53 protein-coding genes are annotated in these 57,106 nt (G+C 63.4%); 28 read left to right on the forward strand and 25 right to left on the reverse strand.

The window, feature by feature from the left end; genetic code table 11:
* Positions 1-427 precede the first annotated feature (427 nt).
* Genes mftE through mftA form a run of 7 tightly spaced genes read right to left on the reverse strand, consistent with a single transcriptional unit; the run spans position 428 to position 6,041 of the window.
* Positions 428-1,132, reverse strand: coding sequence for a mycofactocin biosynthesis peptidyl-dipeptidase MftE (gene mftE / locus ABZV44_RS41620; RefSeq protein WP_354849585.1), 705 nt, complete (start codon positions 1,130-1,132; stop codon positions 428-430).
* Entirely contained in the window at positions 1,129-2,463 is a 1,335-nt protein-coding gene (gene mftF, locus ABZV44_RS41625) for a mycofactocin biosynthesis glycosyltransferase MftF (protein ID WP_354849588.1), read from the reverse strand. Before mftF ends, mftE begins: the two co-directional genes overlap by 4 nt.
* Complete coding sequence (locus ABZV44_RS41630) at positions 2,460-3,248, reverse strand: mycofactocin-coupled SDR family oxidoreductase (RefSeq protein ID WP_354849591.1); 789 nt, start codon at positions 3,246-3,248, stop codon at positions 2,460-2,462. Before ABZV44_RS41630 ends, mftF begins: the two co-directional genes overlap by 4 nt.
* Entirely contained in the window at positions 3,245-4,420 is a 1,176-nt protein-coding gene (gene mftD / locus ABZV44_RS41635) for a pre-mycofactocin synthase MftD (protein ID WP_354849593.1), read from the reverse strand. Before mftD ends, ABZV44_RS41630 begins: the two co-directional genes overlap by 4 nt.
* A 31-nt stretch (positions 4,421-4,451) precedes the next feature.
* Complete coding sequence (gene mftC, locus ABZV44_RS41640) at positions 4,452-5,636, reverse strand: mycofactocin radical SAM maturase (RefSeq protein WP_354849596.1); 1,185 nt, start codon at positions 5,634-5,636, stop codon at positions 4,452-4,454.
* A complete protein-coding gene (gene mftB / locus ABZV44_RS41645; protein WP_354849599.1) occupies positions 5,633-5,947 on the reverse strand; it encodes a mycofactocin biosynthesis chaperone MftB in 315 nt (104 codons plus the stop codon). The genes mftC and mftB overlap by 4 nt, the downstream gene beginning before the upstream one ends.
* A complete protein-coding gene (gene mftA / locus ABZV44_RS41650) occupies positions 5,937-6,041 on the reverse strand; it encodes a mycofactocin precursor MftA (protein ID WP_354849602.1) in 105 nt (34 codons plus the stop codon). Before mftA ends, mftB begins: the two co-directional genes overlap by 11 nt.
* Positions 6,042-6,102: 61 nt before the next feature.
* On the opposite strand from mftA, the gene mftR reads away from it, so the two are divergent.
* On the forward strand, positions 6,103-6,747 hold the full coding sequence (gene mftR / locus ABZV44_RS41655; RefSeq protein WP_354849605.1) for a mycofactocin system transcriptional regulator: 645 nt from the start codon (positions 6,103-6,105) through the stop codon (positions 6,745-6,747).
* Here the strand turns inward: mftR and ABZV44_RS41660 are convergent.
* The 4 genes from ABZV44_RS41660 to ABZV44_RS41675 all read right to left on the reverse strand — a co-directional run bounded on the left by ABZV44_RS41660 (position 6,719) and on the right by ABZV44_RS41675 (position 9,899).
* The gene (locus ABZV44_RS41660; RefSeq protein ID WP_354849608.1) at positions 6,719-7,339 is read right to left on the reverse strand and encodes a helix-turn-helix domain-containing protein; all 621 of its coding nucleotides are present in this window, start codon (positions 7,337-7,339) and stop codon (positions 6,719-6,721) included. The two genes, mftR and ABZV44_RS41660, sit on opposite strands and share 29 nt — an antisense overlap.
* A 219-nt stretch (positions 7,340-7,558) precedes the next feature.
* On the reverse strand, positions 7,559-8,791 hold the full coding sequence (locus tag ABZV44_RS41665; RefSeq protein ID WP_354849611.1) for a cytochrome P450: 1,233 nt from the start codon (positions 8,789-8,791) through the stop codon (positions 7,559-7,561).
* Entirely contained in the window at positions 8,788-9,027 is a 240-nt protein-coding gene (locus tag ABZV44_RS41670; RefSeq protein WP_354849614.1) for a ferredoxin, read from the reverse strand. The genes ABZV44_RS41665 and ABZV44_RS41670 overlap by 4 nt, the downstream gene beginning before the upstream one ends.
* 5 nt (positions 9,028-9,032) lie before the next feature.
* The gene (locus ABZV44_RS41675; RefSeq protein ID WP_354849617.1) at positions 9,033-9,899 is read right to left on the reverse strand and encodes an SDR family oxidoreductase; all 867 of its coding nucleotides are present in this window, start codon (positions 9,897-9,899) and stop codon (positions 9,033-9,035) included.
* Between the two features lie 314 nt (positions 9,900-10,213).
* Between ABZV44_RS41675 and ABZV44_RS41680 the strand changes: the two genes are divergently transcribed.
* On the forward strand, positions 10,214-11,797 hold the full coding sequence (locus tag ABZV44_RS41680; RefSeq protein ID WP_354849769.1) for an aldehyde dehydrogenase family protein: 1,584 nt from the start codon (positions 10,214-10,216) through the stop codon (positions 11,795-11,797).
* 30 nt (positions 11,798-11,827) lie between these two features.
* Positions 11,828-12,199: a hypothetical protein gene (locus ABZV44_RS41685; RefSeq protein WP_354849620.1), complete on the forward strand. Its 372-nt coding sequence runs from the start codon at positions 11,828-11,830 to the stop codon at positions 12,197-12,199.
* Between the two features lie 30 nt (positions 12,200-12,229).
* On the opposite strand, the gene ABZV44_RS41690 is transcribed toward ABZV44_RS41685, so the two are convergent.
* The 3 genes from ABZV44_RS41690 to ABZV44_RS41700 all read right to left on the reverse strand — a co-directional run bounded on the left by ABZV44_RS41690 (position 12,230) and on the right by ABZV44_RS41700 (position 14,677).
* Complete coding sequence (locus ABZV44_RS41690; protein ID WP_354849772.1) at positions 12,230-13,309, reverse strand: alpha/beta fold hydrolase; 1,080 nt, start codon at positions 13,307-13,309, stop codon at positions 12,230-12,232.
* Positions 13,260-13,556 (reverse strand): hypothetical protein, encoded by a 297-nt coding sequence (locus ABZV44_RS41695; RefSeq protein WP_354849623.1) that lies wholly within the window; start codon positions 13,554-13,556, stop codon positions 13,260-13,262. Before ABZV44_RS41695 ends, ABZV44_RS41690 begins: the two co-directional genes overlap by 50 nt.
* An 83-nt stretch (positions 13,557-13,639) precedes the next feature.
* The gene (locus ABZV44_RS41700; protein WP_354849626.1) at positions 13,640-14,677 is read right to left on the reverse strand and encodes an alpha/beta hydrolase; all 1,038 of its coding nucleotides are present in this window, start codon (positions 14,675-14,677) and stop codon (positions 13,640-13,642) included.
* A 456-nt stretch (positions 14,678-15,133) separates the two neighbouring features.
* Between ABZV44_RS41700 and ABZV44_RS41705 the strand changes: the two genes are divergently transcribed.
* From ABZV44_RS41705 to ABZV44_RS41715, 3 genes are read left to right on the forward strand one after another with little or no spacing between them, the layout of a single operon-like run.
* The gene (locus tag ABZV44_RS41705) at positions 15,134-15,898 is read left to right on the forward strand and encodes a crotonase/enoyl-CoA hydratase family protein (protein ID WP_354849629.1); all 765 of its coding nucleotides are present in this window, start codon (positions 15,134-15,136) and stop codon (positions 15,896-15,898) included.
* Between the two features lie 5 nt (positions 15,899-15,903).
* Entirely contained in the window at positions 15,904-16,887 is a 984-nt protein-coding gene (locus ABZV44_RS41710; protein WP_354849775.1) for a nitronate monooxygenase family protein, read from the forward strand.
* A 13-nt stretch (positions 16,888-16,900) separates the two neighbouring features.
* Positions 16,901-17,662, forward strand: coding sequence for a 3-hydroxyacyl-CoA dehydrogenase (locus ABZV44_RS41715; RefSeq protein ID WP_354849778.1), 762 nt, complete (start codon positions 16,901-16,903; stop codon positions 17,660-17,662).
* Positions 17,663-17,756: 94 nt separating this feature from the next.
* On the opposite strand, the gene ABZV44_RS41720 is transcribed toward ABZV44_RS41715, so the two are convergent.
* From ABZV44_RS41720 to ABZV44_RS41735, 4 genes are read right to left on the reverse strand one after another with little or no spacing between them, the layout of a single operon-like run.
* On the reverse strand, positions 17,757-18,938 hold the full coding sequence (locus ABZV44_RS41720) for a thiolase family protein (RefSeq protein WP_354849631.1): 1,182 nt from the start codon (positions 18,936-18,938) through the stop codon (positions 17,757-17,759).
* 18 nt (positions 18,939-18,956) lie between these two features.
* Positions 18,957-19,697 (reverse strand): SDR family oxidoreductase, encoded by a 741-nt coding sequence (locus ABZV44_RS41725; protein WP_354849634.1) that lies wholly within the window; start codon positions 19,695-19,697, stop codon positions 18,957-18,959.
* The gene (locus tag ABZV44_RS41730; RefSeq protein ID WP_354849637.1) at positions 19,694-20,716 is read right to left on the reverse strand and encodes a phosphotransferase family protein; all 1,023 of its coding nucleotides are present in this window, start codon (positions 20,714-20,716) and stop codon (positions 19,694-19,696) included. The genes ABZV44_RS41725 and ABZV44_RS41730 overlap by 4 nt, the downstream gene beginning before the upstream one ends.
* Positions 20,713-21,915: an acyl-CoA dehydrogenase family protein gene (locus tag ABZV44_RS41735; protein WP_354849640.1), complete on the reverse strand. Its 1,203-nt coding sequence runs from the start codon at positions 21,913-21,915 to the stop codon at positions 20,713-20,715. The genes ABZV44_RS41730 and ABZV44_RS41735 overlap by 4 nt, the downstream gene beginning before the upstream one ends.
* A gap of 225 nt (positions 21,916-22,140) precedes the next feature.
* On the opposite strand from ABZV44_RS41735, the gene ABZV44_RS41740 reads away from it, so the two are divergent.
* The 7 genes from ABZV44_RS41740 to ABZV44_RS41770 all read left to right on the forward strand — a co-directional run bounded on the left by ABZV44_RS41740 (position 22,141) and on the right by ABZV44_RS41770 (position 31,405).
* The gene (locus ABZV44_RS41740; protein WP_354849643.1) at positions 22,141-23,814 is read left to right on the forward strand and encodes an FAD-dependent oxidoreductase; all 1,674 of its coding nucleotides are present in this window, start codon (positions 22,141-22,143) and stop codon (positions 23,812-23,814) included.
* A gap of 108 nt (positions 23,815-23,922) precedes the next feature.
* Positions 23,923-25,410, forward strand: coding sequence for an acetyl-CoA acetyltransferase (locus ABZV44_RS41745; protein WP_354849645.1), 1,488 nt, complete (start codon positions 23,923-23,925; stop codon positions 25,408-25,410).
* Between the two features lie 87 nt (positions 25,411-25,497).
* A complete protein-coding gene (locus tag ABZV44_RS41750) occupies positions 25,498-25,809 on the forward strand; it encodes a hypothetical protein (protein WP_354849646.1) in 312 nt (103 codons plus the stop codon).
* Positions 25,761-26,249, forward strand: coding sequence for an OB-fold domain-containing protein (locus ABZV44_RS41755; protein ID WP_354849648.1), 489 nt, complete (start codon positions 25,761-25,763; stop codon positions 26,247-26,249). Before ABZV44_RS41750 ends, ABZV44_RS41755 begins: the two co-directional genes overlap by 49 nt.
* Positions 26,246-27,430: a transporter gene (locus ABZV44_RS41760; RefSeq protein WP_354849651.1), complete on the forward strand. Its 1,185-nt coding sequence runs from the start codon at positions 26,246-26,248 to the stop codon at positions 27,428-27,430. The genes ABZV44_RS41755 and ABZV44_RS41760 overlap by 4 nt, the downstream gene beginning before the upstream one ends.
* A gap of 45 nt (positions 27,431-27,475) precedes the next feature.
* Complete coding sequence (locus tag ABZV44_RS41765; protein WP_354849654.1) at positions 27,476-28,924, forward strand: aldehyde dehydrogenase; 1,449 nt, start codon at positions 27,476-27,478, stop codon at positions 28,922-28,924.
* A gap of 27 nt (positions 28,925-28,951) precedes the next feature.
* Positions 28,952-31,405, forward strand: coding sequence for a CoA transferase (locus ABZV44_RS41770; protein WP_354849657.1), 2,454 nt, complete (start codon positions 28,952-28,954; stop codon positions 31,403-31,405).
* Positions 31,406-31,641: 236 nt separating this feature from the next.
* Here the strand turns inward: ABZV44_RS41770 and ABZV44_RS41775 are convergent, their stop codons facing one another.
* Positions 31,642-32,793, reverse strand: a complete 1,152-nt coding sequence (locus ABZV44_RS41775) for an acyl-CoA dehydrogenase family protein (RefSeq protein ID WP_354849660.1) — start codon at positions 32,791-32,793, stop codon at positions 31,642-31,644.
* A 33-nt stretch (positions 32,794-32,826) separates the two neighbouring features.
* The gene (locus ABZV44_RS41780; protein WP_354849663.1) at positions 32,827-33,996 is read right to left on the reverse strand and encodes an SRPBCC family protein; all 1,170 of its coding nucleotides are present in this window, start codon (positions 33,994-33,996) and stop codon (positions 32,827-32,829) included.
* Between the two features lie 137 nt (positions 33,997-34,133).
* Here ABZV44_RS41780 and ABZV44_RS41785 point away from each other — a divergent pair, with 137 nt between their 5' ends.
* Positions 34,134-35,132 (forward strand): GNAT family N-acetyltransferase, encoded by a 999-nt coding sequence (locus ABZV44_RS41785; RefSeq protein WP_354849666.1) that lies wholly within the window; start codon positions 34,134-34,136, stop codon positions 35,130-35,132.
* Positions 35,133-35,142: 10 nt separating this feature from the next.
* On the opposite strand, the gene ABZV44_RS41790 is transcribed toward ABZV44_RS41785, so the two are convergent.
* Both ABZV44_RS41790 and ABZV44_RS41795 read right to left on the reverse strand, forming a co-directional pair.
* A complete protein-coding gene (locus tag ABZV44_RS41790) occupies positions 35,143-35,796 on the reverse strand; it encodes a TetR family transcriptional regulator (protein ID WP_354849669.1) in 654 nt (217 codons plus the stop codon).
* A gap of 94 nt (positions 35,797-35,890) precedes the next feature.
* Positions 35,891-36,643, reverse strand: a complete 753-nt coding sequence (locus ABZV44_RS41795) for a glucose 1-dehydrogenase (protein WP_354849672.1) — start codon at positions 36,641-36,643, stop codon at positions 35,891-35,893.
* Between the two features lie 194 nt (positions 36,644-36,837).
* Between ABZV44_RS41795 and ABZV44_RS41800 the strand changes: the two genes are divergently transcribed.
* From ABZV44_RS41800 to ABZV44_RS41860, 13 genes are all read left to right on the forward strand, one after another.
* Positions 36,838-37,800, forward strand: coding sequence for a PDR/VanB family oxidoreductase (locus ABZV44_RS41800; RefSeq protein WP_354849675.1), 963 nt, complete (start codon positions 36,838-36,840; stop codon positions 37,798-37,800).
* A 97-nt stretch (positions 37,801-37,897) separates the two neighbouring features.
* A complete protein-coding gene (locus ABZV44_RS41805) occupies positions 37,898-39,415 on the forward strand; it encodes a class I adenylate-forming enzyme family protein (RefSeq protein WP_354849678.1) in 1,518 nt (505 codons plus the stop codon).
* Complete coding sequence (locus ABZV44_RS41810; protein ID WP_354849681.1) at positions 39,412-40,260, forward strand: enoyl-CoA hydratase-related protein; 849 nt, start codon at positions 39,412-39,414, stop codon at positions 40,258-40,260. Before ABZV44_RS41805 ends, ABZV44_RS41810 begins: the two co-directional genes overlap by 4 nt.
* A gap of 474 nt (positions 40,261-40,734) precedes the next feature.
* Positions 40,735-41,724, forward strand: a complete 990-nt coding sequence (locus ABZV44_RS41815; RefSeq protein ID WP_354849684.1) for an ABC transporter ATP-binding protein — start codon at positions 40,735-40,737, stop codon at positions 41,722-41,724.
* 517 nt (positions 41,725-42,241) lie between these two features.
* Positions 42,242-43,126, forward strand: a complete 885-nt coding sequence (locus tag ABZV44_RS41820; RefSeq protein ID WP_354849687.1) for an ABC transporter permease — start codon at positions 42,242-42,244, stop codon at positions 43,124-43,126.
* A 3-nt stretch (positions 43,127-43,129) separates the two neighbouring features.
* Positions 43,130-43,996: an ABC transporter permease gene (locus ABZV44_RS41825; RefSeq protein ID WP_354849689.1), complete on the forward strand. Its 867-nt coding sequence runs from the start codon at positions 43,130-43,132 to the stop codon at positions 43,994-43,996.
* A gap of 4 nt (positions 43,997-44,000) precedes the next feature.
* Entirely contained in the window at positions 44,001-45,086 is a 1,086-nt protein-coding gene (locus ABZV44_RS41830; protein ID WP_354849692.1) for an Mce family protein, read from the forward strand.
* Positions 45,083-46,096: an MlaD family protein gene (locus tag ABZV44_RS41835; protein ID WP_354849695.1), complete on the forward strand. Its 1,014-nt coding sequence runs from the start codon at positions 45,083-45,085 to the stop codon at positions 46,094-46,096. Before ABZV44_RS41830 ends, ABZV44_RS41835 begins: the two co-directional genes overlap by 4 nt.
* Positions 46,093-47,103: an MlaD family protein gene (locus tag ABZV44_RS41840; RefSeq protein WP_354849697.1), complete on the forward strand. Its 1,011-nt coding sequence runs from the start codon at positions 46,093-46,095 to the stop codon at positions 47,101-47,103. Before ABZV44_RS41835 ends, ABZV44_RS41840 begins: the two co-directional genes overlap by 4 nt.
* A complete protein-coding gene (locus tag ABZV44_RS41845; protein ID WP_354849781.1) occupies positions 47,103-48,200 on the forward strand; it encodes an MlaD family protein in 1,098 nt (365 codons plus the stop codon). The genes ABZV44_RS41840 and ABZV44_RS41845 overlap by 1 nt, the downstream gene beginning before the upstream one ends.
* On the forward strand, positions 48,200-49,204 hold the full coding sequence (locus ABZV44_RS41850) for an MlaD family protein (RefSeq protein ID WP_354849699.1): 1,005 nt from the start codon (positions 48,200-48,202) through the stop codon (positions 49,202-49,204). The genes ABZV44_RS41845 and ABZV44_RS41850 overlap by 1 nt, the downstream gene beginning before the upstream one ends.
* Positions 49,201-50,157 carry an MlaD family protein gene (locus tag ABZV44_RS41855; RefSeq protein WP_354849702.1) on the forward strand — a complete coding sequence of 319 codons (957 nt, stop codon included), beginning with the start codon at positions 49,201-49,203 and terminating at the stop codon, positions 50,155-50,157. The genes ABZV44_RS41850 and ABZV44_RS41855 overlap by 4 nt, the downstream gene beginning before the upstream one ends.
* Before the next feature lie 57 nt (positions 50,158-50,214).
* Positions 50,215-50,889 carry a hypothetical protein gene (locus ABZV44_RS41860; protein WP_354849705.1) on the forward strand — a complete coding sequence of 225 codons (675 nt, stop codon included), beginning with the start codon at positions 50,215-50,217 and terminating at the stop codon, positions 50,887-50,889.
* Positions 50,890-51,015: 126 nt separating this feature from the next.
* Here the strand turns inward: ABZV44_RS41860 and ABZV44_RS41865 are convergent, their stop codons facing one another.
* Entirely contained in the window at positions 51,016-51,246 is a 231-nt protein-coding gene (locus tag ABZV44_RS41865; RefSeq protein ID WP_354849708.1) for a hypothetical protein, read from the reverse strand.
* Between the two features lie 143 nt (positions 51,247-51,389).
* On the reverse strand, positions 51,390-51,761 hold the full coding sequence (locus ABZV44_RS41870) for an alpha/beta fold hydrolase (RefSeq protein WP_354849710.1): 372 nt from the start codon (positions 51,759-51,761) through the stop codon (positions 51,390-51,392).
* A 901-nt stretch (positions 51,762-52,662) separates the two neighbouring features.
* On the opposite strand from ABZV44_RS41870, the gene ABZV44_RS41875 reads away from it, so the two are divergent.
* A complete protein-coding gene (locus ABZV44_RS41875; RefSeq protein ID WP_354849712.1) occupies positions 52,663-52,998 on the forward strand; it encodes a PaaI family thioesterase in 336 nt (111 codons plus the stop codon).
* Positions 52,999-53,168: 170 nt separating this feature from the next.
* Here ABZV44_RS41875 and ABZV44_RS41880 read toward each other — a convergent pair whose 3' ends face one another.
* Positions 53,169-56,495 carry a protein kinase gene (locus ABZV44_RS41880; RefSeq protein ID WP_354849715.1) on the reverse strand — a complete coding sequence of 1,109 codons (3,327 nt, stop codon included), beginning with the start codon at positions 56,493-56,495 and terminating at the stop codon, positions 53,169-53,171.
* Positions 56,496-57,106: the final 611 nt, after the last annotated feature.

Below are 57,106 nucleotides of genomic sequence, written 5' to 3' on the forward strand. Positions count from 1 at the left end.
GCCCGCGCAACCAACACCTTCGGCAGAACCCACCTCGACCACACCCGAACCACCAAGACCAGCAACAAGATACACGATCATTGAGGAACGCAGCATTAGTCGCCGGAACCAAGGCTCGCAGCCGACTCAGGCGCGCGTTGCGGTTGCGATCACCCCGGGACGGGCCACTACCTTTACTCATGGAACGTCCTCCTATCGGCGATGGGACACCAAGCCCGACAAGCGCATCAGGAGGTCGTTCCCCACGTCCAGACACCCGACGCACAGAACGTCTTTCTATGCCGTGGTGCCCAGCGGCAACATCTACAGCCCTACGATTGCGGTCGGGCAGAAAAGGGCATCGCTCATTCAAAAGAGCCGTCGCTGACGCCGCCGACGTTCAGAGCTCGGAGCGTTGTCCAACGGATAGCAATGAATCGCTGGGTGCTCAGGTGGCGGTGCCTTTTGGCGTCTTCGCGATCTGGAAGTGCTGCCTTGTCGCTGCTATCAACGTCCAGGCCCAACGCTCTAGGATCTCCCCGCCTGCCTGTGGAGTCGCTGTCGTCGGGTCGCCCAGCACCCCGGATTCGCTGACGGCTCGCACACCATGTTCCCGCAGCGCACCGATGATCTCGGGCAACGGTGTCGTCACGCCCGCGCGCGCGTGGGGCATAGCAACACGATCCGGGGCGATCGCCAGCATCGCAGAGGTCTCCGTATGGCCGGCATGACTGTCACCGGGAGGACCGGTTGTGCACCAGAGCAAGACATTTCGTCCCTCCGAGTGGAGCGTGCAAACTGCCGAATGCAGAGGACTCAAATTGCCGCCGTGACCGTTGACGAGGACCACGCCGGCGAATTCGTCGGCAGAGCGGACCAGCTCCAGTATCAACAGTTCGAGCGCAGACTGCCCGATCGACAAGGTACCGGCGAAACCAGCATGTTCCCCACTGGATCCGTATGCGATCGCCGGCGCGACAACGACTTCGGCCAACTCGTCAGCGAGCCGTCGGCATAACTCCACGGCGATCGCTGTATCGGTGTCCAGCGGAAGATGCGCACCGTGCTGTTCGGTGGCGCCCAACGGAATCGCAAGAAGCATGCGGCCGATGTGCCCGGCCAACTGCGACGTCCTCGAGTCTGCGAGGTTCACGATGAACCACCGTGAAACTTTCGATTTACCTGGGGCAGTAGCGGTTCGAGAACCAGATGGCGTGCGCATCCAACCCAAACCCCGACCCCGTACGCGAGGTCGTCCAGCACCCGTAGAACGATCCACCCCGGCCGATATCCCCTCCCCAGCTCTGGGACGATCGCTAGTACGAAAGTTATTGCCAGCCAACGTCTCCCGGAGCTGCTACACATTGCGATCGGCCACCACAGGCGGCGCGTGGCCGCGGCGGTTTGCTCCACCAGGCCGAGCTGTCCGCGTGCCGCTGTCGCCGCAGCTGCAGGCCACGGTAGGCCGCGGCGATTCAGCCTCCGTGCCAGGACCGAGGCGGTGACGAGACTGGGTATGGTTGCCACGAGCGGAAATCCAACAGCGAGGATCGCTTGAGCCGCGAAGGTGGGCGGCCAGTAGGCGGCGTGGAGATAGCCAGGATGGCGTTGAGCCAAAGTGGCAGCGGACGTGCCATAGTCGAAACGCTGTCGTAGCCAACCAGCGATTGTCTGGCGAGGCAGGTGGTGAACGATGCTATCGGGGTGATACCGGACCGTGAATCCTGCGGCTACCAGGCGCCAGACGAGGTCGACGTCCTCGCCGAAACGCAGATCAGGGTCGAACCCTCCTATCGCTTCGAGTGCGGTCCTACGAACAACAAGAGCGGCGCTGGGTACGTAGCGGACCCGTCCGTGGTGATGCACGGTGGCCGGTGCGTTCCCCATATCGAGCGAGGAATGCCGGCGTTCGTATCGCCCCAAACGCCCTGTTTCCGGAGACCGCACTCGCGGGGCGACCGCGGCGACGGCAGGATCATCGAAGTAGGGCAGGACGGTGTCGAGCCATCGTGGCGACGGGACGGTGTCAGCGTCGAGGAAGACCACCAATGGGGTACTGGCACTGCGCCATCCACTGTTGCGCGCGGCTGCGGGCCCACTCGCCTCCGTGTGTCGTATGTCCGCGTCGGGGAGAGCTGGATCGGAGCCGTCGTCGACAACGATCCGAGCCCCGAGGCCGCCGCTGGCCTGCAGCACTCGGGCGAGGCCCTCGGCATCGTTCTTGACCGGGATCACCAGGGTGGCTCCAAGTTTCGTAGCTTCTTCACAGCCTGGGATGGGATGCAGGATACCGGCGTCGAGCAGCCGCCGGACCAGATCCTGCTCGTGGTCGGCGGGGGCGACTGGTCGCCCCGTTATCCAGCCGTCGAACAACCGCACACCGCACTTGCTGAGTCGGATCAGACGGGAAGGGCTTCCACCCAGCAGGATTCGCCCCTGTGCAAAGCGACGCACCTGTGGGTCGATTCGCACGTAGGTGATCACGGCAGGAACCCTCCGTCGGCGTGCACGACCGATCCGGTCAGTGCGGTGGTGTTGGTCGAGCACAGCCAGCCGATCACCGCAGCGACTTCCTCGGGCTCGAGAATGCGGTCCACCAGTTGGTGCGTGGCAAACGATTCCACGGAATCGAGACCGTAGATGCGTGCCGACTCGGCGAGCATCGCGGTGCGCGTCGAGCCTGGAGAAACAGCCATCGCGGTCAGTCCAGTGCCGCGTAGATCATGTGCGAGACCCTTGATCAGCCCGACCACCGCATGCTTGGCGGCACTGTAACCCGCCATCTTCCACATCCCGTGGTGGGCTGCGGCAGAGGAGACTCCGATGAACCTTCCGGTACGGGGTGCCGGGCTCTCGAGCATTACCGGGATGACGGCCCGCGCGAGGTTGGCGACCCCGTGCACTCCGACGTCGAACATCGGGGTCCATTCGTCAGGGCAAGTCTCCCAAGTGAATCGACCGCCCGACGCGACTGCAGCTGCCGCGACGGCCGCGTCCAGCCCACCGAAGGATCTGACCGCCGTACGGGCAGCGTTGCCGAGTGCGGCGACCTCGCGCACGTCCGCGACGAGGTCGATCACCGCACCGGCATGTTTCTCCGCGACGCTACGCAGTTGATCACGAGTGCCGAGCGGATATCGAACGTGCAGGTCATCCGCACACACATCGACTGCGACAACTTGCCAGCCCTGCCCGACCAGCTGATGCACTGTCGCGGCACCGATTCCGCGTGCGGCACCGGTTACCAGAGCGACAGGGGGCCTATTCACCGGAGGCCCCGGGTGAACCCGTCAGGGATGATCAGATCCGCAGGAGTCAGGTCATGGATCGACCGGTGGCCGAGTCCGTAGAGGGTCGAGTCGATTCCTTGCCGGAGCACCTCGAGCACGTTGTGGACTCCGCGCTCTCCGGACGCTGCCATTCCCCACAGATACGGACGGCCGATCATGACCGCCCGGGCACCGAGGGCGAGGGCTTTGACGACGTCGCTGCCGCGGCGGACGCCGCCGTCGAGGAGCACCTCCAACTGCGTGCCCACCGCGTCGGCGATGCCGGGCAGCAGTCGGATCGATGCGGGGGTGGAATCGAGGTTGTTACCACCGTGATTGGACACCGACAGTGCGGTGGCACCGATGTCGACCACCCGCTTCGCGTCGTCCGGGCGTGAGACACCCTTGACCATGAACGGGCCATCCCACTGCGAGCGCAACCAGGCCAGATCATCCCAGGTGGCCGGCGGCGTCACCATCCATTCACCATAGGCGCCGAAGAAGGTGGGTCCGGATGCACCGCGGGGCACGAGATTCGGGGTACTGAGGTCGGGCAACTTGCCGGTGCGCGCGAAACGAGCCAACCAGCCGGGCTTGGCTAACACCTGGGGCGCGAACTTCATCGCGGTCTTCGCGTCGATGCGTTCGGGGAGCGCTGGGCTACCCCAGTCACGGGCGGTGGCGAAAATCCAGTCGAGGGTGACGATCAGGCCTTTCGCTCCGGCGTCGTGGGCGCGCTGCAGTCGCGAGACCATGTCGTCCCTGCTGCCGAGCCAATAGACCTGGAAGAACGTCTTGTCGTTCGCGGCGACCACTTCCTCGATCGGCTTGGAACCGAACGACGACAGGCCGAGAGCGGTGCCCGACTGCGCGGCCCCCCGTGCGACCCCGACTTCACCGGCGGGATCCACGGCCTGTACGCCGGTGGGGGAGCAGATCACTGGTAGCGAAATCTCTTGCCCCATAACCGTTGTCGACAGATCACGAATCGCGTGTAGGTCCGCGATATGCGGGCGCATGCCCAGCTCGGCGAATGCGGCCGCGTTGTCGTTGAGAGTCACCCCGGCTTCGGATCCGGCGAGCAACGCCAGATACACCGACTTGGGTACGCGCTTCTTGGCGCGACGCTGCGCCTCGGCGACCGACTCGAACCAATCTCGTGTGCTAGCCATGAAAGTCCTTGAATCTGTTGAGGATCGGTGATCACCGCAACCCGGCGAGCGGGCTGGTGTCACACGCACGGTCGGGAATCAGCGAGTCGGGGGTGAGGGTCGGTATCCCGAGTCCGACCGTCGCGCGACGGCGCGCGGCGCGCGAGTGGTCCTTGTCCGGGCGCGGCAGCAACCCGACCGAGGACAGTGCGATCTCGGCGTTGCCGCGCACGCACTCGGGATCCGGTCCGTCCAGTGGTAGCCCGGTAAAGAATTTCGCGGCCATGCAGCCGCCTTGGCAGGAGTCGTATGCCGAGCAGGAGGTGCAGGCGCCCCCGTTCTGCGGTTGACGTAGCCGAGTGAACAGCTCTGAAGTGCGCCATACGTTTTCGAACCCGCCGGGCTCTCGGACGTTGCCGGCCAGAAACTGGTCGTGGATCGCGAACGGGCAGGCGTAGACGTCTCCGATCGGGTCGATCAGGCACACCACGCGACCTGCACCGCACAGATTCAACCCGGGCAGCGCCTCGGAACCGAGGGCGTTCAGATGGAAGAACGAGTCGCCGGTGAGTACTCCGTCGCCATGGGCGAGCAGCCAACGGTAGATCTGTTGCTGCTGTTCGGCGCGCGGGTGCAGATCCTGCCATACGTCGGCGCCGCGGCCGGACGGGCGCAGACGCGTGATCCGCAACTGCGCGCCGTAGCGGTCCGCCAGCGCCTTGAATTCATCGAGCTGCGCGACATTGTGGCGCGTCATCACGACCGAGATCTTGAAGTTCTCCATTCCCGCCTCGGCGAGATTCTCCATCGCACGCACCGCGGTGCCGAACGATCCCGCACCGCGCACCGCATCGTTGACATCCGCTGTCGCGCCGTCGATGGAGATCTGCACGTCAACGTAGTCCGACGCAGCGAGCCGACGAGCCCGCTCGGCGTTGATCCGAACGCCGTTGGTGGAGAACTTGACTCCCACGCCGTGGTCGACCCCGTAGTCGAGCAGTTCCCAGAAGTCCGATCGGACTGTGGGTTCGCCGCCTCCGATGTTCACGTAGAAGACCTGCATCTTCTGCAGCTCGTCGAAGATCGCCTTGCACTCCTGGGTCGAGAGCTCCCTCGGATCGCGGCGCCCGGAGGAGGACAGACAGTGACTGCAGGCCAGGTTGCAGGCGTAGGTCAGCTCCCAGGTCAGGCAGATCGGGGCTTGGAGCCCGTAGGTGAAGTGCTCGACGAGTTTCATCGTTCCTCCCGGGGCGGTGTGTCGATGGCCGGACGTGATCGGATCGTGCCGGCGTCGTGGAGCCGGGCCAGGGCGCCGAGGTAGTGGTCGTACTCGATCGGAGCTACACCGGCCGCGGCGACCGCCGACTGGGCATCCGGGCACCCGGCGAGTTCACGCACGACCGAGACCAGGGCCAGCGTCTTCAGAAACGACAATTTGCGTGTCGAGAAGTCATAGACGAGTGCACCGAATGGTTCCGGTCTCAACGAGACCGATTCCGACAGCATGTAGGCGCGGTGCGGGTCGAACGACTGATCGTCAGTACACACCGCACATCCCATCGATCGACACTTCCTCCACGAGCAGATCCTCGGTGATGTCTTCGTTATCGGTGATGCCCTGACGGTTGCTGGAGTCGTTCATCGGAGTCTCCTCTAAGGTTCGTAAAACTATTGCCTTTAGAATAAGGACACTTGGTGCAACAATGGAAGACGTGGCGGAAGAAAATTTAGATCGATCTCGACTGGCTCCGGTGCGAGCGCGTGGGCGCAAGCGTTCGACAAGTGCCGCAGAACTGGAATCGGCTGGGTTCGCGCTTTTCGAGGCACGAGGGTTCGAGGCTACGACAGTCGAAGACATCGCTGCCGAGGTCGGCATCGCGAAAAGGACGTTCTTCCACTACTTCGAATCCAAGAACGACCTGGTCTGGGGTGATTTCGAGGCCCATTTGCAGACGATGCGGGCTGGATTCGCCGCGCGGCCACGGGATGAACCGATCATGGAATCGGTGCGGATGGTGGTGGTCGAGTTCAATCGCTTCGGCGCGGCGCAACTGCCGCGGCATCGCAAGCGGATGGAGCTGATATTGAAAGTTCCTGCGCTGCAGGCGAACTCAACGCTGCGCTACCACAACTGGCGGGTAATCGTGGCCGAGTTCGTCGCGGGGCGGCGCGTCGAGCCGCCGACTGCGCTGATCCCCCGCGCGGTCGCTTACGCGGCGCTGGGTGTTGCCTGGGCCGCGTATGAACAATGGCTCGACGCGCCACATGATTCCCTTACGGAATATCTGGACACGGCATTCAGTGAGCTATCGGAAGGATTCAGTGCAGTGGCGAACCATCCGGAATGAATGCAGGCAGCACGAAGCTTTCGAGCATGAGGCGATGCGCGGGGTCCTCGGGGTTGTCGAAATCCAGGCGACCTACGAGAATGAGCTGAACCAGAGCGAGCCATTCGCAGGCTTGTTCATTGTCGACTCCTGTGCGTAGTTCTCCGCGTTCGCGAGCTTGGTCGAGGATCGGAGCCCACATTTCGTGTGTCAAGTTGCTCGCGACCTTGGAAGTTCCGACAATAGCTGCCGCCAGATCCATATGTTCAGGGCTGACGATCAATCTGATAAGTGGATCTTTGCGCCCGTGATCGACGAGGAAGATCAATCCTTCGACCAACTGATCTCGAAAATTTTCACGCTCCATCACGAACTTGGTGCCCTTGACGAATAGCTTTCGGGCGCGGAGCTGAATCAGTTCGGCGATGAGCGTGTCCCGGTCTCGGAAATAGCGGTAGATCGTCGGGCGTGAGACGCCGGCTGCCTTGGCGATGTCGTCCATGGTCGTCTTGTCGACGCCATAATGAAGGAATGTCGCCTCGGCTGCTTCGAGAATCTGACTGCGTGCCTCTTCGACGTCCCCGCTGAGTACGTTGCTGTTACGTCGGGCCATTCTCGTTCCTGTCCTCCACGGGTGATCTACCGGCTGTCTGACCCTATTGACAATACTCGTCGGACGTCTTCGGTTCGATGTCCGGTGTATCGTTGGGTCGAGTACCGAGTCTCGCGGGCGTCGAAAACGATTGTCGCTGAGGGTGTTTGCGGCCGCTGGGTGAGTCTGTGCCCGAGGGAGTGTCTCGGCGGCCATCGGCGTCGAGACACTCCCGCCGCGTCAGGATTCCGGGGTGAATGTGATCGGCAGCCGGGCGCAACCGCGGACCTGGCTGGCATGCATGATCGGTGGATCGTTCTCGTCGAGTTCGTAATCGGGGATGCGCTTGTGGATCTCCTCGAGGGCCACGCGCAACTCGATCCGAGCCAGATGCGATCCGAGGCAGCGATGAGCACCGGCACCGAAGGACAGGTGGCGATTCGGAGTCCGTTCGATCTGCAGGTCGTTCGGATCTTCGAACTCCTCCGCGTCCCGGTTCGCCGAGCACAGCAGCAAGATGAGCTGGTCGCCTTCGGCGATCGGCACCCCACCGAGTTCGGTGGCGCGCGTGGCCCGGCGGCCGGGTACGACTGCCGCCTCGATGCGAAGAATCTCCTCGACGGCCGAGGGGATCAGGCCCTCGTCGTCGATGAGCTCACGGCGCTGCTCCGGATTGTGCGAGAGATGGATGATGCTCCAGGCCAGCGAACCCTGCACCGTGTGGAGACCGGCGATGAGCAGCAGGAAGAACATCCTGTTGAGTTCTTCGTCGGTCAGGAGGCGTTTGCCGTCCTCGAGCTGGACCTCTGTGTGGATGATCTGTGACGTCACGTCGTCGCGCGGGTTGGCGCGACGATCGTTGATGACTTCCTGGAAGTAGCCCAGCATCTGGAACGCCGCGACACCGCGTGCCTGGTTGGACTCTTCCTCGCTGGCGCCGGGGATACCGGTGAGGATGGTGTCCGTGGCATGGGTGAACATCGGCGCGTCCGCCAGGGGCCAGTCCATCAACGCCAGGAACACTCGGGTGGGGAGTTCGTGTGCGAAAGCAGCGATGAACTCGGCTTGCCCTTTCGACGCGAATCCATCGAGCAGGTCGTTGACCACGGTCCGGATGTCGTCTTCCAGCGCCTTCATCCGGTTCGGGCTGAACAGGGGCTGCAGCGCCAGCCGGTAGCCGGTGTGCTCGGGCGGATCCAGCTCGATCGGGATGAATTTCCCGAACCCGGCAGTGGTGGTTACAAGGTTGTTCGGGTAGCTGGAGAACGTTTCCGGATCGCGCAGGACTTCGTGAATTTCCTTGTAGCGCGTTACGATCCAGTGCCCACCGTGGGCGTTCGAATAGACGACGGGGCCCTTCTTCGCCAGTTCGGCGACGCGGTCCTGCACGGTGTCGACGGGTGAGGCGAGCGACTGGTCGTAGATGTCGAAATCTACGACGAGGCCGTCGGGGACCTCTGCGGTAGTGGTCATCGTGGTGGTTCCTCGGAGTCGGGAGATTCGGCGTTGGTCAGCGACAGGGCCCGTTCGGGGCACACTGCCGTGGCCTTGCGAGCAGTCTCGAGCTGGGAAGGGGGGATCGGATCGACCTGGATGACCGGATCACCGAGCTCGTCGGAGTCGATCAGGTCGGGCGCGCTGCCGTAGCACAATCCATGCCCAGCACACGCGCCGCGATCCACCACCAGCCGTTGCGGGACAGTGGTCATTTCGGTCACAGATCTCCGGGCGAACCCTTGTCCTCCGCGAACCACATGCCCACCCGGGAGAGCGTGCCGCCGTCGGTGGAAGGCAGGCACAGTCCGGAGATGTAGGCCGAGTCGTCGGAGGCCAGGAACAGCGCGACCTTCGCGTTGTCCAGCAGCGAGGGCGGGCGATTCAGCTTGAGCGGGATCGGCGAGATGGAGGAGTCCCAAGGACCCGCGGATTCCTCGTAGGACATCCCGACAACCGGGGTGCCCGCCGGCAGTAGGAAGTTCGGAGACATCCCGTGGGTGGGGCAGATCGCGTTGACGCGAATGCCGTACTGGCCCAGGTCCAAACTCAGTCCGCGCACGAGGCCGTTGACGCCGGCCTTGGTGGCCGAGTACATCGCGATGTTGTGGTAGGCGACGATGGATGCCGCCGACGACGTGGCCAGGATCGTGCCACCGCCATTCGCGCGGAGCGCGGGGACTGCGGCCTTGGCCGCGTAGAACACGCCACTGAGGTTCACACCCAGCACGTGCTGCCAGTCCGCGTCCGTCAGATCCTGGAAGTCGACCTGCTCGCCGCCCGCGACCGACGGGACGCCGCCGCGGGACACGATGCCGGCATTGGCGAACATGATGTCCAGCTTGCCGAATGCCTCAAGCGTGGTCGCGACGCTCTGCTGCACCTGCTCCTCGACGCTGACGTCAGCGGTGATGGCGATTGCCGAACCGCCTTGCTGTTCGACCAGTTTGACCGTCTGAGCGGCCCGTTCCGGATCGATATCGACCACGGCGATACGGGCGCCTTCCGAGGCGAACAGCTGCGAACACTGACGACCGAAGCCGGATCCGGCTCCGGTAATGATGGCGACTTTGCCCTCGAGCTTCATCTTGTACTCCGATTTCAGACAACGAATACGAGCGCCCCGAGACGGGGACGGACGCTGGTGAAGACACGGCTGCATCCGGGTGGGGTAGCGGTCGAATCAGGGCTGTGATCGGTACCCCTGCAGCGAACGGTAGTGCTGTGTCTCACATCCGAAGGTACTTCAGGCGACGTTTTACGTCAATCGTATTTTGTCAGTCATGTTCGTATTGACGATTGACGAACTACGTAATTTGTACATAACCTTAGGTCGGCGTCGAGCAGAGCGGCTCCGCCCCGGCGGTGTAGACAGCCCCGCAGGAGACCGCCATGGAGGCGATGCAAGTGAGCAAAGCGGTACACGATCCCCTCGCTGACCAGCCGGGATCGCAGAAAGACCCGGTTATCCTGATCCATTGCCCCGCTGACGGGACTCCGGTCGGCATGGTTCCAGACGAAGGCCGAGCCGGCGTCGAAGCCGCGGCCGAGGAGCTTCGCGCCGCGCAACCGGAATGGGAACAACTTGGCCCGCGCGGGCGCGGGCGCATCATGCTCCGATGGTTGAACTGGATTCTCGACAACGAAGAGCGATTGCTGACGCTGGTCCAGCAAGAAGCCGGTAAGTCTTGGTCCGACGCCGCAATCGAGCTCGCGGTCGTGGTCGACGTCATCAACTACTTCGTTGCCAACGGTGAACGGTTCCTCGCCGACCGAAAGGTCAAGCCGGCGGGCGTCGCCAACGCGGCGCGCAGGCTTCGTGTGCAGGTTCGCCCGCATCAGCTCGTAGGGCTCATCACGCCGTGGAACGGCCCGCTCGCCGGGCCGATGATGGATGCGGCCGGAGCGCTCATGGCCGGCGCGGCGGTGCTGTCCAAGCCCTCGGAGATCACTCCGTTGTCGTGGACCGAGGCCGTGCGCGGGTGGCGGGAGGAAATCGGTGCGCCCCCGGTGCTGGCCTGCGTGAACGGTAGTGGTGAGACCGGCGCCGCCGTCGTCGACGTGGTGGACATGGTGATGTTCACCGGGTCCGTGCGCACCGGTCGCAAGATCGCCGCCCGTGCTGCCGAAAGACTGATTCCCTGCAGCCTCGAGCTCGGTGGCAAAGACGCGATGATCGTGCTCTCCGACGCCGACATCGAGCGCGCGGCGGGCGCTGCCGTGTGGGGCGCGATGATGAATGCCGGACAAGCGTGTGTATCGGTAGAGCGGGTGTATGTCGAGGAATCTGTCTACGACGAGTTCGTCGACAAGGTGACCGCGAAGGTGCGGGCGATGCGGGTGGGTATGGACCCGGCCGGCAGCTATGAGACCGAAATCGGCGCCATGGTCACCGCGACCCAAGTCGATATCGTCGAGCGACACGTCGCTGATGCGGTCGCCAAGGGCGCGAAAGTCCTGGTCGGAGGCAAGCGGGTCGGCGATCGCGCCGGAAATTTCTTCGAGCCGACCGTCTTGGTCGATGTCGACCATTCGATGACATGTATGCGCGAGGAGACCTTCGGTCCGACGCTGCCGATCATGAAGGTTGCCGACGAAACGCAGGCGCTGGCCCTGGCCAACGATTCGGACTACGGGCTCAGCTCGAGCCTGTGGACGCGAGATCGTCGCCGTGCCGCACGTCTCTCGCGCCGAATCGAAGCCGGCTCGGTCTCGGTCAACAACGCCGTGGTAGCCACCTTCCAGCTCCCGATCCCGATGGGGGGCTGGAAGCAATCAGGAGTCGGAACCCGATTCGGCGGCGCGAACGGCGTACTAAAATACTGTCGGCAGCAGTCGGTGGTGGAGGAGCGGATCGCTCTCAAGGCCGAACCCAATTGGTATCCCGTACGCGCGGACCGCAGCAGACTGATGGCGAAGGTTATCCGGCTGTTGGGTGCACACGACTGGCGTCGTCGACTGGGGCGCACGCCCCGCGGTCTCTGATCCCAGGCCGACGGCTTTGCGATGAGACGCATGACGGTCGCGGAACCCAACGGGCAGTGGTGGATCGGTGATTGCGCCAGCACGCCCAAACGCCTGACCGCCGATACCGCGCACCGCATCATGCAGCTGCACGCTCACTGGTCGGGCACCCCGTGCGCGCTACGTGCCGCGGCGCTGGAGCTACTGGTCTCATTGGGGCGCTATGTCTTGGACACGAAGCGATGCCGCGTCCGCGTGATATTCACATCGCTGGGTTTTACTCTCGATTTCCAATGTCCGCGCCCAGCGGCGGAGGAGTTCGCGTCGCGGATGCGGCAACGCGGCGATCCGCAGGTCGTGATCGACAACGGTGTACACCCGGATCTGCCGCCGCTGCCGTGTGCACGGCTGTGGGCGCTGTAAGGCGGCGGCAGATCCGGGAACGCCGGCCGATCAGGAGTCGGTCGCTGCGAGCCACTGCGAAATTGCAGGCACGCTCTTCTTGACCGCCAATCGGCCGTACAACAGCCCCACGTGCCCGATAGGGAACGTCAGTTCCGAAACGTCGGCGCCTGAAAGCACCTGGGGCAGCGGTCCACTCGCGGCCGCCGGGACCAGCTTGTCCAGGGTGCCGGTGACATGGAGGACCGGCATCTGCACCTCGGAAAGCTGCACCGTCCGGCCCGCGAAGCTGACACGCCCGGACACCAGCTCCCGGCGATGGAGAAACAGCTCGCAGATCTGACTCATCGTCGCACCGGGAAACGGGATCTGGTCCTTGGACCAGCCAACGATCGCCTGATGGGCGCGCAGCGCACGTTCGTCGGCAAAGCTCCGCCACAGCGAGGTGTAGGTCGTGATATCGACTCCCGGCTGGATCATCTTGAAGGCCTCGACCAGCGTCGCTGCAGGCACGTTGCCGGTTTCGTCGAGAAGATCACCGACCTCGAGCCGCTGTGCAGACAACATCGCCATCCCGGGCCCGAGCTCGGCGAAATCTATCGGCGTCGCCAGCAGCGCCAGGGACCGAATCGGGAGCTCGGGGTGAGCGGCGGCGGTCAGGGTCGACAGGACACCACCCAGGCAGTAGCCCAGGATAGATACCGGCTGCGCCCCAACGTGTTCGGACACCACCCGCACTGCGTGCGGCAGGTAGTGGCCGCTGTAGGTTTCGAGGGTGTTCGCCGCTTCGACCGCGTCGGGAACTCCCCAATCGAGCAGAAAGACGTCGTGCCCGTCGGCGAGTAGTGCTCGCACCAGGCTGCTCTGCGGGATCAGATCGAAGATCGTTGCCTTGGTGACCAGGCTCATGACAAGCAGGATCGGCCGTGAACGAGGCCTGGTATCGGGGGGTACGTAGCGGAAGAGCCGTACCTTGTCGCGGCGCCAAATCAACTTGCGGGCAGAGGATCCGACCTTCGCCGCGCCGACACCGCTGAAATGCCTCAGCGCGTTGTGCGTGTACCTGGCCGTGACGTCGAGGTCATCGGAGAGCTGCCGGATTGCGTTGTTCAATAGCGACAGCGGGTTCATCGGAATCACGGGTCTCCGTTCGTGTGACAGGTTCGAGCGTCGCGGTTCGGTACAGATCGAGCGTGTCGTCGAGGGCGTTGTTGAGCTTTCGAACACTTCGCTCCAGCGAGGCGATCTGGGTCAGCACTCTGTTGATATCGCTGCCCGCGGGCAGGTTGAAGGCGTGCAGCAGCCGTCGGGAAGCACGTTCGACCGTGTTGGCCACCCCTTCGCTGGCGTGGAGAGCCAGGCCTATCCCGATCGCCACGGCTTCGTGGTGGCTGAGGAATTCCAGGAAGGGGACCGCGGCGTCCTCGAAACGCTGGATCGATGTTCTCGTCAATCGCATGGTCAGTGATCGGCCTTTCTACGGCTGATGTCGGTTGTATCGATGAGGTCGGTGAGAACCTCGCCGGCTTCGTAGGCGACGAGGTGCCCGACCCCGGGGAGTTCGAGATAGCGCGCGTGCGGTATCAGCTCCGCGAGGCGCGGACCGTTGGCTACGGGCATCAGTGGATCCACATCGCCGTGGACAACGATGGTGTCCGTGCTCAGGGCGCGAAGTCGTTGCGGTCCAGACCATCCCGCTACCGCGCGCAGCTGCGCGAAAACCCCGTCTCGCGGGGTCGGCCTGCGCACGGTCTTCTCGACGATCTCGTCGAGTATGTCGGGGTGCTGGTCAGCGAATCCGGGTGCGCCGAAACCGCTCCATAGTGCGCGAAAGTACGCCCTTATCTCGCCGCCCTCGGCGGGAGGCGCCAGTGCAGACGCGAACGCCGCGAAACCAGCCGGGATGTCCTCGGGAATCGGAGGCTTGGTACCGACCAGAACCAGCTTGCGAACTATGCCGGGATACCGCAGCGCCAGTTCTTGAGCGATCATCCCACCCATCGAATAACCGAGCACGATCGCTGATCGAACCCCGAGAAACGACAACACCGCAGCAGCGTCGTCCGCGAGTTCGGCGATGGTGAACGGCGAAGGGGCAGAACGTGACCACCCACTGCCCCTGTTGTCGACCCGTACCACTCGATATCGGCCCGACAGCTCGTTGATCCACGCTGTCGGCCAGACAAGCCCGCTCGCGGTCCATCCGTTCAGCAGCAGCACCACTTCGCCGGCTCCGGACTCGTGCCAGTGCACCACCGGACGCCTACCGGGCGCTGTGTTGATCAGGCGGTGACCGTCGGGTTCGAGCTGGTATTCGAGGGCGCGGATCCGCTCCAGCTGTGGGTCGACCGCAGGCCCGATCATGTTGTGCAGCAAAGCGTCCCACTGGCTCAGGGCCTGCTGTGCAGTGCGTCGGGCGGTGGCTTCCGCGCGGATTCCGGCCTGTACGACGTGTGCTGCGGCCGGGGTGCGGAACAGCGGTAGGAGCCTGCGCCACATCACGTCACCAGCCGCAACCGCTGGGCGGTATCCGATTCCGGGCATGGAGAAGACGTTCGATCGTGTCGATCGCGGCATGTGAGTACCCCTGCGAGACGAGTTGCGGTGACCGGGCAGTTCCCGGACTCTCTGCGCGCCGTCGTCGCCGCGAACCCGAGAGTTATATCTAGAGCATATAGATTTACACATCTCGATGTCCCGTTTTCGGTGCTGACTGCATCACACCGGACCGAGGCGCTCCGTCGTCGTGAACCCACTGTGGCTGTCTTGCTTCCTGTCAATCCGTCGAGGCCTTGGGGAGTGTGGGAACCTGCTGCTATAAATCTATAGTAAATAGATAAACAACCCGGCTCGTCGGTTCGCCGCAGCCGGGTGGCGGTGAGCCTGGGCCGGCATCGGCCGGATCCAGGCACCGGGGTTGTGCCGCGGGCGCCGACCCCGGCAGAGGAGTGAGAAATGACCGACAGTGTGCTGACCGACTTCGCCGCCGGCGTCGCGGTGATCACGATCAACCGTCCCGAGGCGCGCAACGCGATCGACCGGGACACGGCTCAGGGCATCGCCGACGCGATCGATCAGGTCGACTCGCGACCCGACGTCGCGGTGGCGATCCTCACCGGCGCCGGCGGAACATTCTGTGCCGGAATGGATCTCAAGGCGTTCGTACGCGGAGAGAACCCTGTCATCCGCGGCCGCGGATTCGGTGGCATCACCGAGAAACCGCCGTCCAAACCGCTGATCGCCGCGGTCGAGGGATGGGCACTGGCCGGTGGTTTCGAATTGGTGCTCAGCGCTGACTTGGTGGTCGCATCACGCGAATCCAGCTTCGGGATTCCCGAGGTCAAGCGCGGGCTGGTGGCCGCTGCGGGCGGACTGCTCCGCTTGCCCAAGACATTGCCCTATCAGCTCGCCATGGAGATCGCCTTGACCGGTGACCCGCTCACCGCGGAGACCGCGCACCGGCACGGAGTCGTCAATGTCCTCACCGAGCCCGGCCACGCGCTCGAGGGCGCGCGCCGTCTGGCCGAGCGGATCGCGGCGAACGCGCCGCTGGCGGTACGCGCGACCAAGGAAATCGTCGGTCACGCTGTGGGCTGGAACGCGCAGGACTCCTTCCGGGCGCAAGCCGAAGCGGTCAAACAAGTGCTGACTTCCCAGGACGCGCGCGAGGGCGCCCGGGCCTTCGCTGAGAAGCGCCCGCCGGTGTGGCAGGGGCGGTGAATTCGATGGGGCATGAAAGCATCCGCACTCGGTTCTGTGACATGTTCGGGGTCGATCATCCGATCGTGCAAGGAGGCATGCAGTGGGTGGGACGTGCCGAACTGGTCGCGGCGGTCGCCGAAGCTGGTGCGCTGGGGTTCCTGACTGCGCTCACGCAACCCACACCTGAGGACCTGGTTCGTGAAATCACCCGGTGCCGCGAGCTGACCGACCGCCCGTTCGGGGTGAATCTGACCATCCTGCCGTCGATCAATCCGCCCCCGTATGCCGAATACCGCGATGCCATCATCGACTCGGGAATCAGAGTCGTGGAGACAGCCGGGTTCAACCCAGCCGAACATCTACCCGCATTCCAGCGTGCCGGAGTCAAGGTTCTGCACAAGTGCACCAGCGTGCGCCACGCGCTCAAGGCCGAAGCGCTCGGCGTCGACGCGGTTTCCATCGACGGGTTCGAATGCGCGGGGCACCCGGGCGAGGACGATATCCCAGGGCTGGTTCTAATCCCTGCTGCTGCGGACCGCCTGCAGATTCCGATAGTGGCGTCGGGTGGATTCGCCGACGGACGAGGCCTCGTCGCAGCGCTGGCATTGGGAGCCGACGGCATCAACATGGGCACGCGGTTTCTGGCGACCGCGGAGGCTCCCGTTCATGAAAACGTCAAGAGCCGCCTGGTCGAGGCCGACGAACGCCAGACCGAATTGATCTTCCGGTCCCTGCGCAATACCGCACGAGTCGCCCGCAACATCGTCAGCGAAGAGGTCGTCGCGACCCTGGCCGCCGGCGGAGATTTCGAGAGCGTACGGGAGCTGGTCGCCGGCGCCCGCGGGCGCAAGGTATTCGAAGTCGGAGACCTGGACCTGGGGATCTGGACCGCGGGGATGGTCCAGGGACTCATCCAGGATGTCCCGACCGTGGCGCAACTGGTGGGCCGCATCGTCGACGAGGCCGCTTCGCTACTACGAGGTCGTCTCGCGGAAGTCATCCGATAAGAAAGAAGAACACATGCAAATCAACAATGCTGTCGCGGTGGTGACGGGTGGTGCGTCCGGGTTGGGCCTGGCCACCGTGAAAGAGTTGCGCGCTCAGGGTGCGGCCGTGGTGATCGTGGACCTGCCCTCGTCCGACGGCGAGACGGTTGCCAAGGAGCTGGGGGAGAAGGTGGTGTTCGCCCCGACCGACGTGACCGACGAAGAACAGGTCGGCGCGGCGCTGGATACCGCGCAAACGCTGGGAGACCTGCGTATCGCGGTCAACTGTGCCGGGATCGGTACTGCGACCAAGACGGTCGGTAAGGACGGAGCGTTCCCGCTCGCAGCCTTCGCCAAGGTCATCAGTATCAACCTGATCGGCACGTTCAATGTGATTCGGTTGGCAGCGGAACGGATCGCGGCCACCGATCCCATCGGAGAAGAACGCGGAGTGCTGATCAACACCGCGTCGGTGGCCGCGTTCGACGGGCAAGTCGGACAGGCCGCCTATTCTGCATCGAAGGGTGGCATCGTCGGTCTCACTCTGCCGGTGGCTCGCGACCTTGCGCCGCTGAAGATCCGTGTAGTCACCATCGCGCCCGGCCTGTTCCACACGCCCCTGTTCGCGACAGTGCCTCAGGAGTCGATCGCGTCGCTGAGCGCCCAGGTCCCGCACCCTTCCCGTCTGGGTGACCCCGCCGAATTCGCCGCGCTGGCCCGCCATATCGTCGAGAACCCGATGCTCAACGGAGAAATCATTCGTCTCGACGGTGCCATTCGTATGGCGCCGCGCTGATCTCGGCCCGGGGCATCGTCCTGAGCCTCGGATGACAGCTGCGGGGGTGTGCGACCGACTTCGGATCGGTGGCACACCCCGGCAGAGTCGTTCTCTAAAGACGTTCGATGATGGTCGCGTTGGCCATGCCGCCGCCTTCGCACATTGTCTGCAGCCCGTATCGGCCGCCGGTCTGTTCGAGCTGGTGCAGCAGGGTTGTCAGCAACCGGGTGCCCGATGCACCCAATGGGTGACCGAGAGCAATCGCGCCGCCACGCGGGTTGAGCCGCTCCGGATCGGCGTTGAGTTCGCGTTGCCAGACGAGGGGCACTGGCGCGAACGCCTCGTTGACCTCGTATGAATCGATATCGTCAATGGACAACCCGGTCCGTGCCAGCACCCTTTGCGTCGCGGGCACCACGCCCGTCAGCATCAGCAGCGGGTCGCTGCCAGTCACGGCGAAGCCGTGGAATCGTGCCCGCGGACGCAGTCCCAATGCCGTCGCCGCGGTCTCGCTCATGATCAACACAGCGGAGGCGCCGTCCGTCAACGGCGAGGAGTTTCCCGGGGTGATTCGCCAGTCGATTTCCGGGAACCGTTGGGCGAGTTCGTCATTGCGGAATGAAGGCTTCAACGTGGCGAGGCCATCGGTTGTGGTCGCGGCTCGCACGGTTTCATCATTCGTGAGCCTGATCGGCCCGTCCGTGCCCTCGACCGTGACGGGCAGGATCTCGGAGCTGAAGTCTGTCGCGGCAGCGAGCCGGTGGGAGCGGGCGGAGAATTCGTCGAGGGTGGTCCGGTCCAGCTTCCAGCGGGCCGAGATCAATTCGGCGGAGATGCCCTGGTTGACCAGACCCTCCGCATAACGTGCGGCGACCGCGGGTCCGAAAGCGTCTTTGCCCAGCGTTGCGGTCCCCATCGGAACTCGGCTCATCGACTCGACGCCGCAAGCAATGACAATGTCGTAGGCGCCGGCGATAACGCCCTGCGCAGCGAAGTGAGCTGCCTGCTGGCTGGATCCGCACTGGCGATCGATGGTGGTCGCGGGGATCGACTCGGGCAGGCCTGCACCCAGCACGGCACTGCGAGTGATGTTGAGCGCCTGCTCGCCGGCCTGCCCGACACATCCGCCGATCACGTCGTCGATGAGTGCCGGATCGATTCCAGTTCGTTCGACCAGAGCGCGCAGCACCAGTGAAAGCAACTGGGCGGGATGCACGGTCGAGAGTTGGCCGCGGGGCTTTCCCCTGCCCGATGGGGTGCGGATCGCATCGACGATCACTGCATTTGTCGTCATGGTTGTATTCCTTCCTGATCAAGCACGCCAGATTTGTTGCCCGGCGCGGGACAACACGATGTTGGGGACTACCGCTTGGGCGGTCAGGTGCGTCACTGCCATGACGAGCTCGGCGACGTCACCGGTGGTGAGCATCGAGGCCTGGTCGAGCGTGTCGCGTTTCCATGCGGTCATGTCGGTGTCGACGTAACCGGGCGATATCGCTGTCGCGGTCACCCCATTGCCGAACTCCTCGGCGGTGAGGGTCTGGCACAACGAGATCAATGCCGCCTTGCTCGCGCCGTAGGCACCTAGTGAGTCCTCAGCGCACACGCCCGTGATCGAGGCGAGCGCCAGCACCTTGGCGCCCCTGGCTGGTTCTCGTTTGGCGGCGGCTCGAAGCAGGGGCAGGCACCCTTGAATGAGCTGTACCTGTGAGCGGAGATTGACCGCCATGGTGCGGTCATAGGTGCGCATGGACAAGTCCGCCAGTGCGCCCGCGGATCCGAAACCGGCGTTCAGCACGAGAACGTCCAGTTGGTCGGCGAAGGCGGTATGCGCCGCGACCAAGCCGCCGATCTGGCTTTCCTGCGACATGTCAGCTGCGACCGGGTTGACCGGTACCCTGTGGACGTCGCGTAGATCGCGCGCGACCACCCCGAGGGTATGCGCGTCGCGGGCAGATATGGTCAGCGTGTAACCCTCACGCGCCAGTCGCCGGGCCACCTCGAGTCCGATTCCACGGGTTGCTCCGGTGACCAGCGCGGTGCGAACGCTCACCGGACGGCCCCGATCATCGACAATCCAGCTGCCAGGAGCTCGGGAACGGCGGTGCCGACCTTGTCGAATCCGGGCCCGACGGTCTTGCCCGCGAGATACCGCTGATGGATTCCCTCGGCAATCACGGCGATCTTGAAGAAGCCCAGCGCACGGTAGAACGCGAGGGCCTCGAGGTCGGCCCCGGTTGCGCCCGCATAGCGCTGGGCAAGCGCGTCTGCGCTGGGGAAACCTATGTTGGCGGTGGGTGCGTGCCGGACTCCGAGCACCGGCTCGGTAACTGGATCCCAGTACACCATCAGCAGCCCCAGGTCGGCGAGTGGGTCGCCGATGGTGGCCATCTCCCAATCCACGACTGCTCGCACACGACCAGGGTCGGCGCTGTCGAGAATTGTGTTGTCGAGACGATAATCCCCGTGCACGATCCCCGTGCCGCTGTGGACGGGAACCGATTCGGCGAGGAGCGCGTGGAGCTGTTGCAGATCCTCGAGTTCGCGTGTCGCCACTCGATCCCACTGGCCGCGCCACCGCTTGACCTGCCGCGCGAGAAAGCCTTCGGAACGGCCGAAATCGCCTAAGCCCACCTCTTCATGAGCCACCGAATGCAACGAAACCAGAGTGTCGATCAACGCGTCGGCACATGCCGCGGCCTGCGCGGTGGTGAGGGTCTCGGCATCGGCGCCGTCCTGCAATGTACGCCCCTGTACGAACGACACCACGCCGAACGGAACCCCGATCACATCCGTGTCCTCGCACAGCGCCACAGTTCGCGCGACAGGGACCGCGGTGGACTGCAGAGCATCCAGCACGCGGTATTCGCGAGCCATGTCGTGTGCGCTGGGAGTCAATGGCCCCAACGGTGGACGGCGCAGTACCCAGCGGTGCTCCCCGTCCGAGAGCGCGTAGGTCAGATTTGATTTGCCGCCCGTGATCAGGGTTGCCGTCAGCGGTCCGGCCAGGTCGGTGACCGTGGCACCCAAGTACAGCTCGAGCGCGGGGAGGTCGAGTCCGGGCAGGTTCATCGTGTACCTTCCGGGTGGGCTGCGACCCGGACCGCGCGGCGTGCGACCGACCACCTGTGGGTTTCCGACGGTCCGTCATAGATGCGGAAGGCCCGAATCTCTCGATACATGCGCGCCAGGGGAGCATCCTCGGAGATGCCCAGGGCGCCATGAATCTGCAGCGATCGGTCGATGACTCGCCCGACGGCTTCGGCTACGAAGGTCTTGGCGATCGAGGTGATCCGGCCGGCGCGAGCGCCACTGTCGAGCTCCCAGCACGCCTTCAAGATCAGTGCTCGTGAGGCTTCGATGTCGATCTCGTTGTCGGCGATCAGCTGCTGCACCATCCCGAGTTCTCCGAGTGCGCTGCCGAACGCACGCCGTTCGCCGGCGCGTTCGGCGGCCAGGTCGGCAGCACGGCGGGCGAGCCCGAGCCATCGCATGCAGTGCGTGGTGCGGGCGGGACCCAGTCGCACCTGGGCATAGTCGAATCCTTGATCAACGGCTCCGAGCACGGCGTCGTCACCGACGTGAACATCCTCGAACAACAGCTCGCAGTGCCCGCCGAACATGCTCTCGTCGAGGGTCTCGATCGCCCGTACGTTGGTGAAGCCGGGAGCGTCTGCATCGACAAGGAACATCGTTGCCCCGCCGGGAGAACCAGGCTCGCCGCTCGTGCGTGCCATGACGATGGCGAAACCGGCGCCCTGCGCGCCGGTGATGAACCACTTGCGGCCATTGATTACCCAGCCGGAAGATGTTCGGCGCGCGGTGGTGGAGAGCGCACCAGGATCCGAACCCGCGCCGGGCGCCGGTTCGGTCATCGCGAAGCACGATCGGATGGTTCCCAGCGCCAACGGCTGCAGATATCGCTCGCGTTGCTCGGCAGAGCCCACCACCTCGAGCAAATGCATGTTGCCTTCGTCGGGCGCGGCGCAGTTGAGCGCCAATGGGCCGAACAGCGAATGCCCGGCAGCTTCGAACAGGGCGGCGCGGTCTCGCATGTCGAGTCCGAGACCGCCGTACTCCTGGCCGACATGTGGCGCGAAGATCTCGGCCTTCTTCGCCGCGTCTTGCAGCTCGCGGCGTACCGCCTCGGGCAACGCGTGCGCATTGCCGCGGTACAGCTCCTCCACCGGTAGGACAACGTCACGGATCAGTTCCGTGGTCCGGCGGACGGCGGCCTCGACCTGCGGGTCGAGGTCGAATTGGATCGGCACGAGGCCTCCTAGAACTATTCGGTGTTTCCGGTGATCACCGGTCGGCACGCCCTGCTCGGCCGTGCGAAATGAGCCGCGCACACCCGTGAGCGACCGTGAGCCAGGCCCCGATGCAGGCGGTTGCGTGACTGCAGTCACCGAGCGTATAACAAAAGACAAATTACGTCATCAGTACAGTGTCTCCTCGACTGAGTCGAGTTGAGCGGCTATAGATCCGGAGGAGAGATGGCTCACGTCATCACACAGGCCTGCTGCAACGACGCCAGCTGTGTGCCGGTTTGTCCCGTCGATTGCATCCGGCCTCGCCCCGGCGACCCTGGCTTCGCGCGAGCCGAGTTGCTGCACATCGATCCCGCTACCTGCATCGATTGCGGCGCGTGCATCGACGAGTGCCCGGTGGACGCGATCGTCACCGACGGTGACTTGACCGAATTGACCGTTCCTTATCAGGAGATCAACGCGGCGTACTTCCAGGTCCCCGCATTCGGCGGCGCGGTGGTGAAGGAAGTGGATCCCACGGTGGAGATTCCGGTCGGCGGCGGTCCGCTGCGGGTGGCCATCGTCGGATCCGGTCCATCGGGTTGCTATGCGGCCGAACAGCTGATTTCTCGCCGCGAAGTTGATGTGGAAGTCACCGTATTCGACCGCCTCCCGACCCCCTTGGGCCTGCTCCGCTACGGTGTCGCCCCGGATCATCAGAGCACCAAGAAGGTGGCGGCCGCCTTCGGCCGGACGCTGAACAACAAACGGGTGAACCTCGCGCTCAATGTCGAGATCGGCAAGGACATCACGGTCGAGGAGATCCTCGCGCACCACCACGCCGTCGTCTTCGCGACCGGGGCATCTCGAGGGCGTTCTCTGGGAGCGCCAGGCGAATCGTTGCCCGGCGTCCACTCGGCCACCGATTTCGTCGGCTGGTACAACGGGCACCCCGACCACGCTGATCGAACCTTCGACATGTCGTGCGAACGCGCGATGGTGATCGGCAACGGAAACGTCGCCCTGGACGTGGCTCGCATTCTGGTCAGTGACGTCGCGGCGTTGTCGAAGACCGACATCGCCGATCACGCGGTGGAAGCCTTGGCGGCCAGCAGAATTCGCGAAGTCGTGGTGGTCGGGCGGCGAGGCCCGGAGCATGCGGCGTTCACCACACCGGAGCTGCTGGGGCTCGGGCAGACAAAAGATCTGGACATCACGGTCGGATCGGGTCAGCCCGCCCGGCCGGACGGGGACCCGGTGACCACACTGAAGGTTCGGCTGGCCACCGAATTGGGTGCGCGCCCACGTGATTCCGCCCGCCGTGCGGTTCACCTGCAATTCTTCCGTGCTCCAGTGCAGTTTCGCGGTCGAGAAGCTGTGACAGGCGTCGATCTCGCACACACTGAACCCACCGGCGATGGCGGCCTAAGCCTGACGGAGGTCGTCGATTCGATCGACTGCGGGCTCGTCCTGACCTCGGTCGGATACCGCGGCTTGCCGATCCCCGGCGTTCCGTTCTGGGAGTCCAGTGGCACCATCCCCAACGAGGGCGGCCGTGCCCTCGATTCAGCCGGAGGGCAACTGGTGCGGGGGGTCTACGTGACCGGCTGGGCCAAACGTGGTCCTTCGGGTGTCATCGGGACGAATAAGTACTGCGCGAGTGAGACCGTTCGCGCAGTGTGGGAGGACTTCGCGGCTGGGCTCTTGCCTGACCCGCCCGGGACGCGAGAACACCTCGAGGCGCTGCTGGCTCAGCGCGCCCCCCGTCGTGTCGGCAAGCCCGGCTGGAAGGCGATCGACGCCGCCGAGCGTGCCAACGGCCGCCCACTGGGCCGGCCACGCAAGAAGTTCGTCGACATCGACGAAATGCTCGGTGCCGCTGAGGCCGGTGCCCCGGCGACGACTTTGCCTGCAAGATAATCTACAGTCATTAGATAAAGTTGGACTTGCAGAGGTGATTCAGATGGAAGACACCCGCCCTACGCCGTGCGGCCCGATGATGGTGCCGCAGGGGACAGGACCACGATCATGACCCTTGATCCACGCACCCCGGTCCTGGTCGGTGGTGGGCAACTCAACAGCCGCGCTGGAGGGCGAGAACCGGTTGATCTCATCGCCGACGCCGCATACGTGGCCGCGGAGAACGCCGGTTCGCCCAGGTTGCTGACCGCGATCGATACGATTCGCATCGTCGGGCTGCTCTCGTGGCGCTACCGAGATCCGGGACTGCTGGTCGCTGACCGGATTGGCGCCTCCCCTCGCAGCACCGGATATACCGGTAACGGGGGGAACACTCCACAAACTCTGCTCAATGCGGCAGCCGCGGACATCCTCGCGGGCCGTGCGGACGTGGTTCTGATCGGAGGTGCCGAGGCATGGCGGACCCGAATGTCCTTGCGTGGGCAGGGTTTACGCCCGGAATGGACTACCCAGGACGACGAGATCCCGGCCGCGCCGCGGTTGACGGTCGAAGTGGGAATGGACGCGATCTCGGAGCGCCGGATCGGACTGGATCGGCCGGCGTTCGTGTACCCGCTGTTCGAGCAGGCCATCCGGATCGCCGCGGGGCGCACCCACGCTGAACAGCGTGAGACGATCGGGGCGCTGTGGTCCGGCTTCAGCAAGATCGCCGCCACCAACCCGCATGCGTGGAGCCGCCGCGAATACGCCCCCTCGGAGATCGGGACACCGTCTCCGGACAACAGGTGGATCAGTTGGCCCTATACCAAACTCATGAACTCCAACAACATGGTCGAGCAGGGCGCAGCACTGTTGCTGTGCTCGGCTGAAGCGGCCCAGCGCCACGGCGTGCCGCGTGACCGCTGGGTGTTTCCTCAGTCTGGCACCGAGGCCCGCGACACCACCGCGATCGTCGAACGTGGGCAATTGCATCGCTCGCCCGCGATCCGAATCGCCGGCGCGCGTGCGCTCGAGCTCGCGGGAGTCGGCGTCGACGACCTCACTTACGTCGACATCTACTCGTGCTTCCCTTCGGCAGTGCAGATTGCCGCCGCCGAGTTGGGTTTGCCGCTGGACGATCCAGGGATGCCTCTGACGCAGACCGGCGGTCTCACTTTCGCCGGCGGTCCGTGGAACAACTACAGCACGCATGCCATAGCAACGGTCGCCGCGCGGGTGCGTGAGTTTCCCGGCAGCTATGGGCTTGTCACGGCCAATGGCGGCTATCTGACCAAGCACTCGTTCGGCGTATACAGCACGGAGCCTCCGTTGCAGGGGTTCCGATGTGAGGACGTGCAATCGGAGGTCGATCGCGAGCCGACCACGTCTGGTCTGACCGCGTACGAGGGCACGGCAACCATCGAGAGTTGGACGGTGGTTCACGGACGTGACGGTGCGCCCGAGAGGGCGTTCTTCGCCGCTCGCACCCCGGACGGGGCAAGAACACTTGCTAGTTCCGGTGAAACGGACTGGTTGGCGGACTTGGAGAGCGAGGACGTGGCGGGTTCGCGAATCGAGATCAGGGCCGACGGTACCTGCGTCGAAGCCGGACGTTGACGAACTTAAATCTAAAGCCATAAGGTAAAGGAAGTTCGGAAGAGCTGCTGGTTTCCACCGGTTTCTCTTCCGGAGCAAGGAGTTGCAATGTCTATCGAAGACTTCCGCACCGTCTACGAACGGCACGTTGGATTGGTTGTCGCGGGTGACACGAAGTCGATACTCGCCGACATGTTGCCCGAGAACCTGTCCACGGTGTTCACGGGCGTCGAGGTGCCGCGTACGCCGGTTTCCGCCGCACGGATCGTCGGTGTGACCGACGAGGGCGACACCCGAATCGGCGAGGCCATTTACACGACCGCCGACGGCGACATCGGATTGCGTTCCACCTGGCAGAACCACCAGGGTCGATGGCTGGCCTCCGCTCTGGAGAACTTCAGCGTCGAGGGTCGATCGTGACCGGGGTGCCCTGGGGCCCCAGCGAAGATGGGCTCGATCGACCCTACTGGGACGGCTTGGCGAACCATGAGCTACGACTGCAACGCTGCGGCGGCTGTCGAGCATGGATCTGGGGACCTCAGTGGATCTGCGGACGGTGTCATACCTTCGATCCTGGCTGGGAGACGGTGGAACCGCGGGGTACCGTCTACAGCTGGTCACGCAGCTGGTACCCGTTCATCAGCGAGTTGCCGATCGACGTCCCCTACGTGACCGTTCTGGTCGAGCTTCCCCACGCCGGCAATCGTCGGGTGCTGGGAATCCTCAGCGATCCAGCACCTTCCGGCCCTGCTGTCACGATCGGTGAAACAGTGACAGGCCATTTCGTCGATCCCGAGGATCGGGATTCGACCTGGCCGCTGTTGCGCTGGCAGCGCACGCGGATCGGAGCGTCCCGGTGACAGTCGTATCGATTCGGGGCGCGGCCGCCGTCGTGGGCATCGCCGAACTTCATTATCGTCGTGGTGAGGCGCCTCAGGGCGAGCTTCCCATGACACTGCGGGCCATCACCAGGGCATGCGCGGACGCCGGTATCTCCCCGCACCAGCTCGATGGATTTGTCTCGTATGCCGGCGGAGGCCACGACGGAGCGGTCCTCGGCGCGGCTCTGGGCGTGGACGACGTGCGTTGGTCGACGATGATGTGGGGCGGGGGAGGAGGAAGCGTCGCGGCAGCGATCAACACCGCCGCGATCGCCATCGCCACGGGACAGGCCGAATGCGTCGTTGCCTACCGGGCGATGGCACAGTCCGATACCGGTCGCCTCGGATACGCGAAGTACCACTATGGGCCTCATTTCCTGGCACACGGCGTCGGGTCTCCGGCGCAGGTATGCGCCCTCCGTACCCAGCGGATGCTCGAACACGACGGAGTCCCGCGATCGGCGATGCGAGCGTTGGTGCTGGCGGCGTACCGCCATGCACAGAACAATCCGACCGCGCAGGGCTATGGCAAGCCTTTGGATGAGCTCACCTACGAGCAGTCCCGGCTGATCACAGAACCTTTTCATCTGTTCGATTGCTCCCGAGAGAGCGACGGGGCAGTCGCGGTCGTACTGGTCTCGGCCGACCGGGCACGCGCTCTACGCAACGACGCGGCCTACGTCCTCGCCGGTGCGCAAGGTGCTCCGGGCGGATATTCCTCGCTCATCGACAACGACGAGCAATACAGTTCGGCCGGATTCGCGGGTGCGAACGGGCGGCCCGGTGTGGCGGATCGGCTATGGGCGGCAGCACATCTGGGGCCTTCGGATGTCGATGTCGTGCAGGTCTACGAGAACTTCAGCGGGCCGGCGGTGGCCGCTCTCATCGACCACGGCCTCGTGCCGGCAGGACAAGCCGCTGGGCAGGTGTGCACTGTCGATAATTTGACCGCCGGGATCGGCAAACTACCGGTCAATACGAGCGGCGGCAACATCGCCGATTCGTTCGTCAACGGGATGGGCCTGGCGGTCGAGGCAGTTCGTCAGATCCGGGGGACGTCGACCAACCCCGTCGCGGACGCGAAGACGTCACTTTTCATCGGCGGCCCGATGGCCCCGCTGGTCAGCTCCACCTTGTTCGGCCATGCGGACACCCTGTGACTCCAACAGCGGGCCCAACCCGCCACATGATGCGGAGAACTCGAAATGAATGACATCCCCGTCGACCGTCCCCACCTCTTCATCGACGGCCAGTGGATCCCGGCCCTCGGCGGAACCGTTGAGGTGGTTGAAGCCGCCACCGAGAAAGTTTTCGGGCAGACCGGTCTGGCCTCGGCACATGACGTGGACGCAGCGATCGTCGCAGCGCGGCACGCTCTCGACGGCCCCTGGGGGCAGTACACCCCCGTACAGCGCGCCGATACCCTCGAGCGGTTCGGTGCGGCTCTCAAAGCACGCGCGAAGTCCGCTGCGGTTCTGGTCAGCAGAGAGAACGGGATGCCTATCTCGTTGTCGATCGCAGTGAACGGATACGGACCTGCGGCGATGTTCGCCTACTACGCCGCGCTGATCCGGTCCACCGCGATCGAGGAACCGCGGCCGAGCATGTTCGGAGGTCGCACCATTGTGCGCCGTGAGCCGATTGGGGTTGTCGCGGCGGTGACGCCGTGGAACTATCCGCAACCATTGGCGGCGATGAAGCTCGCCCCCGCGCTGGCGGCCGGATGCACCGTCGTGCTCAAACCCGCACCGGAGACGGCGTTGGATGCGTTTCTGTTCGCCGAGGCGGCCCTCGAAGCAGGTCTGCCCAGCGGCGTGCTGAACATCGTTCCTGCTGACCGCGAGATCAGCGCGTACCTGGTCGCGCACCCTGGCGTCGACAAGGTTGCTTTCACCGGGTCGACGGCCGCCGGTCGTGCTATCGGCGAGGTATGCGGGCGCCTGCTACGCCCGGTCACGCTCGAACTAGGTGGCAAGTCGGCCGCGATTGTGGCGGAAGACGCCGATCTGAATGTGTTCGCGGCGAGTCTTGCCGACGTATCGCTGGTCAACAATGGCCAAACCTGCCATGCGAGCACTCGGATCCTTGCACCCCGTTCTCGGTACGACGAGGTGGTCGAGGCTGTTACAGAAACCGTCCGCACCCTCGTCGTCGGCGATCCCCTCGATCGCGCCACCCAGATCGGTCCACTTGTCAGTGCGGCACAACGCGATCGAGTGCTCGGCTTCATTCGGGCAGGTGAGGCTGCGGGGCATCGGTTGACCACGGGTGGCGCGGGTGCGCCTACGCCCGACCGGGGATGGTTCGTCGAACCGACGGTCTTCGCCGATGTCGAGAACTCTGCCCGGATCGCCCGCGAGGAGATTTTCGGACCGGTACTCACCGTGACGCCGTACTGCGACGAGGACGAAGCGGTGTTTCTCGCCAACGATTCGGAGTACGGACTCGCGGGCACGATCTGGACCAGCGACGAGGAGCGGGGAATCGCCCTGGCCCGGAGGATCGAAAGCGGCACCGTCGGTGTGAATCACTACGCGCTGGACCTCGCCGCGCCATTCGGCGGCGTCAAGGCGTCGGGGATCGGCCGTGAACTGGGCCCGGAGGGGTTGTCGGCCTACCAGCAGGCCAAGTCGGTCTATCTCGCCAGCCGTTGAGACGCAGTGACTGGAACGGAGCTCCCAATGAGACTTCCCCTGCAGGACATCCGAGTGCTCGATCTGACCGACGGGCTCGGGGAATCGTGCGGACGCTTTCTGGGTGATCTGGGCGCGGCCGTCTACCGCGTCGAGCCGCCCGAAGGGTCGCGGTCGCGCCACACTGAACCACGCCATCAAGGCGTCAGCATCCCGTTCGCGGTGCGAAACGCGAACAAGTTCGGCCTCACCGCAGATTTGACTACACCTGATGGTGCGGAGCGGCTGCGGCAATTGGTCCGTGACGCAGACATCCTCGTCGAGTCGTTCCCGCCCGGATGGCTTGCCGAACGAGGCTTGAATCCCGAACAGCTCATCGCTGAGAATCCGCGCCTCGTGTGGGTGTCGATTACGCCGTTCGGGCACAGCGGCCCCTACAAGAACTGGTCGGCCAGCGAATCGGTTTTGTATGCGCTCAGCGGTGTGCTCTCCCGTTCAGGATCGCCCGGCGCTGAGCCGCTACTGCCGCCGACGGGTCTGATCGAAGAAACAGTCGGCGTACACGCGGCTTGGTCGGCGCTGTTGGCATACTTCGACCAATTGCGCTGCGGCCGTGGTGAATACGTCGACTTGTCGGCATTCGAAGCGGTAGTCCACGGTTTCGACCCCGGGTTCGGCACCCAAGGATCCGCGGCAGCCGGTCGTTCCGAGGATTTTCCACGAGGGAGGCCCGCCGCTGCGAACTTCTACCCGGTGTTCGCATGCGCAGACGGATTCGTTCGGATATGTCTGCTCGCGCCACGCCAGTGGCAGGCGATGTTCGAATGGCTCGGGTCGCCTGCCGAGTTCGCCGATCCCAAGTACAACACCATTCCCGCCCGCTTTGCTGCGGCTGATCGTCTTCACCCACTGATCGCGCAGTTGTTCTCCAGCCAGATGCGTGACGATCTGGTCGCTGCCGGGGCGGCGCGGGGTGTGCCGGTCGGCGGTGTACTCGAGGTGGCCGAAGTATTGGCCTCCGAGCACTTCGCGATATCGGGGGCATTGAGCGAAATCGAACTCGCTCCGGGGCTGCGAGCACTCGTCCCCACCGGTTACGCCCGATTCGACGGACTGCGAGCGGGCCTGCGCCGACAGGCTCCACAGATCGGTGAACACGACGAACACCTGGCGACTCGATCCGACGACGCTCGACCCACGCGTGAAGGCCCTGCGGCTGAAGTCCGTTCTGCGCAACCGCTGGACGGCCTGAGGGTGCTCGACCTCGGAGTGATCGTTTTCGGAGCGGAGCTGAGCCGGCAGTTGGCCGACTACGGCGCCGACGTGATCAAGATCGAAAATGCCGCCTTCCCTGACGGTCTGCGTCAGGCCAAGCGTGGCACCGCCTTGTCACCGTCTGTGGCGTGGGGCCACCGCAACAAGCGCAGTGTCGGGCTGGACCTGCGGACCGACGAGGGCATACGCATATTCTGTGAGCTCGTGCGCCAATCCGACATCCTCCTAGCCAATTTCAAACCGGGCACACTGGCGGCAATGGGCTTGTCACACGAACGGTTGGCGGAGCTGAACCCGCGTTTGATCGTTTCCGAGAGCAGCGCTTTCGGCAGCATCGGGCCCTGGGCCCGCAGGCTGGGTTACGGGCCCCTGGTGCGAGCCTCGTGCGGCGTATCGGCGTTGTGGCGATACCCCGACGATCCTGAACTGCTGTGCGACGGGATGACCGTTTATCCTGACCATGTCGCAGCTCAGGTGTCAGCAACAGCCGTCCTCGCGGCATTGATCGGTCGCGAGCACACAGGCAGCGCCAGCGCGATCGAAGTCGCTCAATCCGATACGGCGTTGGTTCAACTCGCAGTGCAATTCACCGCGAAGTCCCTGCTGCCTGACAGCGCAAGTGTCCAGGGCAATGCGGATCCGTACGCCGTGCCGTCGGGCGTGTTCCCGTGCGCGGGCGATGACGAGTGGTGTGCGGTCAGTGTGAGCAGCGACGAGCAGTGGCGGCAATTGTGTGCCCTGATAGATGTTCCGCAGCTCGGTCAGGACCCGACGCTCGCGACGACGAGTCTGCGACTCGAGCATCGTGAGGCAGCCGAGCGACCCTTGCGAGAGTGGCTGCGCGCCAACGACCCTCGCGAAGCGATGCGGGCCCTCCAAGAAGTCGGGGTTGCCGCTGGAGCGATGCAGCGACTACCGGACCTATTGACCGATCCGCAGCTGATCGCTCGGGGTGCCTACACCCCCATTCACCATCCACAGTTGTCCGCGCCGCTGCCTGGTCCTGCGCAGGTCGCTCATTTCAGCAACATCCCACAGCGTCCGATACGACCGGCGCCGCTCGCGGGTGAGCACACCGTCGAGGTTTGCCGACAGCTGCTGGGCATGAGTGAACGATCCATCAGCCAGTTGGTCGACGCCGGCGCCCTGCAGCTGCCGCCGGTGACAGCAGACAAGTCCGAGCGGCTGTCACGCGAATCCGTGACGACCCGCAGAGCTGGTACCTGATAGACCCCGTCTCACACGTGTGGGGCTCGACCGAATGCCATCGGTCGGGCCCCACATCAGGTTCTGCGGTACTGGGTCGACCGGGCCGCAGCCGATGGCGTCGGTGCCCTGTACCGCTGCGGGGTGATCGACCGCACTGGTCGAGGACCCCACAGTTAGGACCGGTCACCCGAACTCGGATGCCTGCGCGTCCTGACGACGCGCAGACCCAAAGCCGCACTGAAATAGCGTGATGATCAGGCGCGCAGAAGATCGCGGTGAATGATCTCACGCATGATCTCGTTGGTACCTCCGTAGATCCGCTGAATCCGCGCATCGAGGAAGGCCTTCGCGACCGGGTATTCCATCATGTAGCCGTATCCGCCGTGGAGCTGCACACCAGCGTCGATTACCTTGCCCTGCAACTCCGTTGCCCACAGCTTGGCCTTGGCGGCATCGACCGCGGACAGAGTTCCGGCGTTGAAGGCTCGAACGCATCGATCGATGTATGCCCGGGAGACCTCCACCGCCGTGGCCAGCTCCGCCAATGTGAAACCGACGCCCTGGAATTCGGCCACGGCTTTGCCGAACGCACGTCGCTGTTTGACATAGTCGAGTGTCCAACCGAGCACGGCCTCGGCTGACACCTGGGCCGCGACCCCGATCCCGAGCCGCTCCAGTGGCAGGCTCTGCATGAGATATGTGAAGCCGCCACCGATCTCTCCCAAAAGGTTGTCTCGAGGGACGTGCACATTGTCGAAGAACAACTCAGCGGTGTCCTGCGCGTGCAGACCGACCTTGTCGAGCTTGCGCCCACGGCTGAATCCGGGTGTGCCGTCCTCGACGACGAACAGACTGAAGCCACGTGATCCGGCAGCGCGATCGGTTACCGCGAAGACGATCACCAGATCTGCCAGGACACCACTGGTGATGAACGTCTTGGTGCCGTTGAGGACCCACCCGTCCTCGGTAGCGATCGCGGAGGTTTGGATCGCCCGCAGATCACTGCCGGCCCCCGGCTCGGTCATCGCGATGGCACCGATCGTCTCACCGGTGACGAAACCGGGCAGCCACCGCTTGCGCTGAGTCGGATCCGCGTGGCGCAGTAGGTAGTTCAACACGATGTCGTCGTTGGTGGAGAAACCCGACTGCAGCGCCGAGGCTCCCACCCGCGCGATCTCGGACTGGATCACCACACGGAATCGGTAGTCGGTTACGCCGGGGCCTCCGAACTCCTCGGGCACCGAGAGCCCGAGCAAGCCCTGAGCGCCCGCCGCCTTCCACGTGTCACGATCGATCAAGCGATCGTGATCCCACCGTTCCATGTTGGGGACGACGTGCCGGTCGACAAAGCCGCGAACGGCCTGCCCGAAGAGTACGTGGTCGGATTCGAAGAGATCGGTATGCAATGCGGTTCTCCTGGTATTGCTGTTGCTGACAGATCAGGGCTGCGTTAGCAGCTTGGTGGTCTCGCGGCGGAAGACCTGGTTGGCTACCTCGTTCTGCCCCAACACCATCCGTCCCGCGCTGGCACTGACCATCCCGCGCTGCGAATCACGCAGTAGCGGAAAGTCTTCCGCGTGCAGGACGTCGAGCAGGATCTGCCAATTCTTGGCCCACAGGCGAGTCCACTTCTCCTCGGTCATCTCCGTCTCTTCCACCGGGGGGACGATCAGGCGCATCTCCATCCGGCTGCGCTGGGGATCGCTCGGGTGGGGGCGGAAAGTCAGCAGCTGGAAGTGGTCGGGCTGACGCAGCAAGGTGCTGTTGGGCAGAAGGAAATGGGTTTCTGTCACATCGTTCGCCAGGCTGCGCTCCCCGGGCTCCTCTTCGATCCATCGATCGATCGACTTGCGCGGGGCGATGAACCGGCAGTGGCGTCCGAAATCGTCGAAGGCCATGACATTGGTGTGGATGTGCTTGGCCGCGGTGTTGGGGTGGGCGTACTGGATGTGATAGCCGTCCAGGAACGCGTCCTGCATGATCTTCCAGTTCACGGGTTCGTCGAAGCCCTCGGCCTGCACACAGATCTTCGGCCCCAGATTGTAGGAAGCCAAGATCGCGTCCATCTCCGGTCCCAGCCACGCGGCGACATCGATCTCCGCATCAGCGTTGTCGACGACCCAGATGAAGCCGTGTCGTTCCTCGGTCGGCAATTCCACCAGGCCCAGTGTCGAGCGGTCAGGATCACCGAAGGTGTTGTCGCGGGTGATGGTGCGCAGGCTGCCGTCGAGGTCGTAGGACCACCGGTGATAGGGGCACGAGAACAACCGGCACCGGCCTTTGTCCTCCTTCTCCACCAGGGCGCCGCGGTGGCGGCACAGGTTGACGAGCGCCTTGACTCCACCGTCGCGCTGGCGCACGACGATGATGTTGTTGCGGGGCATCTGCAGCGTGAAGAAGTCGCCTGCGCGGGGAATCTCCGAGCCATGCGCGACGATCGAAGGCACACGCCCGAAGATCAGGTCGCGCTCGTTCTTGGCGATCGCAGGATCGGTGAACTCCTCCGGCGCGAACCAGGTGATCTGGCCGAACTCGTCGGTGGTGTCGTTGCGTAGGTGAGTCAGTGCACGGCGAATGCGTTCTTCACGCGGAATGCCGACCTCGGTCATGGAGTGCCTCCAGTGCGGTCCAACGAAGCCCGACAGCGTCTTCGGGCGGTTAGGGTTATGGTTCTGAACTGTTTATTTACCCACCTAAATCTAACTCATGTAGATTTAGCTGTAAACGGCAGGAGGAGATCACGCCCATGATCAGTTACGCGTGGCAGAAGCAGCTGGACCCGAGGGATCGCGCGGAGGCTGATGCGCTCGTCGAGGAAGCCGCACGCTACGACCAGGAGGCCGGCTTCGCCGCAATCGGTCGTACGGATGTGGATTCGGTGTCGAGACCTGGTGAGACCGTCTGGCATCTGCCGGTGAAGGCCCGCAAGGATCTGAGTGTCGCCGCGGACGCGCCCCTGGTCATGGTGGCGTACCTGCATCTGTCGATCGACACGCGTGGGCAGGGCACGATCAAGTACGCCGTCCGCCCCGGCTATCGAGCCCGAGGAGTCTCGACTCTGCTGGTCGAGGAGCTGGGCCTGGATGTGCAGGCCCCGAACGGGTGGTGCGACACCGGAGCCACCTCCCTGCGATGCTGGGCCTACGGCAGCCATCCGGCCTCGGAACGATTGACTCGCCGGGTCGATGTGAGGCCCGTCGCGAGATTGTGGACCCTGCTGCGTCACTTGACCGGTCCGTTCGCGGCACCGATCGTGCAGGCGCCCACACCCGGTGGTGTGATGCTCGAAGGACCGATCGATGTTCAGGACACGCAAGCGCAGGACAGCGTAGGACGGGTACTCGTACGGGCTGGACGGACACACACGCAGTTCGAGCAGCTGATCGGTGACCTCGCGGAACGGCAGGGCCAGGTGCTGATCGCCTCGGTGTCGGGACGGGCGGTGGGATTCGTATGGTTCGATCCGGAGCTGGTCGAACATCTGGAACTGCGTACCGCGTGGATTCGGGCCCTGGTCGTCATTCCTGACGTCCGGGACGGAGGCTTGGGGAGTCTTCTGGCTTCTTGCGCTCTGAACGAACTCAAATCCGCGACAGCGCAATTGGCGTTGATGCGGGTCGATCCGGCCGATCACAGCGCTGTACGTATGTCGCGGCTGCTGTCGTTCGAGCAAGAGGATGCACACGCCTGCTATCAGATCGGTGAGTGGATCGATCCGCCGGCGTTCGCTGCGGAGAACCTGTGAGGAGGTGGGGCTAGGCCGATCGAGCCGCCGACTCGATCGGGATGCTGCCGGCTTCTCTCATGACGCCGTGGAGGAAGCTGCGAATCATCTCCTCGTACAGTCGCTTCGAGGAACGATCGTTTGCTGCAAGCGCCTGTGCCATCGCAGGTTCGGAGACCGGGTCGACGTTCGGAAAGATCGTTGCACGGCTACTGGGAGCGCGGACGGCTTCGGTGAGTACCGCGCCCAGCGCCAGCCTCTCCATACCGTCGAGAATTTGTACGTGCAACCCCGTCGGTACTCCCGAGGCGGTCAGGAACTGGGCTGCGTCTTCGTAGCGACGCAGCAGCACCGTGCGGGGAAGCGCTTCCAATAGAACCGGTGCGGCGTTGCGGTGCCTCAAGATGGCCTGACGAAAGTTGAGGCCCAGCGTTACGAAGTACTCGGCCCAGTCGGGGCCGGGCTTGCGTCGAGGCAGCGCCGCTTCGCCGATCACCTGTGTAGCCACTGCTGCCATAAGTTCGGATTTGTCGGCGAAGTGGTAGTACAGCGAGGGGGCCTGAACCCCGATGTGCTTTGCCAGGCGCGGCAAGCTGAACGATTCCAGCCCTTCGGTGTCGATGATCTCGAGCGCCGCGGCTACCGCGACGGAGCGACTGATCAACGGCTTGGACGGTCGTGGCATAGACACACTTTCAGAGATAGCGGCAGGTGTGTAAACCTAGTGGTTTGAGATAATCCTAACCGCCTGCACCTGATGATCGCGGCAGCGTCCCCGGTCAGTGTCCGGATGTGCCTCCATCCACCGCGAGTGTGGAACCGGTGATGTAGGAAGCCGCATCGCTGGCAAGGAACACCACAGCGCCGTCGATCTCGCGTTGCTGCCCGGGGCGGCCCAGCGGGCAGCCGAGCAGGAACTGATCGAGTGTGGCCGGAGGCAGGTCGGCGATCATGTCGGTCTCGACGAATCCCGGTGCGATAGCGTTCACCCGGATTCCACGTCGACCGGACCACTGGTTCGCGAGATCGCGAGTCAGGGCGATCAGGCCGGCCTTGCTGGCCGCGTAGGCCGCTTGAGGCAGGGCGGACTTGATCAGACCGAGCATGCTGGCGACGTTGACGATCGCTGATCCGGGTTCCATTGCCCGCGCTGCGGCCTGTGCCATCCAGTACGCCCCCATCAGATTGATGTCCACTACGGCTCTGAAGTCGGAAGGTCGCTCATGGATCGCAGGTGCGACGTGACTGACACCGGCGTTGTTGACGAGTATGTCCAGGCGCCCGAACCGCGACATGGCTGCCAGGACCAGAACATCGCATTCTGCTGGGTCGGTGACATCCGTAGGAACCGGCTCACAACGTCCGCCCGCGGCGCGCACACGATGGGCGACCTCGTCCAGCGGTGCCCGCCGGCGGCCGGCGATAACGACGTCGGCTCCTGCTTCCGACAGAGCCAGTGCGAATCCCGCGCCCAGGCCGCTGCCGCCGCCTGTCACCACCGCGACCTTGCCGTCGAGGCGGAACCGGTTCATCACTCCGCCGGTGGGGAGTTCACCGCTGGACTGGGGCATCTCATCACTCCTGTCTTCATCTAACACGTATAGATTTGAAACAGCACTATTGTCGCCCAATGAAGATGAACGGCCACGTACTTGCGTTATGTAAATCTAATGCCATAAGGTTTACAGCACCAGTTCGATGCTCGAACTCGTGGAAGGGGTGCCGCATGGGCGCGAAGAACGGCTCGGGCGTGCGTTGCATGCGCGTGGCAGCCAAGTCGGAGGTGGCCAGGGATGTCGTGGCTGTGCGCCTCGTTGATCCGGATGGCCGCGAGGTCCCGGCGTGGGAGCCCGGCGCGCACATCGATCTGAATCTCGCGGAGGGATTGACTCGCCAATACTCGCTTTGTGGTGCTGTCGACAGTCATGAGTCGTTGACTGTCGCGGTGCTACGTGAGGGTGATGGCCGTGGCGGTTCGATCTGGGTTCACGACAAGCTCGAAGTGGGTGACAGCCTCGAAATCGGCGGTCCGCGAAACCATTTCGCCCTCGGGGAAGCATCGTCGTACCTGTTCATTGCCGGCGGCATCGGTATCACGCCGATCAAGCCGATGATCGCCCAGGTTGTGTCCGTGGGTGCACCCTGGAAACTGCTGTACGGCGGGCGTACTCGCGCGTCGATGGCCTTCGTGGACGACCTTCAGGATTCGTACGGCGACAAAGTCGTGATTCACCCGCAGGACGAGTTCGGGCTGCTCGACGTGGTCGCGGCGGTGGAGGACGTGCCTGCGGGGACAGCCGTGTACTGCTGCGGTCCCGAACCGCTCCTGCGGGCGGTTGAGGAGGCTACCTGCGCGCGGCCGCTTCTCTCGTTGCATGTCGAGAGGTTCTCTCCGCGGCAGGCTCCGGCGGATCAGCCTTCGGGGGAGTTCGACGTCGAGTTGGCGCGCTCGGGAGATGTCGTGCGCGTGCGGGCCGGCGAGAGCGTGCTCGATGCGCTCGAGCAGGCAGGGGTGGCAGTCGAGTACTCCTGTCGCGAGGGCACCTGCGGTACTTGTGAGGTGGCGGTCGTATCCGGGACTCCCGATCACCGCGACTCGGTGCTCACCGACGATGAGCGAGCGGCCGGTGACGTGATGATGACATGTGTCTCGAGATGTCTCGGATCACGACTGGTGCTGGACCTTTGACTCACTTAAACTACGGTCATTAGATAAAGAGTGATGGGTATCACGCCCTCGCGATTCTCTGGCGTCCGCTGGATGCAACAAGGAAGTTGAGGAGAACATGGCAGCGACAATCGGATCTGCCTTGAGTTGGTGGGCGCGAGTAAAAGGGGATCAAGCCGCCCTCGTCGTCGACGGTGAGGAACTGTCGTACAGGCAGTTGCAAGACTGGTCCAGCCAGGTGGCCCGGCGTTTGATCGAGCGCGGGGTCAATCCTGGGGACAGGGTAGGACTCCTCGGGCCCAACTCGTTGATCTGGCCGGTCCTCGCACTGGGCGTGCTGAAGTCCGGCGGCGTGCTGGTGCCGTTGAATCCTCGTTTGAAGCCGGCCGAACTGCGCAAGGTCATGGATGACGCAGGTGCTCGCCTGGCGTTGGTCCCGTCGGAGTTCGCCGAGGTGGTCGAACAGACGGTCGCTTTGGGCGAGCCCTTCGACCACATCGGCTTTCCGGAGCTCGAGGCTTTGCGAGAGGGCGGAATCGATGACTTCCGCATCGATCTCCCTCCGGACGCGCCGACCGCGCTGCTGTTCACCAGTGGCTCGACAGGCCTGTCCAAGGGCGTCGTCTGCACGAATCGAACTCTCTTGAGCATCGTGTTCGAGGCATCGCTGGTCGAGGAGGGTCTGCGACCGGGGACGACAACCCTGCTGGTGCTACCGCTGGTCTTCACGCCTGGCTTGGTCTGGGGTCTGCTGATGACCGTGGTTCTCGGCGGCACGATTGTGATCGAACCCGAGTTCAAGCCGGGACGTGCTGCCAAACTGCTGGCCGAGCATGAGGTGCAGGCGTTGTTCGGTGTTCCGCTGATCTTCGAAGCGATCTCGACGGCGCCCGAATTCGAGGATGCCGATCTGAGCGCGCTGCGGACGGCGATCGTCGGCGGTGCCGCGGTGCCGCGGGCGCTGCTCGAACGCTGGGGGAAGAAGGGGGTCGCCCTGCGTCAGATCTACGGTATGACCGAGGCTGGCGGAGTAGCGACAGCGACGGTCGTAGAAGAGGCGGGCGACTATCCGGAATGGTGCGGTTCAGGATCCATTTTCACCGAGATCCAGGTTGTCGGTGAGGACGGCCGCCGTGCTGAACCCGGAGTGGAGGGCGAGATCTGGCTACGGGGGCCGGGGGTGACGCCGGGCTACTGGAACGATCCGAGCTCGACGGCGCAGGCGCTGGCAGACGGGTGGCTGCGAAGCGGTGATCTCGGCCGCCAGGATGCTGATGGTCGATTGCAGTTCGTGGATCGGTTGAAGGACCTCATCATCACAGGCGGAATCAACATCTCACCTGTTGAACTCGAACGTGTCATCGGCCAACTCGACGGTGTCGAGGAGGTCGCCGTGATAGCCGCACGCGACGAACGCTTCGGTGAGACACCGGCCGCGATCGTGAAGGCCACTGCCCAGGTCGATGAGGCCCGGATCATCGATCACTGCCGCGAACTCGTCGCGGACTACAAAGTTCCGCGCTACGTCGTACTGCGCGACGACCCGCTGCCGCGGCTCCCCAGCGGCAAACTGGCCAAGACCCAGATCCGTGCTCAGTACAAGGATGTCGCCGACAACTACGAGAAGCTCCGATGAGCACTGAACACGTGGCCATCGACAAGGTGGTCTTGACCGAGCACATCGGCAAGATCGCTGTCCTGCGACTGCACCGTCCGGACCGTCTCAATGCCTTCAACTTGACGATGCGCGATCAACTTCTCAGTGCCTTCGACACCTGCGACGGCGACGACGATGTCCGGGCAGTGGTGCTGACTGGTTCTGGGCGGGCATTCTGCGCCGGCGCGGATCTATCGGCAGGTGCGGACACGTTCGCCACCGCTGCCGATCTCGGCAGCGGGCACGTGCCGGCCGACGTCGGGGGAGAGGTGGCGTTGAGAATTTACCGGTCGCTCAAGCCTGTCGTCGCGGCGATCAACGGTCCTGCGGTCGGGGTCGGTGTCACCAGCACTCTGCCCGCGGATATCCGGATCGCCGCCGACACCGCGCGATTCGGATTCGTGTTCACTCGCCGTGGGTTGGTGCCCGAGGCGTGCTCATCGTGGTTCCTACCGCGGATCGTTGGAATCAGTACGGCCTTGGAGTGGACGTTGAGTGGCCGGATGGTCGAGATCGACGAGGCCTTGGACCGGCGACTGGTCCATGAGGTCGTTCCCGCCGACCGGCTGGTGCCACGCGCCGTCGAGATAGCGCGATCGCTGATCGAGGGCACGGCCCCGGTGTCGGTGGCACTGACTCGCCAGCTCCTGTGGCGAATGCTCGGCGACGCTGGACCTGAGGACGCACACCGAGCCGAGTCGCTCGGGATCGCGATCAGGGGAAAATCCGCCGACGTTCGTGAGGGCATTGCCGCGTTCGTCGACAAACGACCGCCGGAATTCCGCGAGACAGTCTCATCCGGACTGCCTTCCTTGTTCGACTGACAGCATCGCAACGCAGCGGACCGATAGCCGTATGGCTATCGGTCCGCTGCGTTGCGTCGTGCTGATCGCCGCCGACCCACGGGTGGCATCCGAAAATCGGCCATCTTCGCAAACCTCGCGAGTGGCACACTTCGCCTGGACGTACAGTCCTCCGGCCTACCGAACGCCACCGGTCGAGCCAGGTCGCAATGCCCTGCTGGTCTGCACTGGACTGCGTGACATCACAGCGAGCTTCGCCTTCTTCGCCTTCTTCGCTGAAGAAATCACGGCATTTTCTTGCGCCACGCAATGTGATCCGTCTAACGTCTGACATAAGACGTTGTTTGTAACATGTCTGTTTCGGTTTTGCCTCGGATGCGTGTTCGGGAGCGTGTCGCCGTCTGCAGTGCTCGTGGCGTGTTCGCGCCACGCCGGCGAATCGGGTGTGGACATCGTTTGGTCCACACCTGCCCTGCCCTGGTGAAGGAGAAGAACGTGGGGATAGAGATCAGAACCGAAGGGGCGACTAAATCCTTTGGTTCGCAGCGTATTTGGCAGGACGTCACGCTGACGCTGCCGCCGGGGGAAGTCAGCGCATTGCTCGGCCCGTCCGGTACCGGTAAGTCGGTCTTCCTGAAGTCGTTGATCGGTCTGCTGCGCCCGGAGAAGGGCTCGATCTACATCGACGGCACCGACATCACCACCTGCTCGAACAAGGATCTCTACGAGATCCGCAAGCTGTTCGGTGTCCTGTTCCAGGACGGCGCGCTGTTCGGGTCGATGAACCTGTTCGACAACACGGCCTTCCCGTTGCGCGAGCACACCAAGAAGAGCGAATCCGAGATCAAGAAGATCGTCATGGAGAAGCTCGAGCTGACCGGTCTGCTCGGCGCCGAGGGCAAGCTGCCCGGTGAGATCTCCGGTGGTATGCGCAAGCGTGCCGGCCTGGCCCGTGCGCTGGTGCTGGACCCGCAGATCATCCTGGTCGACGAGCCGGACTCGGGTCTGGATCCGGTTCGCACCACCTATCTTTCGCAGCTGTTGATCGATATCAACGCGCAGATCGACGCGACGATCCTGATCGTCACGCACAACATCAACCTGGCCCGTAGCGTGCCGGACAACATCGGCATGCTGTTCCGCCGCAACCTGGTCATGTTCGGCCCCCGCGAGGTGCTGCTGACCTCGGAGGAGCCGGTGGTCAAGCAGTTCCTCAACGGCCGCATGCAGGGCCCGATCGGTATGTCCGAGGAGAAGGACGAAGCCCAGATGGCCCGCGAGCAGGCCATGTTCGACTCGGGTCACCACGCCGGTGGCGCGGAGGAGATCGAGGGCATCATCCCGCAGATGCGGGCGCAGCCGGGCATGCCCGCGCGCCAGGCGGTCGCTCGGAGACTCGAACGTGTACGCGCCGTGCTGCACGAGCTACCGCCCGAGGCTCGGGATGCGATCGAGGCTGATCTCAATGAGCTGGCGGTTGGCTGAGGGTGGCCCAACCCGGGCTGTTTTACAAATTACGATTGACGTCCTTCATAGTATGAAGTATGTTAAAAGTGAGCCACACCACGTAGGGAATACCAGGAGACGCGCGTCACATGCGAATCGTCTCTGGCGCGGCGCCGAAGAAGTGGCTCGTATTCCCTTCTCGTTCTTGATGATGCGGTCTGGTGAAGACGGAGTATCGAACAATGAAGCTCGAAGGCAATGGCTCCGAAATGGCAGGTAGGTTGATGGTTGCCTCCTCTGAATCTCCGTCGGTGGTCACACCGGCAAGGAAGCCGAGGGAAATTCCGGCCGCCGGCCTGGCAGTCCATTTTCAGAGACCCGCCGCCGGAGCGGGATCGGACGCCATGCGAAGAGGCGGGTGGGAGCTGTCGAATATTCCGCAGCTTCGTTCCGGCCGGCCCCTCCGCGCTGATTATCCGCAGGGTGCATATTCCCCAGCGGCAGACATCCATTGCGCACCGGGAAGTTACTGCGGATGACCATAACTAAATTACCCGTGTCCACCTCCAGTCAGCCTGTTGGCTCCGAGCTCGACACTAGCGGCGATGAAAAGATTGCGAGCCCGACACGATGGGCAAACAATCTCACTGCATATCTGCGGCGTGCACCCAGGCAAAGCTTGGCCACGTTGGGGCGTTCGGCGCATCTGACCGCCGAGGTCCTGCGTTATTCGGTCATCGATATCGTCCGCGGTCGCATGCCTGCGCAAGAGTTGGTCGACCAGATGTGGACGTTGCTGAAGGTGACCGCACTGCCGGCGCTTTTGATGGCCATTCCGATCGGGGCCGAGGTTTCTGTTCAGGTCGGCGGGATCATGAACCAGGTCGGCGCGAACTCGCTGGCAGGAGCAGCCAGTGGGCTGGGAGTGGTCGGCCAGGGCGCGCCGATGGCGGCCGGATTGCTGATGAGTGGTGCGGCTGCATCGGCGATCGCCTCCGACCTCGGTGCGCGTTCGATCCGTGAGGAGATCGACGCGATGCGCGTGATGGGTGTCGACCCTGTCGAACGCCTCGTAATGCCGCGCTTTCTCGCCATGATCACGATCGCGCCGGTTCTCTGCATAATCATCGTGGCCGCCGGAGTCTTCGCAGGCCTTTTGATATCGGCGAATGTGAATGGCGTGGTGCCAGGCAGCTTCTGGCAATCTTTCGGTGCATTCGCCACCCCAGTCGACTTGGCATTCTCAGTGCTCAAGACCTTGATCTTCGCTGCGATCGTCGTGCTGATCGCAAGTCTTCGAGGACTGGAGGCGAAGGGTGGCCCCAAAGGCGTGGCCAATGCCGTCAACGCATCGGTCGTACTGAGTGTTTTTTGCATTTTCATGACGAATCTGCTGGTCAGTCAGTTGCAGATGATGTTCTTCCCGGCACGATTGGCATAACTGATGAGCGCTCCGTCGAATTACCGCTCCCCAATAGCTCTCGCACGCCCGATCCGGGCAGTCGGCAGAGGGTTCTCCTCAATATTCTCCGAGCTGGGGCAGGTGACAGTCTTCACGCTGAGAACCATCACGCTGCTGCCCTCCACCGTCCGCCACTACCGCAAACAGACCTTCAAGACCATGAACAATATGGCCTGGGGTAGCGGGTCGCTCATCGTTGACGGCGGCGTGGTCAGTCTGATGTTCTTCCTGGGCGTCGCGGTCGGCGCGGTCGTCGCGATCGAAGCCTATATGGCGCTGGACCTGCTCGGATTCGGTGCGCTCACCGGAATCATCGGATCCTTCGGAAACCTTCGTGTCATCGCGCCGATCATCACCGGTATCGGATTCGCCGCGCAGGCGGGTTGCCGCATGACTGCCGAGATCGGCGCCATGCGTATCTCCGAGGAGATCGACGCAACCGAGTCCATGGGCCTGCGAGCTCTGCCGTTCGTGGTCGGTACGCGGTTGATCGGGGGCATGCTGGTGGTCATTCCTGGCTACCTGATGGCACTGGTAATTGCCTTCTTCACCGGCGGCATCATCGTGAAGACGTTCGATGGGCAGCCCAAAGGAACCTACGACCACTACTTCGCTCAATTTCTGAGCTGGCCGGACCTGTTCGCTTCGGTTATCAAGGCTGTGATCTTCTGCGCCGTCGTGACGCTGATCCATTGCTACTACGGCTATTTCGCGAGTGGGGGGCCGGCCGGTGTCGGGGCGGCATCAGGCCGTGCGATTCGGGCGAGTCTCGTCGCGATCGTAGTCCTCAACTTCGCTATGACAGTCGCGATCTGGGGCCTGAGTCCACTGCTGGTCTTCAAAGGATAGGTCGATGGCCAAAATTCGAAACCAAGATTTTCTTCGCGGCAGTGACACTCATCAAGAACGTGTCCTTACGGTGGCGGCAATCATCGTGATCGTAACGACTGCCCTGGTTGTGGCCGGCATGGTCTGGGTGGTGCCCCGGTTCGAGACGCCGTCGGGCCTTCCGCTGAGTATCGACGTCCCCTATGTCGGTCCGGGAGTCGGTACCGGGACCAAGGTCATGCTCCACGGAGTGGAGGTCGGTGAAGTCACCGCACTGCAGCGAACAACGGCGTCAACTGTCCGGATGAGTATTCGGCTGAACAGCCAGGACATCGTCGGCCTTACCGACGCGTTCGACGTGGACTTCCAACCTCAGAACTACTTCGGCATCTCTGCGGTGGGGCTGATGGAAAGGCCCGGGGGAGCGTCACTGGTCGCGGGACGCGCACTGACGAAGACTCCGATCGGCGACTTCACCATGTCGACGATGTTGGAAAAGGGATCCACCGCGGTGGACGGAACCCTTACGCAGTCGATGATCGATTCGCTGAACAAGGTAGTCCAGTACACCGACGGTCTGACACCCCTCATCCAATCGGGCATCGTCTTCGCCGACCGTGTGGCGGCGACGCAGGTGGCCCTGCCTACCGAGCTACTGGGCTACGTCGACGACATTCTCGGTGTGCTTCCGGCCTTCAGCGGCCAGGCAATCGACACTCTCGTCGGCGTGTATGACAGCCAGTACAACCGCCGCCCCGATGGTTCGACCGGAGTCGATGACGCGTTCATGGACAAGACGGACAAGGGGCTGGGCTTGGCGGCGAACAGCCTGTTCGGCAAAGCTGGCCGGCTGCTCGCATCTCATGGCGCCGAACTCACTCCGGCTACACAACTCGTACAGGCTCTGACCGACGCGATGCCCCATATTCTCGACAACGGCGCGCTGCCGTCGAAGGTCTCCACCTTGATCGACCGATACAACGCGGCCTTCACCCAATCAGGTGGTCGGACCACGCTCAACCTGCGGCTGGTACTTGATGCACTGCCGATGATCGCCGCGCCGCTGGCGCTGACAGGTGTGCCGGCCCTGCCTACGGAGGGGGACCGGTGAACCCGCGGATGAAAATGCTCACCACGCTCATGAAGCTGGGTGTAGCCGCGCTGGCAGCCGTGCTGCTCTTCTCGATCATCTTGAACGCCATCAAGAACCCGGTAACCGGCTCCACGACTACGTTCACCGCCGAGTTCAGTGATGTCTCGGGCCTGCACGTGAACGGCGATGTCCGCGACAAGGGCGTACGGGTGGGCAAGGTTCAAGCGATCGATCTCGTCCACCGGAACGGCGTCAGCACCGCGGTGGTGAAGTTCAGCCTGGAGAAGCCCCATCAGCTTCACGACAACACCGTGCTTGCGGTGAAGTATCAGAACCTCACCGGTATTCGGTATATCGACTTTCAGGAGTCGGATCGGCCCGGAAAGTCTGTCGATCTCGTCCGAGTGAATCAGACGCGTGCGTCGTTCGACATCACTCAGCTTTTCAACGGCCTTCAACCGGTGCTGAGCACTATGAACACCGACGAGGTGAATACGTTCATGCAGAATGCGATCACCGTGCTGCAGGGCGACGGGTCCGGTTTGACCCCTATGCTCGACAGCGTCCAGAAACTGGCCGACCTGGCTCACGACCGTGAGCAGGTGATCTCCACGCTCACCGCCAACATGGCGCGGATTTCGGATGCAATGGGTGGACGGTCTCCGCAAGTGATGGAGTTCCTGCGGTCGCTGAGTTTCCCGATAGCCAAGGCCATGACGGTGCTGGACGAGTTCCCGAAAACCGCCGCCCTGGGACCGGAGTTCCTCACCCCGGTCCATCGCCTGCTGATCGAGCTCGGTATCAACCGTGACCTGGATTTCGACCAGCTGTTCACCCAGGCTTTCGCCTCTCTGAATCAGGCGGCTCAGGCTTTCCGTCTGCTGCCGGTGACGTTCGCTGGCATGCAACTTCCCCAGATGTCCTCGGCGAAGGGCGCGATGCAGTGCAGCAATGGTGTGGCCACTCTCCCCACGGAGGTCAGAGTCTTGCTCAACGGCAGTGAGGTCGTGGTATGCAACGGCCAATGATCAAACCGGTCGCGCACCGCCGCCGACCAGGTATTCTGCGCGGCTTCATCGACAATGAGGTCTTGCTCGGCGCGGGAGTTCTGACGACCGCGGTGGTAGTACTCGGCGCAACCACTTTGCTCTACACCCACCCGGTCGGACAGCGCACCATCTCGTTCGAAACCACCGACGCCTCCGCCCTCTCGACCGGGCAAGAGGTGCGTGTCGCGGGCATCACGGTTGGCAAGATCACGCAGATCTCACTGACCCCGGGCACAGTGCGCGTGCAGGCTCGAGTCTCGGACGACACGTTCATCGGCAGTGATTCGCGTGTCGAGGTACGCATGCTGACCCCCGTCGGCGGTTACGCCGTAACCGTCATACCGCTCGGCGCCGATACGCTGGGATCGCGGACCATACCCGAGGACCACGTGAGTGTGCCGTATTCGATCGGTGACGTCCTCCAGGCCGCACCGCATGTCACCGACAAGGTCGACGGGGCAACGGCGGACGCTAACATCGATCAGGTCGCACAGGCGTTGCAGCACAATTCCGCATCGATCGGGTCATTGATCGCGGGAATGAACAGTATCGCGACCGTGATGGCACGCCAGCATGACCAGATTGAGCAGATAACCGATCTTGCCTCGGAGTATTTGGATTCGTTCAACGCCAACCGCGAATTTGTCTTCGATCTGATTCGCCAGATCGATATCGTATTGTCGACCTATAACAACGTGCATGTGGGGTTCAACGAAGCGTACCGGCTGTTGGGCGACGTCCTCATGCGTGTACAGCCGGTGATCAAATTCTATCTCGACCACAAGAACGAGGTTCTCGCCGCTGTCAATCAGGTCAAGAAGTCGATCGAGGATCTGAACACCACGATGGGTCCGGCGATCGACAACCTTCAGGGGCTGCGGGCACGCCTGCAAGCATGGCTGACCCCTGAAGGGATGGCGGCGATCTCCGGCGGCACGGTGTTGGCTTCGGGGCTGTGCATCCCACTACCAGGACGGACGTGCTGATGAAGGTGACCAGAAAACAGCGGATCGCAACCAGCGTCGTCGTGGCCGCCGCGGTCGCCGCCGGCACCGGGTTCACTGTGTTCGACACGATCACGAGCTCGAGTTCGCGTAATGGGTTCTGCGCACAAATGCCCGATGCGGTGGGTCTGTACGCGGGCAATCCCGTCACCCAGATGGGATTGCAGGTCGGGCGGATCGACCAGATCCAGTCCAAGGGGGGCTATGTCGAGGTGAAGTTCTCACTCGACGCCGGTCGTCGCTACCCCGCGGATGTAATGGCGGTGACCCGGTCGAAATCGATTCTGGCCGACCGGAGTCTGGAGCTGGTCGGAAATTACAAGCAGGGTCCGGAACTCGTTGCCGGGCAATGTGTTTCGCCGCAACGCTCCTTCACTCCGAAGAGCATCTCCGAAATCGCCGGATCCGCAGCCGATTTCATCGATGCGCTCAGTCCCGACAAAGGTAAGCAAAGCTTCCAGAACGCGGTCGCAGGTATGGACGCTGCCCTGCGCGGGCAGGGTGACAACGCGCGGACGTTGATGCTCAACGCGTCCGCGGCCGCCGCCAGTCCAGACAAGATCGTGGCTGATCTGGGATCGATCATCCTCAACATGGCGCCACTGACCGACGACGCGCTGCAACATTGGTCGCAGATCGGACCGCTTCTGGATCAATTGCCGGGCGTCGTCGCCGCCGGCATCGATCTCTGGCCAGGCGTGGTGGACACCTGTATCGGAATCGGGTGGCTCGTCAACGTCCTGCATGACGTGCAGGTCAATTACGGCAGTGATTTATGGCCAATTCTCCAAGGGCCGGTCGTCGATGCGATTCACCTGGCGGCAAGTCGTTCTGGAGATATCGCGAACTTGATCGACTCGATTCCTTCCGTCGCGGCATTGATGCGTCAGCAATCCCGGGACAACGGCGCGGTGACGATCGACTATCAGCCGCCGACCGTCCAAGTCGATGCTCCAGCCCCCACGCAACTGTGTGATGCAGCCAACGCTGTTGTACCGGGCAGCTGTTCGCTCGCGCAGGGCCGAGCCGAGGTTACCGCGGACGGACTGCTGAACATGGCGCTCGGGAAGGGTCGATGATGCGGTACATCACCGGATGGAAGATGCGGCTCGGCTCTGCCGCCTTGGGATGTGGTTTGCTCGCCGTCAGCGGATGCTCGGTCGGTCCCGATGATCTGCCTTCCATGCGGGGTGGGGTCGGCGCGGGTTACGAGGTGGTCCTGCAGTTCGCCAGTGCCATGAACCTGCCGACCGGCGCAGATGTGATGATGGACGGCCTGCGTGTTGGCGAGGTCAGTGCCTTGTCGGTGCACGACAGTTCGGTCACCGTAACCGCGCATCTCAAGGGAGGCACCAACGTACCGACCTCGGTCCGGGCAGTAATCCGGCAGAACACATTGCTCGGCGACACCTACATCGCGCTGGACCACGGAGAGATCACCGGTGGACCGTATCTGCAGCCCGGCGGCAGTGTTCCGGTCGCCCAGACCAGCTCCCCTCCGCAGCTCGAAGACACGATGGCGGTGTTGGCGCTGTTCATCAACGGCGGCAGTATCCAGCGAATCGAGAACACCATGGGCGGGCTCAACTCGGTGATGCCGCAGCCGGCGGACGTTCAAAGACTCGCCAGCGTCGTTGCTACCGATCTGGGCGATCTGGCCGGGGACACGAGCAAGGTCGATCGTCTGCTCGATGGGTTCAATGCCACCGCCGTCTCGGTAGACAGTAGATCTCAGAGTCTGTCTGAGATGTTTTCCCAACCGGCCGAACACTATTGGCGTCGGGTGGCAGTCAACATCGTCTCCTACATCAGTCAGATCCTGCCTTCGGTCGGCAGCGTCTATGAGGGCGGCATGTGGATGGTGCCGATGCTGAACTCCTTGGCGGACGACGGCGCCATGATCCGATCCCTATGGGACAGCGGGCCGAGCACCGCGGACAAGCTGTCGGACTTCCTGCGATCGACGGTCGTCCCGTTCGCGCAGAATCCGTCGGTCGACATTCGATCGATCCAAGGGCCGCAGGGCGATCAGATCGTCAGTGATGTCGAGAACGTGTTGCGCATGCTGGGAGCTGTGAAATGAACCCCAAGACGCTCTTTTCTGTCGCCGGCATGCTCGTGATTTCGGCATTGTCGTTCGCGTATCTGGACCACATCGGTCTGAATACTGCGGCCCTGGAGCATTCGAGGACAGCCACGATGGCGGTCCCTGACACCAACGGTTTGGTGGTGGGTTCACGAGTGCTGCTTCGTGGTGTGGCTATCGGGAACGTGACCGCTATCCGGGCGAGGGCCGGACAGGCCGAAATCGCTTGGCGGTACGACGATTCGCAGCGGATCCCGTCGAACAGCAGGTTCCGAGTGGACAACCTCTCGGCGCTGGGGGAGGCCTACGTCGCTGTGCTGCCCACAGAGGCAGCCGGACCCTACCTGGCTGATGGCGCTACTGTTCCTCCGTCGCAGGTCGCGGTCCCGACCAGCTTTCAGGAGCTGTCAACGCGTTTGACCAAGATGCTGGAGCAGGTCGACCCTGCGCACATCCGCGAGATTTTCCAAACGATCGACACCGCCTTGCCGGACGATTCGTGGGTCTTGGGCGATCTGTCACGGGCGGGTGAACTGCTTGCCAAGACATTGACCACGCAGTCGGGCAACCTGACTCAATTGCTGACCAAGTTGCAGCCACTGTTGCAGAACACCGGCAGCGTGCCTGCGGATCTGGGACAGGCGGCGCCGATCCTGACCGCGTTCGGCTCAGGATTCAACAACGTTCTCAGCGGGATCTACTCCGCTGCCTCGTTTGGTCCGCTGACGAGCATCGAAGATGGTGCAGCACCGCTGATCGACCAGTTGCAACAGTTCCTGGACAAGTCGTCCGGGGACCTGCACAAATTGGGGGTGGACCTACTGCCTAGTGTCCGCGCTGGCGCCGAGGCCCTGGCCACCGTGAACATCGGCCAGTTCCTCGACAACGCCCTCGCCGCGGCGGATTCCGGCGACGCAATCACCATTCACGTGCGTCAACCGGGCAATTGACCTCCGATCCAGTACCTCACGCGTTCGATTCCACCCTCATGTCCGAAGAAGGCAATCATGTCCCGTACTTCGACGATCGTCGATACCGATCCCGATACCGCCGCAGAGTCTGTCGACGACAGTGTTACCACCGCTCAGAGTTCCGATACTCGCCCTCGAGCGTCGTTCGTCTCGGTTGCATTGTCTCGCGGACGTACCGCAGGGCAATCTTCGATCAGTGTGAAGACCATGTTGGTCTCGTTGCTGATCGTCGCGGTCGTCGTGGCCTGTGGCATCTTCGGGTGGCTTCTTCACGACAAGAGCAACGAGTTGGACGCGGTGCATGTGGCCAGCACTGACACGGCTCATGCCGAGCAGGTCGCGATCGATTATGCGACAGCTGCCGCGGATATGAATTTCCAGGACCTGGCTTCATGGCGGGCACGACTGACGAAAGGCACCAGTCCCGAGTTGTCGACGCGGTTGATGCAGGCCGCGACTTCGATGGAGCAGATTATTACGCCGTTGCAGTGGGTTTCGACCGCCAAACCGATCGCTGCAAAGGTCCGATCCCAGAACAACGGTGTCTACACCGTCGATTGCTTCGTGAGTGTACTGACCAAGAACAGCCAAGCCCCGGACGGAATTCAGTCGACCGCGACTTACCAGCTCACGCTCGACAGCCACAATCAGTGGACCATCACCGACATCGGGGGAATCGGAGCCCTCGCCGGCGCACCCGCGCCGCGCTGATCACGAGGGGTGGTCGTCACAGCCGAAGCGACCACCCTTCAAATCTTGCTGGGGCCGAGAGGTCTATTGCCTGCTGGCTGCTTTCGGGTATCCGAGAAGGACGAGATAGCAGCCGTCGCGGTTTGTTCAGCCGGGTAGCACCGGATGACACGGTGGCGTCACCGCTGTCGCCGGATCCAAAGCATTCGCGACCAACCCGAGGGTGATGTCGTCATAGATGACCGAGCCGTGGAACACATGATCTTCGGCGCACGTATCTTGGACCAGGACGTTGGACACGTTGTCGGCGGCGGGCAACAGCGCCTCCTGCGGGTCCACGACCAGATCGGTGAGCGAGGTGATCGCTACGTATCGCACTCTGGGGCGAGTGAAGCCGTTCGCTGACATGTCAGCGATGAATTTCGATCCGACAGTACCGTCGACCGCCGCGGGAAGAGCCAGTCCCAGCGACTGTGAGCCTCCCGGCAGCATCGAAATCCAACGCAGGATTCCGTAGCCGCTCATCCCCGCACAGGCGAGTCCAACGCGACCTTCGTATTGACCTGGCTGTCACCTCCGAGAACGTTGAGGTAGTACAGCGCAACCATCCCGCCCTCGGAGTAACCGACCAGGTCGACCTGACTGGCGCCCGTCGACTGGAGTACACCCTGTACGAACTGTCCGATCTCGGCCGCCGCGTCCCTCAAGTTTCCGGTCTGGTGGAACGGGCCGGGGGAAGATCCTCCGTAGTCGAGCCCGAACACGCAATAGCCCTGTGCTGTCAGCAGCGGCGAAAGCATTGCCCAGTTTGCGTACTTGTTGAGGAGCGCGCCGTTGATCAGCACGATCGGCCGTGGGTGTGCGGGGCTGGGCGCGCATCCATAGTTGTTCATCCCGATAGGAAGTGCCTCCGGGTCTTGCACGGAATATGCCACACGGCCGAACGCCAGTCACCTTGAGGCGGGCCGTATCCCGGCGCAGCCTCGGCGGAGCCGAAAGCTGCGAAGGTTGGCGGCGACAGTCGTTGCGATCGCTGCCGCTCGACTCATCCTACGAGAGGTCGAGGGTTGCTCTGAGCGTTTTTAACTATCATGATTAGTTTTTGGATCTTACCGATGACGTCGTCGGGCTGGGGTCGGATTGGCCAAGTTTCCAGGTTTGATGCTTAGACCAGCTGCTTTGCCGTCGCGCATCTGATCGTAACTGTCGGTTAATCTTTCGGAAAATCTAGTAATGATAGATTTTCTGAAGAAGGGAGCTGTGTTGGACAACGGGAGATCTGTTGCGTCAGCGCAAGGTTCTGGCGGGGACTCGGGTCTGGTCGGTGACGCGGCACGGCCGGAGTACGCGCCGGGTGGACCGGAAGCGATGTTCCATGTCGATGCCTTGTCAGCGAATCCGAGTCAGTCCATCGGGTTGATGACGGCCGGTCCGTGGATGGTCGATGGTCGTGGCCGCGTCCGACCTGGAGCCCTGGGGGTCCTCGCGGATGTTACGTTCGGACACAGTGTGTATGCAGCTGCACCGCGCTCGGTCGGTTCCGCCGTTACCACCGAGACAGTGCTGCAGTTCTGCAGTGGGTCCGCTATCCGAACCGGACAGTTGCGCTCTCGCGCCGGCACCGTCCATATCGGTGAAGACCATGGGGTCGGCACAGGAACGATCGTTGGTCATGATGGCTCGGTTCTTTTGACCGGCCTAACCCGGTTGCAGTTCCAGTCCAATGGACCGGCAGGTGGGCGTCGGCAAGGCGCGCGCACGTCTCCGCAACCGCTTTCGCGAACGGCAAGTGAAATGCTCGACGCGTTCAGTGGGCCCGATCGTCGGTGGCTGCAGCCGATCGAGCTACCCCTCGATCTGTGCAACCCGGTCAGTCATCTGCATGGCGGAGTTGCCGTGTGGCTGATGGAGGCGGCGGGTGCCCACGCTCTCGACACCGACGATTTGGTGTTCTATCCGTCTTCCATGCATGTCGTGTACTTGCGACCTCTGCCCGTCGGTGAATCGATGCGACTGGTAGTCGATCTTGCGCATACGACGCGGCGTGGTGCGACCGCGCACGTCGAGATCCGCAGAGATGACCAGATCGCGTGCGCCGCGGCGACTATTACCTATCGGCTGTTGTCCTGACCCTTCCGCCCCGTCCTGTATAGGTTCTACCTCGGCCTTCCTGCTCACAGACTCGTGCCGTGATGGGACCCCGTGATTCGGTCCAGGACCGAAATCATGAGGTCAGGTCAGGATCATTCCGCAGATGCAGGCCACTCCAGGTATGCCTACCCGGCAAGCGGTCGGACTGATCACAGAGGTTCGATCAGGTTGCGAAACACGGGGCCCTCGTCGAGAAGGAGGCGGGTGAGGCCGAGTTCGCGACATTGCTTTTCGATTCCGGTGGCCAGGCGAAGTGCCTGATCGTGCTCCCCGACGATTGACAGGCACTGTGCCAGAAGAATTTCGGCGTTCAAACGGGCGCGTTGTCGCTGCTGTTTCGCCAGCTTGGCGACCAATGCCGCAGCATCTCCGACTATGGTGGCGACGCGTTCGGAGGACCCGGAAGTCAAGCTTGCGCGAATGCGGTTGGACAGGATCATGTCGCGGGTCTGCTCGTCGGTGTCTGTGCTGACCGTCCATCCGCGCGTGAAGTCAGGAGGGGCGGTGCGTGATTCGGGATCGGTCGTGAGACCGAGCCGAATTCTCTCGCACTCGACCGCTGCGGTGAGCCGCGGTAGCGACAGCTCTTTGGCGGTGCGCGCCCCTTCGTCCAGGCGGTGGAGAGCTTCGCCGCGGTTACCCCGGACGGCCTTCACACGTGCCCCGGTCGCGTAGCTGGCGATCATGAAATCGACTGTGCCAGCGGTGGCTCCGAGCTCGAAGCTGGCATCGAGCAAGCTTTCGGCCTCGTCCAATTTGTTCCGCTCGTAAAGTAGTGCGCCGAGCAGAGCCCCGGCCAACCGGGCGGCGATGCCGGAACTACCGCGGGCGACCTGCGCCACGCGCTGGGCCTTCCGGAAGTAGTACTCGGCGGCCGGAATATCTAGTTGCTCGTGCGCGGCAATGCCGCTGAAGCAGTAGAGATAGGTTCGAGTGAGCTGGCCACTGGTGGTGTCGGACAGGCTGGAGATCCGATCGCGCCATTGCTTTGCAGCCTCGAAATCGAAACGCATGAGCGCGAGGTAAGCGGAGACCACGCCAGCGGTGGATACGAACCAGGGTTCGAACGACTCGGGCTCGGCCAGCGGTGCCGCTATCAGTTCCTCGAGACCGCCGGTGTGATCCGAGAGCATCGCAGTTACGGCTTCGATGACCCTGCATTGGTTGCGGAGGTGCTCGGTATCGCCGTCGGCGTGCGACCGATCGAGGATGACGTATACGCGATTCAGCGCCTCTTTCGCTTCGAGGTCGTGCCGGAGCGCGATGTTGGCGAGCGCTACGGCTGTCTGCAGGTGTGGGAGTGTTTCCGCCACGTCGTCCGGCAGCTCCTCGACCAGCCCGAGCAATCTCGCGGGTTGCCCATCCTCGAGCAGTGTGAATCCGGCTTGTTCGACCAGGCGGGCAGCTCGCAGTTGGTCGCCTGTCGCGAGAGTGTGCCGTACCGCGTCGGTGACATGGCCATGTTCGATGAACCATTCCGCAGCACCCCTGTGTAGCTCCGGCAATCGATCCGGTTGATCTCGTTCGAGACGTCGTTGCAGGTACTCGGCGAACAGGTGGTGGTAGCGGAACCACTCGCCGTTGTCATCGAGCCGCTGCAGGAACAGATTTCGTTCCTCGACCTCTTCGAGCCGCGCCTGCCCAGCGGTGTCCTGGGTCAGCGAGTTCGCGAGGCCACCGCATATCCGACGCGTGAGCGACGTCGCCATCATGAATTCGACCAATGCCGGATCCAGCGAATCCAAGACGTTCTCGGCGAGGAAGTCTCCGATGGCCTGGTGGCGACCGGAGATGTTGGTGAGCAGGCTCGTCGAGTCCGTCCTGTTCTGCAGGGACAGCGAGGCCAGCTGCAATGCAGCCACCCAGCCTTCGGTCGAGTGGGTCAGCTCGGCCACCTGTGTCGGGGTTACCCGCAGCCCGTCGTATCCGGACAAGAGCAGGGCTGTCTCGTCGTCGGTGAAACGCAATGCAGTCGCGTCTATTTCGACCAGTTCGTCGCGGACTCGCATGCCGGCGAGCGGCAGACCCGATCTCGTTCGGGTCGTGACGATCAACTGCAGATGGTGGCAGCCCTTGTCGACCAGAAACCTGAGAGCGTTGCGGGTCGACTCGCTGGTTATCTGTTGCCAGTCGTCGATGACGATGGCGACCCGACGATCCAGGTCATGGATCGTGTTGATCAGAGTGGTCAGAACGAATCTCTCTGCCTGGCTACCGGCCTCTTCCAGAGCGCTGCGCAGGTCACGGGCGAGCGCAGGCTCCACGCGATGCACTGCTTCGACCAGATGCGTACAGAAGGTGATCGCGTTGTTGTCCTCGGCGTCGAGAGTGAGCCAGACCACGAGAACCCCTGTGCCGCTGATGTATTCGGCCCACTGTGCCGCGAGACTGCTCTTGCCGAATCCCGCCGGCGCGTGAATCACAACCAGCCGCTTGCGTCCCTGCTGCTTCAACGGTGTCATGATTCTCGCCCGGGTCACCAGTGCTCGGGTGGAGTGGGGTGGGCGGAAGCGTGTGTTGGGTGTCGGAGGAGGGGTACTGGCCGGCACCGCCTGCCCGCGGCTATCAGGGGCCGATGACACAGGATGAAGAGCACCCGCGACACTCAAATCGTCCTGCGGCAGGCCCAGCCGTTGTTGGAGATCGCGGATGGCAGTACCGAACTCGTATGCCGACCGGGGCCGGTCGCCAGGGTTTCTCGCCATCGCTGTCTCGACAAGGCCCGCGATGCCGTCGGGTAGGTCGAGCGGCAACATGACAGATTGCTGACTGATCCGAATGAACTGTGCGACGAGGTCTTCGCCATCCTTGCGCTCGAAAGCGGCGTGGCCGGTCAGCGCGCTGAACAGTGTCGCGCCGAGACCGTAGATGTCGGACTGCACGCTCGATGGCCGACCTGCGAGCACTTCGGGTGCGGTGAACGCGGGCGATCCGGTGATCTCGCCGGTGCCCGTACGGAATCCGTCGATCCCGTGCGCGATGCCGAAATCGCACAACTGAGGTTCGCCGTAGTCGGTGATCAGTACGTTCGCCGGTTTGACGTCCCGATGGAGGATGCCGTTGCGATGTGCGGTCTCCAGCGCTGCGGCAAGTTTGACCCCCAGCCGAAGGACGTCGGGGTACTCGAGCGGGCCGGCGCGGCTGATGCGGTCGTGCAGAGAACCAGCGAGGTGATAGGGCATAACGAGGTAGGGGCGTCCGGTCGCAGTCACATCGACGTGCAGGACCGTCACGATATTCGGATGCCCTGACAATCGCCCCAACGCACGTTGCTCACGCAGGAACCGCTGGAGATCGGCATCGCTCGTCTGAGTGTCCACGATCTTGACCACCACGTCGCGATCGAGGGCGCGTTCATGGCAGCGGTATACCGCGCCGAAACCACCCCGACCGATCAGTTCCGCACTCTCGAACCCCTCGGCCGCCAACTCCGCCTCGATACCGAGGATCTGGTGGCGCTGAGTCGCATCGTTCATGCCATCGCCCTTGACGAGTGCGCCGTTGGTGGGTCCAGCATACGACGGGCACTGCGCAATCGGCGGCGTACGGGTGATCGAGGGCGTACGGATTATCGAGTTTGCTCAGGACGCAGGCGGGCAGAAAATGCCGCAGGGAATCGAGGGAAAGCCTGGTATCTCGATCATTGGCGCGGGTGCGGAGGTAGGCGCCGAGTCAGAGGCAGCTGCAGGATCCGGTGCCGATTCTGGATTGGCCGGCGCGGCCGGATCTTCTGGCTTCGCACTCGGTACGGGCTCCGATGGCTGCTGCGGGCGGGCCCGGACTGGAGTCGTGGATATCAACTTGTTCGTGATCTGCAGCCCGGCGCCGGAGCCGAACAGTGGAACCAGCGAACGGATAATTTGCTGAGGCCTCGAAGGTTGCTCTGCTGATGCGACCTCGTATCAGCGCCCGACGGTGCCCTAGCAATGCGGGTCCGCGGCAGCCGACCCAGTCGGCGCACGCCCACCGCCGATCACTGTCAGCGTTGGTCTGATGGCGTTGAAGGAGCCGAGGTGGGAACCGGATCGTAGGAAATGCAGTGCTGAGTGAGAATCTGACCACACCAAATACGCCTTACCAATCGAGA

The sequence above is a fragment of the Nocardia sp. NPDC004860 genome (genome assembly GCF_040609015.1).
GTDB lineage: Bacteria > Actinomycetota > Actinomycetes > Mycobacteriales > Mycobacteriaceae > Nocardia.

Coding starts and splice junctions, on each gene's coding strand:
- ABZV44_RS41860 (WP_354849705.1), top strand. CDS start 50,215: ATGTCCCGTACTTCGACGATCGTCGATACCGATCCCGATACCGCCGCA.
- mftD (WP_354849593.1), bottom strand. CDS start 4,420: ATGGCTAGCACACGAGATTGGTTCGAGTCGGTCGCCGAGGCGCAGCGT.
- ABZV44_RS41805 (WP_354849678.1), top strand. CDS start 37,898: ATGGCAGCGACAATCGGATCTGCCTTGAGTTGGTGGGCGCGAGTAAAA.
- ABZV44_RS41790 (WP_354849669.1), bottom strand. CDS start 35,796: ATGCCACGACCGTCCAAGCCGTTGATCAGTCGCTCCGTCGCGGTAGCC.
- ABZV44_RS41670 (WP_354849614.1), bottom strand. CDS start 9,027: ATGACCACTGTCCCGCAACGGCTGGTGGTGGATCGCGGCGCGTGTGCT.
- ABZV44_RS41825 (WP_354849689.1), top strand. CDS start 43,130: ATGAGCGCTCCGTCGAATTACCGCTCCCCAATAGCTCTCGCACGCCCG.
- ABZV44_RS41740 (WP_354849643.1), top strand. CDS start 22,141: ATGGCTCACGTCATCACACAGGCCTGCTGCAACGACGCCAGCTGTGTG.
- ABZV44_RS41855 (WP_354849702.1), top strand. CDS start 49,201: ATGAACCCCAAGACGCTCTTTTCTGTCGCCGGCATGCTCGTGATTTCG.
- ABZV44_RS41690 (WP_354849772.1), bottom strand. CDS start 13,309: ATGAACCCGCTGTCGCTATTGAACAACGCAATCCGGCAGCTCTCCGAT.
- ABZV44_RS41770 (WP_354849657.1), top strand. CDS start 28,952: ATGAGACTTCCCCTGCAGGACATCCGAGTGCTCGATCTGACCGACGGG.
- mftA (WP_354849602.1), bottom strand. CDS start 6,041: ATGAACGACTCCAGCAACCGTCAGGGCATCACCGATAACGAAGACATC.
- ABZV44_RS41765 (WP_354849654.1), top strand. CDS start 27,476: ATGAATGACATCCCCGTCGACCGTCCCCACCTCTTCATCGACGGCCAG.
- mftC (WP_354849596.1), bottom strand. CDS start 5,636: ATGAAACTCGTCGAGCACTTCACCTACGGGCTCCAAGCCCCGATCTGC.
- ABZV44_RS41830 (WP_354849692.1), top strand. CDS start 44,001: ATGGCCAAAATTCGAAACCAAGATTTTCTTCGCGGCAGTGACACTCAT.
- ABZV44_RS41850 (WP_354849699.1), top strand. CDS start 48,200: ATGCGGTACATCACCGGATGGAAGATGCGGCTCGGCTCTGCCGCCTTG.
- ABZV44_RS41720 (WP_354849631.1), bottom strand. CDS start 18,938: ATGACGACAAATGCAGTGATCGTCGATGCGATCCGCACCCCATCGGGC.
- ABZV44_RS41800 (WP_354849675.1), top strand. CDS start 36,838: ATGGGCGCGAAGAACGGCTCGGGCGTGCGTTGCATGCGCGTGGCAGCC.
- ABZV44_RS41785 (WP_354849666.1), top strand. CDS start 34,134: ATGATCAGTTACGCGTGGCAGAAGCAGCTGGACCCGAGGGATCGCGCG.
- ABZV44_RS41750 (WP_354849646.1), top strand. CDS start 25,498: ATGTCTATCGAAGACTTCCGCACCGTCTACGAACGGCACGTTGGATTG.
- ABZV44_RS41745 (WP_354849645.1), top strand. CDS start 23,923: ATGACCCTTGATCCACGCACCCCGGTCCTGGTCGGTGGTGGGCAACTC.
- ABZV44_RS41840 (WP_354849697.1), top strand. CDS start 46,093: ATGATCAAACCGGTCGCGCACCGCCGCCGACCAGGTATTCTGCGCGGC.
- ABZV44_RS41870 (WP_354849710.1), bottom strand. CDS start 51,761: ATGAACAACTATGGATGCGCGCCCAGCCCCGCACACCCACGGCCGATC.
- ABZV44_RS41845 (WP_354849781.1), top strand. CDS start 47,103: ATGAAGGTGACCAGAAAACAGCGGATCGCAACCAGCGTCGTCGTGGCC.
- ABZV44_RS41675 (WP_354849617.1), bottom strand. CDS start 9,899: ATGAAGCTCGAGGGCAAAGTCGCCATCATTACCGGAGCCGGATCCGGC.
- ABZV44_RS41730 (WP_354849637.1), bottom strand. CDS start 20,716: ATGAACCTGCCCGGACTCGACCTCCCCGCGCTCGAGCTGTACTTGGGT.
- ABZV44_RS41700 (WP_354849626.1), bottom strand. CDS start 14,677: ATGTGGCGCAGGCTCCTACCGCTGTTCCGCACCCCGGCCGCAGCACAC.
- ABZV44_RS41685 (WP_354849620.1), top strand. CDS start 11,828: ATGACGGTCGCGGAACCCAACGGGCAGTGGTGGATCGGTGATTGCGCC.
- ABZV44_RS41660 (WP_354849608.1), bottom strand. CDS start 7,339: ATGGCCCGACGTAACAGCAACGTACTCAGCGGGGACGTCGAAGAGGCA.
- ABZV44_RS41755 (WP_354849648.1), top strand. CDS start 25,761: ATGGCTGGCCTCCGCTCTGGAGAACTTCAGCGTCGAGGGTCGATCGTG.
- ABZV44_RS41780 (WP_354849663.1), bottom strand. CDS start 33,996: ATGACCGAGGTCGGCATTCCGCGTGAAGAACGCATTCGCCGTGCACTG.
- ABZV44_RS41795 (WP_354849672.1), bottom strand. CDS start 36,643: ATGAACCGGTTCCGCCTCGACGGCAAGGTCGCGGTGGTGACAGGCGGC.
- ABZV44_RS41810 (WP_354849681.1), top strand. CDS start 39,412: ATGAGCACTGAACACGTGGCCATCGACAAGGTGGTCTTGACCGAGCAC.
- mftR (WP_354849605.1), top strand. CDS start 6,103: ATGGAAGACGTGGCGGAAGAAAATTTAGATCGATCTCGACTGGCTCCG.
- ABZV44_RS41710 (WP_354849775.1), top strand. CDS start 15,904: ATGGGGCATGAAAGCATCCGCACTCGGTTCTGTGACATGTTCGGGGTC.
- ABZV44_RS41665 (WP_354849611.1), bottom strand. CDS start 8,791: ATGACCACTACCGCAGAGGTCCCCGACGGCCTCGTCGTAGATTTCGAC.
- ABZV44_RS41705 (WP_354849629.1), top strand. CDS start 15,134: ATGACCGACAGTGTGCTGACCGACTTCGCCGCCGGCGTCGCGGTGATC.
- ABZV44_RS41680 (WP_354849769.1), top strand. CDS start 10,214: ATGCAAGTGAGCAAAGCGGTACACGATCCCCTCGCTGACCAGCCGGGA.
- ABZV44_RS41875 (WP_354849712.1), top strand. CDS start 52,663: ATGCTCGACGCGTTCAGTGGGCCCGATCGTCGGTGGCTGCAGCCGATC.
- ABZV44_RS41715 (WP_354849778.1), top strand. CDS start 16,901: ATGCAAATCAACAATGCTGTCGCGGTGGTGACGGGTGGTGCGTCCGGG.
- ABZV44_RS41880 (WP_354849715.1), bottom strand. CDS start 56,495: ATGAACGATGCGACTCAGCGCCACCAGATCCTCGGTATCGAGGCGGAG.